The following is a 51,929-nucleotide window of genomic DNA, read 5'->3' on the forward strand; positions in this document are numbered from 1 at the left end:
GCCGGGGGTGTGGCCGCGGCGTTCGCCGGACCGGACGGGTGGGCCGAGGCGTGCCCCGAGGGCTTCGGGGTGTGCGGACGGCCGGTGGGCGCGGGGGTGTCCTGGGTCCGGTCGGTGGCGGCATCGGCCTGGTCGGTGCCGCTCGGGCTGGGCGGCGGGCTGGTGCCGACCCGGGCGACGCCGGCCCGCCGGCCGATGCCCTGTTGCTCGTTCAGCAGGAGGGTGGTGGCGATGCTGATGCCGACGACGGTGGACATCGCCATCGCGGCGCCGGAGAAACGCAGGGTGGGCAGCCGGAACCGGCCGCCGAACGGGCGTGGTCGGCCGTGCCGACCCTGCCGTGCGGGCTCGTGCTGCACGTCCCACGTGGTCTCCCCACGCACAGCCACCGGACCCCTCCCTCCCCGAAGTCGCCGTCGCGTCGCCGTATTGTCCCACGCACCACCGCCGGGCCCGGATCCGGCCGTCCGGGGCCGGTCCCGCGGCGGGCCCGCGTCGGGAGGGGAGAGCGTACCAGCGGGTGGCCGAAGGGCGGACAGCAGCCATCGATTTTCCGGACACCCGTGCGGGGAACGAAAGTTGACGGTCAGTCTGATAAGTCCGGTAAGGGGCCGCGTGGCCGGTCGGGGATTATTGCAACCCCCTTGCAACCCTTGCCCGCCCGGCCGCCGGTGGCGCAGGCTGATGGCATCCCGCGCCGTTCCCGGAGAGACCGTCATGCCGCCCGACCCGCTGTCAGCAGCCTCCAGTGCCCCCCTCGCCGCCACCCCCACGGGCGGCGATGGGGGCGGCTCCACCGCCGTTCCGGCGGCGGTGGAGGAGGTCCTGGTGCTGCGGATCTCGCTGGGCGATGAAGTGGTCGGCGAGGTGCGCACCCGGTTCCGCTTCGACGCCGCCCGCCCGTACGAGGTGCTGTTGACCTTCCACGTGGGGCGTCCGGACGAGGCGGACTGGGTGTTCTCCCGCGACCTGCTGCGCGACGGACTGCACACCCTGAGCGGCCAGGGCGACGTCAAGCTGTGGCCGGCCTACTGCCCCTGCCACGGCTCGACGCTGCACCTGGCGCTCGAATCCCCGCACGGCAGCGCCCTGTTGGAGGCCTCCAGGCCCCGGGTGCAGTCCTGGCTGGACCGCACCTACGCGCTGGCCTCGGCCGAGGCGGAGCGCGACTGCGGGCCCACCGACGACCAGTTGCTCGCGCTGCTCGCGGGCGGCTGAGGTACCGGCGCCGCGGCGCCCGGCAGCCGGGCCCGGCCCGCCGCCAGCTCGGCCCGCAGCCGTCGGACGGCGGGGGCGACGGAGGAGGGCAGCAGGTCGTACGGGTCCTCCGGCCCCTCCACTGTGACCAGCACCGAGTCGGCGAAGCGGTACGGCCGGTGGGCCAGCAGGCCGCCCAGGTAGCGGCGCAGCCTGGACAGTTCGGCGCGGACCGTCACCGTCCGCCCGGCGTCGCCGAACAGCGCCTCGGCGAGCTGCGCCGCGGTGCTGCCGCCGCGGGTGGTGGCGAGCAGCAGCAGCAGTTCGGCGTGGCGCGGGCTGACCGGGTGCGACCAACTGTCGGCGGCGCCCCGGACGGACAGTTCGGGGCGGTCCGGCCGCCGCAGGTCGAGCAGGATCCGGGCACCCTCGGCCCGTTCGGCGCTCAGCGTGCCGGAGCCGTCCGGCTCGTCGGCCCCGGCCGGGCGGACCGGGCGCACCAGCCAGCCGTCCGCGAGCGGCTCCAGCACGCACTCGCCGAGCCCCGGCACCCAGTGCACGGCGGCCGGGGCCCAGCCCTCGCTGGGGACGCGCAGCCGGCTGGGCGGCGGCAGCCCGGCGGAGGCGGCGGTCCAGCCGGCCGCGTCCACCACCAGAGCCGGGCCGCCGACCCGGGCCAGCAGCGGGGCGGCGAGGGTGCGCAGCTGGTTCAGCGCCTCCAGCCGGTGGGCGCGCAGTTCGGTCTCGGCGAGCCGGGCAGCGGTGGCGGTGAGCTGGAGCAGGTACGGGCGGACGTTGTGGGCCGGGCCGCTGAGGTTGATCGCGCCGACCAGTCGGCCGGTGGCCGGGTCGTGCACGGGCGCGGCCACGCAGGTCCAGGTGTGGTGGCTGCGCAGGTAGTGCTCGGCGGAGTGGACGTGCATCGGCCGCTGGGCGCGCAGCGCGACGCCGATGCCGTTGGTGCCGACGGTCTCCTCGGTCCAGCGGGCGCCGGTGACGAAGCCGATCCGGTCGGCGCTGCGGCGCAGCCCGCGCTCGCCCTCCTGCCAGAGCACGTGGCCCTCGGCGTCGGCGATGGCGAGGATCAGCGGGGCCTGGGCGACCGGTTCGAGGAGGGTCTCGCGCAGCACCGGCATGACGTTGTCGAGCCCGCTGGCCCGGCGGCGCTGCTCCAGTTCGGCGGGGCCGAGCAGGACGGTGGCGGCGCCGCTGTCGGGGTCGAGGCCGAGGCGGCGCAGCCGGGCCCAGGAGTCGCCGATCTCGGGGCGGGGTTCCAGCCGGTCGGGGCGGCCCGGGCCGGTGGGTCCGGTGGGTCCGGCGGGTCCGCCGGGTCCGCTGGGTCCGCCGGTATCGGGGAGGGTGAGTTCGCGGGCGGCGGCGGCGTCGAGGGTGCGCTCGTGAACCTTGGCCAGTTCTGCCGCGGTCGGCGGGGTGCGGCGCTCTGGTCGTCGGGACTGCCGTCCGGTCTGCCGCACTCGCGTTGCTCCTCGCCGCCGTTCGAGGACGCGCCGGGGTCGACGCGCTGACGAAAGCGTACGGGTGCGGTGGGCGTGTGGGGATGGGGTCTGCCAAGTCCGCATACCGGTCGGTACGGAAACGGTCCGGCGGCGGTGCGGGGTGTGTCCGGTGGGTCTGAGGCGAGGCCCGGCGGGGCGGGTTTCAGCGTTCCGTGCCGGGCTCGTGCTGGGCGGCCTCGACGGTGTGGTGGAGGTCGGCGGTGGCCTCCAGGGTGGCGCCGGTGGTCAGGGCCAGGCAGACGGCCAGGGCGGCGGCGACGGCCCGAAGCCGGGTGGCCGGGGTGGCGGCCGGGCGGGGCTGGAGCAGGGCGGCGACCCGGCGCGGGACCGGGCCGGAGTGGGCGGCGGCGACCAGCGTGGGGCGGGCCGGCCAGGGCGAGCGGCTCGCGGCGAGGGCGGCCCGGCCGACCGCGCGGGCGGTCACGGCGCGGTCGCCGACCCGGGCGGCTGCCACCTCGTCGGCCCAGCGCTCCAGGTGGTACCCGAGGGGCGCGCGCAGTGGGCGGAGCGCCGGGTGGAGGTCGGCGGCGTGCTCGGCGAGGGCGAGGAAGACGTGGTGCCGGCCGGTGAGGTGGGCGCGCTCGTGGGCGAGCAGGGCGGAGCGCTCGGGGCCGCTGAGGGCGCGCAGCATCCCGGAGGTGACCACGATCCGGCCCGGCTCCCCGGCCCGGCCGGGGCGGCGCAGGCGGCCGGGGAGGGCGAAGGCGTCGGCGCGGTCGTCGTCCAGCACGGTGAGCGGGTGGTCGGCGGGGTGCCGGAGCCGCTCCAGGGCCCGACGGAGCCGGGTGGGGGCGGAGTCCGGCAGGAGCCGTACGGTGCCCCGTGCACTCCGGGTGGCGCGCGCTCCGCGCACGGAGGCGTGCCAGGGGCGCATGTCCGGATGCTGGTCGCCGGCCGTCTCGGCGGGGCCGTGGCCGGGATCGTGGCTGTGGCTGTGGCTGTGGCTGTGGCTGTGGCTGTGGCTGGGGCCGGGGCCGGGGTCGTGGCTTTCGGCGCCGGTGTCGTAGGGAAGAGCCGTTTCGCAGGGGAGGACCGGGGCCGGCAGGGCGGCCCGGGCGGTGCGCAGTTCCCGTCGGCGCCGGCGGGCGGTGCGGACCGCCAGAGCGGCGAGCGCGGCCAGGGCGAGGCCGGCCGCCGCGGCGGCGAGCGGGGCGCTGGGCGCGGCGGCGGTGAGCCAGGGCAGCGAGAGGTGGCCGAGGGCGGCGACCGGGGGCAGCTGGAGCAGTCCGGCGGTGGCGAGCAGTCCGAGCGAGCAGAGGGTGCCGGCGGCCAGGACGGTGGCGGTGCCGGCCAGCAGCCAGGCGGCGGCGCGGGGGGTCAGCGCCTCGGCGAGGCGGCGGGCCAGCGGGACGGTCAGGAAGGGCAGCAGCAGCGGCGCCCAGACGGCGAGCATCACGGTGTGCCCGCCGATCCCGGCCGGCCGTGGGCTCCGTGGGCCCCGTCGCCTCCGTCGCCGAGCAGTGTGCGCAGCAGTTGCTCGTCCTCGGCGGAGAGGTCGGAGACGAAGCGGGCGAGCACGGTGGAGCGGTCGGCCTCGCGGCCCAGCTCGGTGTGCATCCGGCGGGCGGCGAGGCCCGCGGTGTCCTGGACGGTCGGGGTGTAGGCGTAGGCGCGGCCGGCCCGGGTGCGCTCGACCGTCCCCTTGTCGTGCAGCCGGGCCAGGATCGTCGCGATGGTGGTGCGGGCGAGGTCCCCGCCGAGCGCCGTCTGGACGTCCTGCGGCGTCATCGGTTGCCGGGCCGACCAGAGGGCGGCCAGCACCTCGGCCTCCAGCTCCCCGGCGGGCCGGCGGGCGGACGGTAGGTCGGACATGGCGGCGCTTCCTCCAGCTATCGTCTACAGTCATGTAGACCGTCTACGTCACTGTAGACGGTCGGGGTGCGTTCCGCGGTGAACCGCGGCGGGACCGCCCCCCAACGTACGGGAGGTCCGCAAGCCTTGCTCCAGTTCCTTGCCGATCCGGTGTCCCAGCTCGCCGCGGGCTCCCACCTCGCGCTGGGCTCCCACCTCGCGGTGAACCCGCTGGACGCGTCCTCGCTGCTCGCCGCCTTCGGCGCGCTCGGCATCGCCGTCGTGCTGTTCGCCGAGACCGGCCTGCTGGTGGGCTTCTTCCTGCCCGGCGACTCGCTGCTGTTCACCGCGGGCCTGCTCTGCGTGCCCGGCGCCACCAAGGGCCCGCAGCTGCACCTGTGGCAGGTGCTGCCCGCCGCTCTCGTCGGGGCCCTGGCCGGGGCGCAGGTCGGCTACCTGATCGGCCGCCGCGGCGGGCGGGCGCTGCTCTCCCGCACCCAGCGCAGGAGCCTGCTGGAGGGCGTGGCGCGGGCCGAGGAACTGCTGGCCAAGTACGGGCACGGCAAGGCGATCGTGCTGGCCCGGTTCATCCCGGTGGTCCGTACGGTGCTGAATCCGCTCTGCGGCGTACTCGGAGTGCCGGTCCGCTCGTTCACCGTCTGGCAGGTCGCGGGCGGTGTGGTCTGGACGGTCGGCGTGGTGCTGGCCGGGTACGGGCTCGGATCCTCGATTCCCGGGATCGACCAGTATCTGCTGCCGATCATCGGTCTGGTAGTAGTTGTCTCCGTGCTCCCCATTGTTCTTGAACTGTTCCGCGCCCGTAAGGCGCGCCGTCACGGAGGTGACGTGTGATGTCCTCTCGGGCTCTGGCCGTCTACGACGGCAGCGGGATCGACGGCAGCCTCTACACCCGGGTCAACGGGTGGGCGCAGTCGGCCCCGCACTGGCTGGACGACCTGATCAAGGTCTGGTCCGCGATCGGCCTCGGGCTGTTCGCGCTGTTCATGCTCTACGCCTGGTGGCGGGCGCGCGGCGCCGACTCGGCGACCATGGCCAAGGTGCTCGCCTCCCCGGTCATCGTGGTCGTCGCGTACGGCGTCAACTCCGTGCTCAAGGGCATGGTCGAGGAACTCCGGCCGTGCGCCCAGATCCCCGGCAGCGTCTCGCTGGAGACCTGCCCGACCGCCGGGGACTGGTCCTTCCCTAGCAACCACTCGGTGATCGCCTTCGCCGCCGCGATCTCGCTCTGGTTCGTCAGCCGCCGACTCGGCGTCGTCGCCACCGTCTTCGCCGCGCTGATGGCGGCCTCCCGGGTCTGGGTCGGCGTGCACTACCCCCACGACGTCGCGGTCGGCGCCCTCGTCGGCACCGTGGTCGCCCTGCTGCTGGCACCGCTCGCCGGTCGCTGCGGGCCGCTGGTCGACAAGATGCGCTCCGGCGCGCTGCGCCCGCTGCTCGGGCCCGGCACGCTGCCGGTGGTGACCCGCGGGTACCCCTCGCACCGGGCGCGGTAGGACCGGGTGCAGTAGTACCGATTCCCGAGCGGCCCGCCCCTTGTCCGGTTTCGGACGGCGGTGGAGCATGTGAGCCGGGCGCGGTGCCCTTGACGGGGGCGCCCGCCCGGCTCAGTCGTGCCCGGGGCGCGAAGGCACCGGGCGCCAGTGGAGGGAGTGCCGAATGCCGTACCGACTCGACATCACGCAGGGGGACTGGCCGGGCGACCTGCTGCACAAGGGCGTCGAAGGCCTGCTGGCCGAAGCCATGGTGCTCACCCTCGCCACCGCCGGCCACGAACACGGGCCGCACGCCAACCTGGCCTTCTTCGCCTACGACGATGACCTCGTCCTGTACTTCGTCAGCGAGCGCTCCACCCGGCACAGCCACCACCTCGCCGAGGAGGCCCGGGCCGCCGCCACCGTCTTCCTTCCGCCGCCCGCCTTCGGCGAACAACTGCGCGGACTCCAGCTGACCGGTAGCGCGAGCGAGGCCTGGGGGCGGCAGGCGGAGGCCGCCCTCGCGGCCTACCAGGGGCGCTACCCGGCCTTCGCCCAGGACGAGGACACCCGGCGGCAGTACCTCACCGGCGGCGGGGCGGCGGCGCTCTACCGGTTCCAGGTCGAGGACCTGACGGCGGTCGACGAGCCCAACTTCGGGCGGCGCAACTACCTGCGGGCGCGGGTCGTGCGGGAGCGGTAGTTCAGCGCCCGGCGTTCAGCGGGCCCGTCCTCCCGATCTCGCCCCCTCGGCGCCACGGCACCCGGCGCGGGCGGCCGTTGCGGACCACCGCCACACCGAGACCGGCGGTGCCGGCCATCAGGAAGGCGTTGAGGCCGAGCGCGACGGCCAGGTCCCTCGGGAAGTCCACCCTCTCCGGCAGGCGCGCCTCCGCGACGCCCCCGGGGTCGTACCGCACGGTCAGCCGGTCGCCGACCGCGTGCGAACGCAGACCCGCGAACACCGTGCCGTGCGGGATCGGCACGCCGTTCCCGTCCACGAGGTCGTACGTCGAGTCCGGGTGCTTGCCCTGGGGGAAGTCGTGCGCCGCCGTGACCCGGGCGGTGGTGGTCACCCCGGAGGTGCTGAGGATCACCGAATCCCGGGCGAAGTCCACCGACCCCAGCGCCAGCAGCCACAGGACGGCGCCGACCGCCGCCAGCCAGCAGCCCGCCGCCGCCCCGAGCAGCCGCACCGCGCCCACGATCCAGGCCGCCCCGATCGCCAGCCCGAGCAACACCGCGCTGCCGAACCCGACGTACGTGCTCACCGCCACCAGCCCGAACGTCCCGGCCGGCACGGCCGCCACCAGCGCGGTCGTCAGCGCGGCGGTTCCGCGTCTGCTGCTCGGTCCTGGCATGGCTTCCCCCGCTTCTCGCTGTGACGGCGTGGAAGCGTACGCCTGGATCCTGGCGGGCTTCGGGGCGGGTGTCAGGTGGTCGTGCAAAGGCGAACGGCTTCGGCGAACACCGTGAGCAGTGACCGCCTGGACGCGACGAGGGTGTCCTTGCGTGACCAGGAAGTCGGGTTTGCCGACTTCCTGGTCATCGTCGGCCAGTCCGGAGCGTTGGCGCTCAGGCTGTGTCCAGGGCGTCCAGCGCGGCCAGGTCGAGGCTGACGACCGGGGCGTGGGAGAGGTGGTCGGACGGCTTGCCCAGGGGGACGGCGGCGCCGCTGAGGTCGATCATCTCCTCGACGTAGAAGCCGCCGCCGCGCTCGAACATGAGAAGTAGCGGCTCGTAAGGGGTCGGCAGATCGGGGAGGGTGAGGCTCGTCCCGCGGCAGAACGTGGGCCAGTGCACGGCTCCCCGGCAGGTCTCCTCCAGGGTGCGTCGGCCGATCGTGTTGTCGATGAAGTTGTCGAGGTCGGTCGTGATGTCGGGAGTGGGGCGGACGGTCGGGTCGATCTGCCGACCGATGTCGAAGAATGGCCAGAGCTTCTCGGCGCCGAAGGCGTCCGCCCACAGGGCAGCGCGGCGCAGGTATTCGCGCATCAGCTGGACCCGGGACCGGGCATGACCGTATGCGAGGTCCCAGTCACCCCACGGGGCGCCCTGCAGGCGCTCAAGCACGACGCGTGACGGATTCTCTGTCACTTGACCTTCACTCCGTTCATGCGCAACTGCTGCTTGATCTCGGAAACCACGCTATCAATGTTCGAAAGATCGCCTGCGACGTCGGACGGCGGTTCCAAACCGAGCGTCTTCCAGTGCCTGAAGTGCCCCTCGTCGGAGTGCGGAGCCAGGTCGTGGGCGCCTGCCTTGTCGAGTGACTTCGGGAACTGCTTCCAGCCCGTCTCGTCCCACAGGTCCGGGTGTTTGGAGATATAGGGCAGGCCGCCCTTCATGAGATGGCTCTCGATGTACTCGTGGGCCAACAGCGCCTTGAACTGCTCCAGGTTCTTGGGCTTGATCGTGCCCGCCTGGGCGTCCAGCCAGTTCTGGGCGATGTCGTCTCGGGGCGTGAAGAGGCCCTTCTTCGTTTCGAGCGGGCCGGTCGCGACTTCGTGCTGCGAACGAAAGAGGTGGGCTTTGACCTGGCGCAGGACGTTCTCGTCGACACCGGTGGTTTTGGCGATCTTCGGCAGATCGACCCTGTTGTCGGTCGCGCGGATCTGCTCGTACGCCTTACCGGCGAATTCCGAGGGTTGTGAAACCCATCCCGCGCCGCTCCAGCCCTCGGTCTCGGGAGGGGGCGCCTTGGTCCTGCTGCGGGGACCGGCCGCGCCGCCGACAGCGCCGAGGACCAGGTCGAGGGGCATGACCGGGCCGGTCTTGAAGGCGGCGTCGTAGCCGTAGCTGAGGCCCGCTCCGGTGATCATGCGGCCGGGCAGGGTGTCGGCGGCGCCCGCGACCTTGGCCAGGCCCGCGAGGGCGACGGAGGCGTTCTCGGCGCCCTCGGCGGCGGTGGTGACGACGCGGGCGCCGGCGCCGAGGCCGCCGCCGGCTCCGCCCATGATGCCGCCCGTCTCGGCGGAGTCGACCGCCTCGGTGAGGCTGTAGCCGCCGTCGTCGAAGAACTCGACGCGGATGGGCTGGGCTACGGCGAGGTCCACGGTGATGGCCTCGACGGCGCCGAAGGCGGCACCGACGAGAACCGTGGCGGCGATGGTGGCGATGGCCTCGGAGACGGTCACGCCCAGACCGGCCGCGGTGGCGACGATGGCGGCGGCGGCGCCTCCGGCGGCGGCTTCGGAGATGCCGGCGGTGAAGAAGGCCAGGGCGGTGCCGACGACCAGGGTGCCGCCGACGATCGCGGCCTCCTCCTCCAGCTTCTTGATCGCCTTGTCGACCTCGTGGGCGAAGTCGCGCAGCGCCTTGGCGAGGGCGCGGCAGGCGTCGGCGGTTTCGGGGAGCCAGCCCTTGCCCTTGCCCGCACTGTCCTTGCCGCCGTAGTACCGGCCCCAGAACGTGCCGAAGGCGTCGATGGCGGGGCCGTGGTTGTTGGCGACGATGGCGGCGGCCGCCTGGTTGGTGGGGGCGGTGACGTTGTCGAGGGCGGTGGCCATCGCGTCCCAGGCGTCGGCGACCGTACGGAGCTTGTCGGGGTCGGCGTCCGGCCACCACATGCCGGTGAGCTTCTGGACGGCCTTCGCGACCGTGGACTCACCCACCGGCCGGCCCTCCAGCGGAGCTGCGGCGGGTCACGGCAGCAGGTTCTTGGCGTGGTTGTCGGCGCCGGTGTGGTTGTCGGCGTGGGCCTTCAGCCCCTCGCCGATGCTGCCGAGGCCCTTGACCAGGACGTCGAGCGCGGAGAGCACGTGGTCGTGCGGGGTGTTGTAGGCCGCCGCGAACTCGTTGCCCTGTTTGTCGCCGCCCCAGGGGCTGCCGGCCGCGGTGAGGCTCTGCTTCAGTTTGTCGAGCGCTTCCTTGAGCGCCTTGCTCTGGTTCTCGAAGGTCGGTGCGGCGTCCTTCAGTTCACCCGGCCGGATCTTGAACTCCGGACCGCCGGCTTTCGCTGCGTCATCACCCACGGCGTCGCCCCCCGTACTGTCCGTTCATCAGAAAAGGTGCGAAGAACAGGACGGAAGGACGGACGACGGGGTTTCAGCGGGATGGCGTGAGATGGGTCACGCGTCCGGGGGTGGGTTGGCTCAGCGGCGCCAGAAGGGGCGCTTCTTGGGGGCGGTCAGCTCGATGACGGCTGCGACGAAGAGTTCGTCGACCGGGGACGGCCCCTGGCCGTGGTTGAGGTGGCCCTGGGTGGTCCACTCGCCGAGGACGGTGCCGGGGGTGCCGTCGAAGGGGTTGATCGCGTGTTCCAGGGTGAGGTAGCGGACGGTCTTGGCGCCCCTGGGGAGGATGACGGCGGCGAAGTAGGCCTCGGTGGAGCCGGCCGGGGTGGGCAGGGTGACCAGGAGCAGGCGGTGGCCGTCGGCTTCGAGGTGGCGGCAGTCGAGGCCGTGGCTGGGCAGTCGGTCCTCGGGCGGGAGGGTTTCGCCGAGGCTGTCCCAGAGCTTGGTGAAGGCGGGTACCAAGCTGCCGCCGTTCGGTGCCGGGCTGGCCAGCTGGGGTCCGAACTCCAGAAGGTGGCGCGGGAGTTCGCGGTGAACGAAGCGGTAGTGGTGCGGCCTGGGATTCGTCATGGGGACACGGTAGCGAACGGGCCGGGGCGGGGTGTCGGTGCGTCCGACGGCCCGCCCCGGCCCAGGGTCAACAGAGTTGACGTGACGTCAGTGACCGCCCTTGAGGTTGAGGACGACCACCCCGACGATGATCAGCGCGATTCCCAGGATCTGCAGCTTCCCCAGTGACTCGCCGAAGGCGACCACGCCGATCCCGGCGACGGCCGCGGTGCCGGCTCCGGACCAGACCGCGTAGGCGACCGAGACCGGGATGTGCTTGAGCGCGCGGCCGAGCAGGTAGAAGGACAGCGCGTAGCCGATCCCCACCCCGAGGCTGGGCCAGAGGCGGGTGAACCCCTCGGTGAGTTTGAGGCAGCTGGTGGCGCAGACCTCGCTCAGGATGGCGAGGGTGAGCAGAACGTAGGGCATGTCGCCGTCAACCGGCCGGGGCGGTGCAGAGCTTCCCGAGCAGCGCGAGGTCGACCCGCTCCAGGCTGTCCAGCGGGGTGATCCGGTCGCCCTCGGGCATCGGGACGGCGGTGGACGGCACGGCGAGCACCGCGCAGCCGGCCGCGGCGGCGGAGGCGACCCCGGTCGGGGTGTCCTCGACGGCGACGCAGGCGGCCGGGTCGAGGCCGAGCCGCTCGGCGGCGGCCAGGTACGGGTCCGGCGCGGGCTTGGTGCGGGGAGTGTCCTCGGCGGCCAGGGTGACGGCGAACCAGTCGCGGCCGATGGACGAGAGGACGAGGTCCACCACCAGGCGCGGGGAGGCGGAGACCAGCGCGGTGGGCACCCGGGCCTCGCGCAGGGCGGCCAGCAGGGCGAGCGCGCCGGGGCGGGGCACCGTCTCGGCGGCGACCTTGGCGGCGAAGGAGTCGCCCAGCCGGGCGGCGAGTTCGGCCTCGGGGCGGCTGGTGCCGCTGACCCGGTGCAGATGGGCGGCGGTGTGCTCGACGGCCTGGCCGAGCACCTCGGGGGCGTCCTGGTCGGTGAGCGGGTGGTCCAGCTCCTCGGCGAGTTCGGCGGCGGCCTTCCACCAGAGCTGCTCGGTGTCGACCAGGGTGCCGTCCATGTCGAAGAGGACGGCGGCGGGCAGGACGGCGGCGGGCGGGACGGAGTCCGGCAGGGCGGGTTCGGACGGGACGGTTTCAGGCATGGCGGTACCTTCGGTGATTCTTCAGCGATTCTTCGGTGGGTCCGGCGGCGGTACAGGATCCCAGACGGCCTGCTCAGGCGGCGCGGCGGTCCACCAGGACCGGGCGCTCCGGCAGCGTGAGCTCGGCGCGCGAGCCGGCCGGGAGGGCGGCGGCGGCCTCGGTGGGCAGGTCGGCCTTGACCTCGGTGCCGTCGTCCAGGCGGACGGTGAGCCGGGTGACGGCGCCCAGGAAGGACGCGGTGACCACCAGGGCCGGGCCGTTCTCGGCCGGGGTGAGGTGGACGTTCTCCGGGCGGACCAGCACCTGCAGCTCGCCGTCGGCCGGAGTCTCGCCGTCCACCGCGTGCCGGCGGCCGAGCACCTCGACGCCCTCCGAGGTGCGGGTGCACGGGATGCGGCTCATGGTGCCGACGAACTCGGCGACGAAGGCGGTGGCCGGCCGGCCGTACAGCTCGGACGGGGTGGCGCACTGCTCCAGCTTCCCGGCCCGCAGCACCGCGACCCGGTCGGCCATGGACAGCGCCTCCTCCTGGTCGTGGGTGACGAACAGGGTGGTGATGCCCAGCTCCTGCTGGAGCCGGCGGATCTCCTCGCGCAGCTGGAGGCGGACCTTGGCGTCCAGCGCGGACAGCGGCTCGTCGAGCAGCAGCACGCGCGGCTGGAGGGCGAGCGCGCGGGCCAGCGCGATGCGCTGCTGCTGTCCGCCGGACATCTGGTGCGGGTAGTGCTCGGCGCGGTGCGGCAGGCCGACCAGCTCCAGCAGCTCCCCGGCGCGCTTGCGGCGCTCGGCCTTGCCGGTGCCGCGCATCCGCAGTCCGAAGGCGACGTTGTCCAGCGCCGTCAGGTGCGGGAAGAGGCTGTACGACTGGAACACCATGCCCGCGTCGCGCTTGTGGGCGGGGATCGAGGTGATGTCCTGGCCGTCGACCAGCACCTCGCCGGAGTCGTGCTGCTCGAAGCCGGCCAGGATGCGCAGCGCGGTGGTCTTGCCGCAGCCGGACGGGCCGAGCAGGGCGAGCAGTTCGCCGGGCCGGACGGTGAGGTCCAGGCCGTCGAGGGCGGTGGTGGCGCCGAACGCGCGGCGCAGCGAGCGGAACTCGACGGTGGCGCCGCCGCTGGCGGTCGCGGCCCGGGAGGCGGTGGCGGTGGCCGTGGTCATGGCTGGTAACTCCTGGAGAACGTGGGGTGGTTCAGGACCGGGCGGCCTTGCGGCCGCGGCCGACGGCGGACATCAGCAGCAGGACGAGCCAGACGATCAGCAGGCTGAGCATCGACACCGCGACGGACATCTGGCCGTCGCTCTTGCCGTTGGAGTTGATCCACACCGAGAAGGGGCTGAAGCCGAGGATGGAGGCGGTGGTGAACTCGCCGAGCACCAGGGCGACGGTGAGGACGGCGGCGTTCAGCAGCGAGCTGCGCAGGTTCGGCAGGACGACGGTGAACACCGCGCGCAGCCAGCCCGCCCCGCAGTTGCGGGCGGCCTCGACCAGGGTGACCACGTCCACGCCGCGCAGTCCGCCGTCGATGGCCCGGTAGGCGAACGGCAGGGCCATCAGCACGTACGCGATGATCAGGACGATCGGGAAGTCCGGGTCCTGGATGGCCACGATGGTCTGGAACAGCGGGGTGTCCTGGAGGTAGTCGGGGCCCCAGCGCAGCACGCCGATGATGCCGGTGGTGAGGGCGACGACCGGGACGACCAGCGGCATCGAGCACATGACCTCGATCACCGGGCGCAGCTTCGGTGCGCCGAGGCGGGCGGCGAGCACGGCCGGGACGAGCAGGAGCAGCAGCACCACCACGGTGACGGCGGCCAGTTCCAGGCTGAGCACCAGGCTGTCGGTGAAGCCGGGTGCGTTCAGCAGCTCGGTGTAGGCGCGGAAGGTGGTGCCGCCCTTGTTGTCGTCGACGCTGAACCACAGCGAGGCGGCCATCGGCACCGCGAAGTAGATCCCGCAGATCAGCAGGACCAGGCCGCGGCCGAAACGGATGCGATCGATCAGGCGAGCCACTTGGCACTCCGGCGCTGAAGGGGCAGGTACACGGCCATCACCAGGCAGGCGACCACGATCATGTCGAGGCCGAGGGCGAGGGCGAGGTTGCCCTGGCCGACCAGGACGTTGCCGGACAGCGCGTCGCCGATCTGCATCGAGATCAGCGGCACCGAACTGCCCACCATGGCCTCGGCGGTGGCGTACGCGGCGAACGAGGCGCCGAACAGCAGCACGAAGCCGCCGAGCAGCGAGGGCAGCAGGACCGGTAGGGCCACGTGCCGCCAGTACTGGAGTCCGGTGGCGCCGTTGTTGTACGCGGCCTCGCGCCACTGGGTCTTGAGGCCCTCCAGGGCCGGCGTGATGGTGATGACCATCAGCGGGACGAGGAAGTACAGGTACACCACGGACAGGCCGGTGAAGGTGTAGAGGTTCCAGCCGTGCTTGGTCAGGCCGAACTTCCGGGTGACCTCGCCGGCGTTGCCGAGGGTGGCGACGAACATGAAGGCCAGCGGCACGCCGCCGAAGTTGGCGAGCACGCCGGAGGCGGACATCACGGCCTCGCGGAAGACGCGGAACCGGGAGGTCGCCACGGCCTGGGCCAGCGGCAGGCCGACCACGGTGGCGATCAGCGCGGTCAGCAGGGAGAGCTTCACGCTGCCCCACAGGGCCGTCCAGTAGGCGCCCTGGAGCGAGCCGGTGAGGTTGTCGGTGGTGAAGGTGCCACCGCCGTCGGGGGCGTCCGAGGAGGTGGTGAACGCACCGATGGCGATCGCGACGGCCGGCAGGCCGAAGCCGATCACGAAGAAGAGGATCAGGGGGAGGGCGGCGAGCCAGGCGCGGCCGCCGCCGGCCCGGCGGGGGGCCCTGGCCGGGGCGGCCGTGGCGGTGGTGGGGGAGGCGGTGACGGGGCCGGGGGTGCCCCCGCCGCTCTGGGCGGCGGAGGCGTCGGCCGGCACCGGGGTGGGAGCCGTGGTCATCTCAGGTCAGCCCGCGATCGCCTTGGCCCAGTTCTCGGTCACGGTCTTCTTGGCCGCGTCCGTCTGGTCCTGGGTCGGGAAGGTGGTGAAGGGCTTCTCGACGGTCGGCAGCTTGGCGGCGGCGGTCGCGTCCAGGGTGCCGGCGGCCTTCATGGCGTCGAACAGGGCGGGGGTGGCGTAGCCGCCGAGGAAGCCGTTCTGGCCCTGGGCGCTGTAGAGGTACTCCTCCCACAGGCGCGCGGCGGCCGGGTGCGGGGCGTCCTTGTTGATCGCCTGGTTGTAGTACTGGGCGTAGGAGCCGTCCGAGGGGATGGCCACCTGCCAGTCGATGCCCTTGTCCTTGAACTTGTCGCTGTAGCCGGCGTTCAGGTACGACCAGTCGATCGAGATCGGGGTCTCGCCCTTCTCGATGGTCGCCGGGGTGACCTCGACCGGGTTGAAGTTGCCGGCCTGCTTGACCTTGCCGAAGAAGTCGATGCCGGGCTGGATGTTGTCCAGCGAGCCGCCGTTGGCGAGCGCGGCCGCGTAGACGGCGCCGAAGGCGGCACCGGCCTTGGTCGGGTTGCCGTTCAGGGCGACCATGCCCTTGTAGTCGGGCTTCAGCAGGTCGGCGAAGGTCTTCGGGCAGACGGACACCTTCTTGGCGTCGCAGCCGATCGACATGTAGCCGCCGTAGTCGTTGTAGCTCAGACCGTTGGCGTCCTTCATGGTGGCCGGGATCTTGTCGAAGTCGGTCACCTTGTACGGGGCGAGCAGGCCCTGCTTGCCGGCGCTGATCGCGAAGGCGGAGCCGAGGTCGACGACGTCGGGGGCGCGGTCCTGGCCCTTGCGGGAGGTGATCGCGTTGATCTCGTCCTGGCTGGAGCCGTCCGGGTTCTCGTCCTCGATGTCGATGCCGTACTTCGCCTTGAAGTCGTCCATCAGCTTGCCGTAGTTCGCCCAGTCGCGCGGCAGGGTGATGACGTGCAGCTTGCCCTCCTTCTTGGCGGCGGCGACCAGGCCGTCCATGCCGCCGAAGTCGGCGACCGAGGTGGCGGTCTTGGCGCTCTTGCCACCCGCGAGGTCGTTGCTGCCGGCCTTGGCGGACGACGAGCCGGCGGAACCGCAGGCGGTGAGGGAGAGCGCGGCGGCGGTCAGAGCGGCCGCGAAGGCGGCGGAGCGGGCACGGTGCACGGACACGGGTCAGTCTCCTGATCGGGTGTACTGCGAAGGGGGTGCTGCACGGGAGTGGTGTCCGATCGGGGGATCGATCGTGCGAGTGGCCGTGGCGCGGATCCGTCCGGCGTCCGTCAGGGGTCCTTGCCGGGTTCGTCCGGTATCCGTTCGGAACCGTCCGAGTTGACTAGCCAACTTCGCTGACGGGGGTAAGTAACCCGGAGTCCGGTGACGGGAAGGTGAACGGACGGCCCAGCGTCGGGGTCGGCTGCGGGAACGGTGGAATCCGGCCATCGGAGCGTGATCCGTTCGGTGCGATGCTCGAACTGCGCAGCGGGATAGGGTCGGGCTGTCCGCGCCGGCACGGCTGCGCAGGACACCGCCCCTGGAGGGACAATTGAGTGACGTGGCAGTAGAGCCCGGGCGCCCCGTGGAGCGCGAGGCCGGAGCCCTGTACCGCAAGGTGGCCGCCGACCTGCGCGAGGCCATCACCACCGGCGCGTTCGGCGAGGCGGGCCGGCTGCCCGCCGAGGGCGCGCTGGCCGAGCAGTACGGGGTCTCCCGCGGCACCGTCCGCCAGGCACTCGCCGTGCTGCGCTCGGACGGGCTGGTCACCTCCCGCCGCGGCACCCGGCGGGTGGTGCTCGGCGGAGCCCGGGTGCAGAGCTTCTCCGAACTGCTCAGCTTCACCCACTGGGCGTACTCGATGGGCGAGGAGCCCGGCGGCATCCTGGACTCCCTGGTGCGCCGTCCGGCCGACGCCGCCGAGCGCGAGCAACTGCGCCTGGAGCCGGGCGCGGAGGTGTACGTCACCGTCCGGCTGCGCACCCTGTCCGGCACTCCGGTGATGGTCGAGCGCACCATCTACCCGCCGCGGGTCGGCGAGATCGTCGCCGAGCTGCCGCCGGACGTGGTCTCGCACACCGAGGTGCTGCGCGAGCACGGCATCCTGTTCACCGACGCCGACCACACCATCGACATCGTCGCCGCCAACGCGGAGGACGCCCGGCTGCTCGGCTGCCGCCGGGGCGGCCCGCTGCTGCGCGAGCGGCGGCGGACCACCGACCCGACCGGCACCCCGGTGGAGTGGTCCCAGGACCGCTACCTGCCCGGGACGGTGGCCTTCAGCGTGCACAACTCGCTTGCCACGTCGGCGCTTTCGCGGCACGCCCGGGAGCTGGACTGAGGTTCGCCGCTCCCGGGCGCGCTCCGCTCCTCAGCGCATGAGGGAGGCGAGCAGCGGTCGGTAGTGCTCGAAGTCCGGCGTCTTCGCGTCGGGCTCCTTGGCCTGCTCGTCCCACCGGCGGACGGCCACCGCGTCGACGGCGCCCGGGAGTTCGGCGAACGCGGCGGCCTCGTCGGCGTCCATCGGGCCGCCCTGGACGGTGAGGGTGTACTCGGAGGCCTCGGAGAGCCTGGCGCGGTAGCCGGGTTCGACGGCGCACAGGTAGCGCTTGGCGGCGACGTGCAGCCGGACCGGCTCGGTGACCTCCGGGCCGAACCAGCGGGCCAGCCAGTCGGCGCCGCTGTGGCTGTGCCGATTGTCCTGCCCCAGCATCAGATCCCGTCCGTGCAGCCCGCCTTGGAAGTGGCCGACGTCGTGCAGCAGGGCGGCGGCGACCAGGTGGTCCGGCGCCCCGGCCGCCTCGGCGGCGGTCGCGGCCTGCAGCATGTGCTCGGCCATGGTGACCGCCTCGCCCAGGTACTCCCCGGCGCCCTCGCCCGCGAACAGCTCGGCCAGCTCGTCCAGGGCGGCGGTGCGGCGGTGCAGCACGGCGAGGGTGCTCGCCAGTGAGTCGAGGTCCGCGTAGCAGCCCTGGAGGTGCCGTCGGCCGTCCTGCTCGAAGGCGGTACGGGCGTGCAGCAGACGGGTGTTGTCGAAGATCAGGCAGTCGCCGGGGTCCAGGCGGAAGGTGAGCCGCAACTCGGGGCGAAGGGTGATCGCGGCGAAGCGGCGGTAGGCGGCGTAGAAGGCGTCCAGGCCGCTCCCGCGGAGCGTGCCGATCGAGCGGTTGTTGAACCTGACCTCGCGGATCCTTCCCCGTGGGTCCACGTCGATCAGCGGGCGGTCGGCGCGCAGTTCGGTGCGGCGGTCGCGGAAGACGAAAGGGACGGGGGTGCGGGTGAGGGTGGCGAAGTCCTCGGGGGACTCGTCCCGCAGCAGGGCCGCCGCCTTGAATCCGTCGACGAGGCCGGAGTCGCCGCCGGTGGCCGAGTTCTCCAGGCAGTGCAGCAGTTGGAGGGTGGGCACCGGGTCCCGGTACGGGTTGTCGGTGTGCGGGGCGATGGCCTTGTCCGTGAACGCGAGGTTGTTCGGGTCGGGCTCGACCCGGACGTCGAACAGCTCGCCGTAGTTGGTGACCCGCACGTGCCCGAAGCTCTCGGCCACCCGCAGCACCTGGCGCTCCACGGCCGGCACCCCGCGCAGCACCGCGAAACCGCTGCGGCGGACGGCTCCCAGCACCGCCGCCTGTTCGGCGGGGTCGACGAGGTAGGCCTCCCACTCGGCCTCGGGGATGCCCCGGGCGAAGTCGGCGGCCGCCCAGAGCCGCTTGTCCCGCTCGGTGCGGCCGTCGCCCTCGGCCTCCTCGCGCAGCCAGGCGAGCGGGTAGCGGGAGCGGTGCCCGTCCGACCAGAGCACCTCCAGGTTGCCGTCCGGCTCGCACTGCGCGGCGATGGTGAGATCCGCCGGCAGGTCGCCGATCTGGAACAGCTTCTGGCCGTTGCGCGGGTCCCGGCAGTCGGCGCAGGGGCAGTTGTCGCGCAGCCAGTAGGGCGGCGGTTGCTCGGTCACGGGGGTTCCTCCTCGGCGGGCTCCTCGGGGTGAAGTTGTATAGCCAACTTCACCCACTGGGCGGGAGCTTGCCCGCTCCCGGTGAGGAGCGCGTGCCGGGCGGATGAACGCTGCGGGAACTGTGACGAGGGTTGCCTGCGGCGAGTCATCGGTGGCCGGGAGGTCATGGTGGAGCGGCTCGTACGTCCGGACCGTCCGACGTTCGGCGCGGTCCGAGCCCAACCGTCGACGGGCCCGTCCCGGGGGTTCCCGGGGCGGGCCCGTGTGGTCCCACCTCTGCCGACCATTTGGGTGAGGGTGCAGGTCAGGGGGTGTTTCGGGGGGCGGTGAGCAGGCGGGGCTGCGGCACTGTCGGGGTGGATTTCCCCTGACACGAGAGGTGGCCGCGCATGGCTCACAGTACGAACACGAGTCCGCCCACCGCAGGGCACAGCGGGCTCAAGCGGGAGGTGGGCCTCGCCGGGCTGCTCTGGGCCTCGGTCGGCGCGATCATCGGCTCGGGCTGGCTGTTCGGGGCGCAGAAGGCGGCGGTGGCGGCGGGCCCGGCCGCCATCGTGTCCTGGGGCATCGGTGCGGTGGCGATCATCCTGCTGGCGCTGATCCACGCCGAGCTGGGCGGGCTGTTCCCGGTGGCGGGCGGCACCGCCCGCTACCCGCACTACGCCTTCGGCGGCTTCGCGGGGATGTCCTTCGGCTGGTTCACCTGGCTGCAGGCCGCGACGATCGCGCCGATCGAGGTGCAGGCGATGATCAACTACGCCCAGCACTGGAGCTGGGCGGACGGTCTGCTGAACAAGGACCTGACCCTGACCGGCTCCGGCTTCGTCGTCGCGGCCGTCCTGCTCGGGGTGTTCGTGGCGATCAACTTCCTCGGCGTCCGGCTGCTCGCGCACACCAACAGCGCGGCCACCGTGTGGAAGGTCGCCATTCCGGTCCTGACCATCTTCGCCTTCGGCCTCACCGAGTTCCACGGCTCCAACTTCGACGTCCACGGCTTCGCGCCGGACGGCGCCAGGGGCGTGCTGGCGGCGATCAGCACCAGCGGGGTGATCTTCGCGTTGCTCGGCTTCGAGCAGGCCATCCAGTGGGCGGGGGAGAGCCGAAACCCCCGCCGGGACATCCCCCGGGCGGTGCTCGGCTCGGTGGTCATCGGCACGGTCGTCTACCTGATGCTCCAGGTGGTGTTCATCGGCGCGCTGCCGCCGGAGACCGTCGCCGGTGGCTGGAGCAAGCTCACCTACCCGGGCATCAGCGGGCCGTTCGCCGGTCTGGCGACCCTGATCGGCCTGGGCTGGCTGGCCACCGTCCTGTTCATCGACGCGGTGATCTCCCCGGCCGGTACCGGGCTGGTCTACATCACCTCCAGCTCCCGCGTCACCTACGGCCTGAGCCGCAACGGCTACGCGCCGCAGGCCCTGCAGTACACCGACCGCAACGCGGTGCCCTGGCTGGGGCTGATCATCGCCTGGGTCGCCGGGGTGCTCTGCTTCCTGCCGTTCCCGAGCTGGCAGCGGCTGGTCGGCTTCATCACCTCGGCCGTGGTGCTGATGTACGCGGGCGCCCCGCTGGCCTTCGGCGTGCTGCGCAAGCGGCTGCCGGGGATGGAGCGTTCGTACCACCTGCCCGGCGGCTCGGTCCTCTCGCCGATCGCCTTCGCGGTGGCGAGCCTGGTCATCTACTGGTCCGGCTGGGACACCCTGTGGCGGCTGGGCCTGGCGATCATCATCGGGTACCTGTTGCTCGGCGGGTACTCCGCGTACGCCGCCTCGAAGGGGGTGCCGAACGCGCCGCGGATGGACTTCAAGGCCGGGCAGTGGCTGCCGGTCTACCTGGTCGGGATGGGGGTCATCTCCTGGCAGGGCACCTTCGGCGTGGGCGCCCAGGGGAACCTGCCGCTGTGGTGGGACATCGCGGTGGTGGTGCTGTTCTCGCTGGCCGTCTACTACTGGGCGCTGGCGGTGGCGCTGCCGGCCGAGGAGATCGAGCGCAACATCCGCGGTGTCGAGGTGGTGGACGCGGGCGGGCACTGAGCAACCGCCCCGCGCCGAGCAGCACTTCGCCCCGTCGAGCACCGGCTCGGCGGGGCGGAGTGCTGTGCGTCAGTGCTGCTGGTCGGACGGGGCGTTGGTCGGCGGGTTGCTGCCGCTGCCCGTCGCGGTGTTGTTCGGGTCGGGCTTGGGCGCCGGGTCGGGGATGTCGGTCATCGGCATGGACTTCTTGGGCGTGCCCTTCAGGGCGTCGTTCATGGCGTCCCGCCAGATCGGGCCGGGGCCGTCGGCGCCGAACACCTCGGTGTGGTAGCTGCCATTGATGGTGATGTTGCGCATCTCCACGCCGCCGGCCGGGCCGCCCAGCCAGACGGAGGTGGCGAGCTGGGGGGTGTAGCCGCTGAACCAGGCGGCCTTCTTGTGGTCCGAGGTGCCGGTCTTGCCGGCGATCTGCCGGTTGTCGTCCAGGTGGAGCGCCGAGCCGGTGCCGCCGTCCTTGGTCACGCCGTTCAGGACGGTGTTCATCGCCCGCGCCGTGTCCTCGGAGAACGCCTTCTCGCAGTGCTCGGCCGGGACGGGCACGTCCTTGCCGTCCACGGTGGTGATCCGGCTGATCGCGAGCGGGTCGCAGTGGGTGCCCTCGGCGGCGAAGGTCGCGTAGACGTTCGCCATGGTCAGCGGGCTCATCTCCTCGACGCCCAGGGCCATCGCGGGCACCTCCTCCAGCGGCTTGCCGCTGGCCTTGGCGGTGATGCCGACCTTGTTGGCCATCTGCTTGACCGCGCAGAGGCCGATCTCCTGCTCCATCTGCACGAAGTAGGTGTTGACGGAGAGGGCCATCGCCTGCTTCAGCTGGTACGGGCCCTTCTCGCTCGCGGACTCGTTGGGCACCACCGTCTTGGGCCGGGCGTCGTTGCGCCACGTCCCCTCGCAGGTCTTCATGTTCGGGTACGGCATCGAGTTCGGGGCGGAGTACTCCTGGGTCGGCGGCAGGCCGGCCTCCAGGGCCGCGGCCGCGACGATCGGCTTGAACGTGGATCCGGGCTGGAAGCCGGTGCCGCCGCCCATCGCCAGGTCGACGTTGAGGTTGACCACGGTCTGGTTCTTGGTCGTGTCCAGGCCGTAGGGCCGGGTCTGGGCCATGGCGAGGATCTTGCCGGTGCCGGGCTCGACCATGCTCGCGGCGGCCGAGACGGTGTCGGTGACCCTCACGTTGCTGCTCACCGCGTTCTGGGCGGCGGCCTGCTTGTCCGGGTCCAGGGTGGTGTAGATGTTCAGGCCGCCCTTGTCCCAGAAGGCCTTGCGGTCCTCGCTGCTCTTGCCGAAGGCCGGGTCCTGCTTGACCACGTGGCGGACGTAGTCGCAGAAGAAGCCCATGCCCGCCTTGGCGGTGATGCAGCCGTTCTGCGGGTCCTTGTACTTCAGGCCCAGCGGGGCGGCCTTCGCCTCCTTCGCCTGGTCGGCGGTGATGTGCTTGTTCTCCAGCATCTTGTCGATGACGGTGTCCCGGCGCTTCTGGGCGGCCACCGGGTGCAGCTTGGGGTCGTACTGCGCCGGGTTCTGGACCAGCCCGGCCAGGGTGGCGGCCTCGGCGATGGTCAGGTCCTTGTTGCTCTTGCTGAAGTAGCGCTGGGACGCGGCCTCCACGCCGTAGGCGCCGTTCCCGTAGAAGGTGATGTTGAGGTAGTTGGTGAGGATCTGCTCCTTGGGCAGTTCCTCCTCCAGCTTGATCGCGACCTTGAGCTCCTGGATCTTGCGGCCAAGGGTCTTGCGCTGGGCGTCCTTGACCGCGTCCTTGTCGTCGCCGGCCTTCTCCACGTTGACGTTCTTCACGTACTGCTGGGTCAGCGTGGACGCGCCCTGGGCGGTGGTGCCGCTCTCGGCGTTCTTGCCGAGCGCGCGCACGATGCCCTTGAGGTCGACGGCGCCGTGCTCGTAGAACCGGGCGTCCTCGATGTCGACCTGGGCCTTCCGCATGAACGGCGACATCTGGTCGGCGGTGAGGACGGTGCGGTCGCGCTCGTAGACCTTGGCGATCAGCCCGCCCTTGGCGTCGAAGATCTGGGTGGCCTGGGTGAGCGGCGGCGTCTTGAAATCGTCGGGGATGTTCTGGAAGCTCTCCGCCGTGTCCTTGGCGGTCAGCCCCATGGCGCCGACGGCCGGCAGGACGAGGCCCGCCAGCAGGACACCGCACACGACGCTCACACCGAGGAAGGTCGCACCGTGGCGGGCCAGCCGGAGCGGCTTGCTCCGGGTGGGGCGGGGGGCCGCCTCGTCGGCGGGGTTCGGTATTCGAGAGCGATGTGAGTCCACATCACGTTGATGTCGCGAGTGTGGAGAAAGGTTGCAGGCGTAGTGCCCGAGATGATCCGGGAGGGCGTTATGGGGCGTGATTTCCGTTTTTGCGGAGGGCACTTGGCCCCGCCGCGGTGGCGCGGCGGGGCCAGGCGTCGGCGGGGGTGGGCGTCGGCGGGGGTGGGCCGTCGGACCTACGCTCCGGCGGTCGCCGACCAGGCGGTCTCGGCGGCGGCCAGGGCGGGGGCGGCGTCGGCCCCGGTCGCGTCGGCGAGGGCGCTCAGGCAGGCGCGGACGGTCTCCAGCGAGGCCGCCCGGCCGTAGTGGTTGACCCGCAGCATCTCCGCGGCCAGCGCCCCGCCACCGGCCTGGACCGGCAGCGCCGGGTCGAGGGCGGCGGCCAGCTCGGCGGCGTGCAGGCCGGCCGCGGTGCGCAGGGTGGTGGCGACCGGGGCGGCGTGGGCGTCCTGGTGGACGTACGGGCTGAGCGTGCCGAGCACCCGGGCACCGGCCCTGGTGGCGGCGGAGGCGGCGCGGTGGCGGGCGATCACGGCGGGCAGGCCGTCGGCGGTGATCCGGTCCAGGCAGGCGCCGAGTGCGAGCATCTCCAACTGGGCCGGGGCGTGCGGGAGTACGGTGCGTCCGGCGTCCGTCCAGCGCTCCTTCCAGTCCAGTAGGGAGAGGTAGGAGCGGCGCGGGGCGGCCGGGTTGGCGGCGATCCGCTCCCAGGCGCGCTCCGAGACGGAGACGGCGGAGACCCCGGCCGGGCCGCCCATCGCCTTCTGGCCGCCGATCACGCACAGGTCGATGCCCCACTCGTCGGTGAGCAGCGGCTCGGCGGCGACCGAGGCGACCGCGTCGAGCATCAGCAGGGCGCCGTGCTCGCGCACCACGGCGGCGATCTCGGCGACCGGGTTGGTGTTGCCGGTGGCGGCCTCGGCGTGCACCAGGGAGACGAAGTCGACCTCCGGGTGGCGGTCGAGGGCCTCGGCGACCTGCGCGGCGGTGACCGCGCTGTCGAAGGGCACCGCGAGGTCGACGACCGTCGCCCCGCAGGAGCGCAGCCAGTTGCCGAAGGTCTGCCCGTACGGACCGGTGACGATGTTGAGCGCGGTGGAGCCCGGGTGCGCGGCGCCGCGGATCGCGGCCTCCAGCGGGAGCAGGGCCTCACCCTGGGTGACGATGACGTCGGCGCCGGTGTGCAGCAGCGCGGCCACCTGGTCCTCGATCGCGGCGAACCCGGCGGCGCTGAGCGGGGGGAGGTCGAGGAAGGGACTCACGGTGTCGGGGCCTTTCGCACGCGGACGGGTGGTGGGTGCGGCAACGAGTCTGCCGCATTCGTCCTCCTTGCAGGGAACCCGCCCGTCGGTAGAGTGCCGCCATGAGCGAAGGCGCGGTGCTGCACGTCCGGGGTCGGGTGCTGGTCGGTCCGGAGGATGTCCGGGACGAACTCTGGGTGGTGGACGGCCGGGTGAGCTTCACCCGCCCGCCGACCACCGGGGACGTCCGGACGGTCACCGGCTGGGTGCTGCCCGGACTGGTCGACGCGCACTGCCACGTCGGCCTGGACGCCCACGGCGCCGTGGACGCCGAGACCAGCGAGAAGCAGGCGATCACCGACCGTGACGCCGGCACCCTGCTGATCCGCGACGCCGGCTCGGCCGCCGACACCCGCTGGATCGACGATCGCGAGGACCTGCCCCGCATCATCCGGGCCGGCCGGCACATCGCCCGCACTCGCCGCTACATCCGCAACTACGCCCACGAGATCGAGCCCGGCGACCTCGCCGCGTACGTGCGGGCCGAGGCCCGGCGCGGCGACGGCTGGGTGAAGCTGGTCGGCGACTGGATCGACCGCGACCGCGGCGACCTCGCCGCCTGCTGGCCCGGCGACGCACTGGCCGAGGCGATCGCGGCGGCGCACGAGGAGGGCGCCCGGGTCACCGCGCACTGCTTCGCGGCCGAGTCGCTGCCGGACCTGCTGGCCGCGGGGATCGACTGCGTCGAGCACGCCACCGGGCTGACCGAGGAGCTGATCCCCGCCTTCGCCGAGCGCGGGGTGGCCATCGTCCCGACGCTGGTCAACATCGCCACCTTCCCCGACCTGGCGACCGGCGGGGAGGCCAAGTTCCCGGCCTGGGCGGCGCACATGCGGCGGCTGCACGAGCGCCGCTACGCCACCGTCGGCGCCGCGCACGACGCGGGCATCCCGGTGTTCGTCGGCACCGACGCGGGCGGCTCGCTCGCCCACGGGCTGGTCGCGGACGAGGTGGCGGAGCTGGTGAAGGCGGGGCTGAGCCCGGCCGAGGCGCTGTCGGCGGCGAGTTGGGGAGCGCGGGAGTGGCTCGGGCGGCCGGGGCTGGCGGAGGGGGCGCCGGCCGACTTCGTGGTGTACCGGGAGGATCCGCGGGCGGACGTCCGGGTGCTCGCGGACCCGCTGCTGGTGGTGCTGCGCGGGCGGCCGGTGGGCTGATCGGCCGGCGAGGGCCGGCGGGGGGCAGCCAGGGCCGGCGGGGGCCGCCGGGGCGGTCGGTGGGGCGGTCGGTGGGACGGTCGTTCGCGGACGGTGGGGCGGTCGTTCGCGGTGGTCATCGACGGTGACGCCCTGTCGGTATCGGCCGATAGGGTGACGCCCATGGCACCGCGTCCACTGAACGAGATCGTCGAGCCCGGCTGGGCCACCGCCCTGGAACCCGTCGCCGGACGGGTCGCCGCCATGGGCGACTTCCTGCGCGCCGAACTGGCCGCCGGCCGTACGTATCTGCCCTCCGGCCCGAACGTGCTGAGGGCGTTCCAGCAGCCCCTCGCCGACGTGCGGGTGCTGATCGTCGGGCAGGACCCGTACCCCACTCCCGGGCACGCCGTCGGGCTGAGCTTCTCGGTCGGGCCCGAGGTGCGTCCGATCCCGGCGAGCCTGGTCAACATCTTCCAGGAGTACGGCACCGACCTCGGCCTGCCGCAGCCGTCCAACGGGGACCTCACGCCGTGGACGAACCAGGGCGTGCTGCTGCTCAACCGGGCCCTGACCACCGCGCCGCGCAAGCCCGCCGCGCACCGGGGCAAGGGCTGGGAGGAGGTCACCGAGCAGGCGATCCGGGCGCTGGTGGCGCGCGGCGGTCCGCTGGTGGCGATCCTGTGGGGGCGCGACGCCCGTAACCTGCGGCCGCTGCTGGGGGACGTCCCGGCGATCGAGTCGGCGCACCCGAGCCCGTACTCGGCGAGCAGCGGGTTCTTCGGCTCGCGGCCGTTCAGCCGGGCGAACGAGCTGCTGGTGCGGCAGGGGGCGCATCCGGTGGACTGGCGGCTGCCGTAGGGCAGTTGGCCCCCTAGGGCCCCTCTTCAAACCCGTGTCTGCGGGGCGGTGTCGGGGCACGCACCTCGCCGCGTTGTCGTCGGTCGCCGATGGCCCCCAGCGTTCGGCCGGAAGGTGCCCCCACCGCAGTGGCTCCCTCCTCCGCACTGCGACGCACGCACCCCGACGCCGCCCCGCCCGCCCTCCGGGCGAACGACGGGGGGTTGAAGACGGGCCCTAGCAGATCCGGGTCAGCGCGGAACGTCAATCTCACTCCTACGGGTGAAATGACGTTCCGTGTTGCTCATGTGACGGATCGTTCGAGAAGACTGGCGGCTCATCGTTTCATCTGTGTGGGGGTACCGCCTTGTCTCCGTCGTCCCGCCCGTCGTCCCGCCCGTCTTCCCGTTCGCCCCTTTCATCGCGCCGAATCGTTTCTGCCGCCGCCGTGGTGGTGGCGAGCACCGCGCTCACCGCCGGGCCCGTCCAGGCCGCCCCGTCGGCGGCTCCAGCTCCGGCCTCCGCGCAGGCCTCATCGCCGGGGAAGGCGCGCGCTGTCACCGCCGAACTCGCCCTGGACGTAAGCCTGTTGAACAAGGCCGTGGACGTCCCGGTGGACATCGCGCTGAACAAGGTGGAATCCCCGGCTCAGCGCGACGGTTCCGTCCTCACCGCCAAGGTGGCGGGCGTCGACCAGGCCGGACCGGTCGAGCTGGTCAAGGCCGACATCGGCAAGTCCGTCACCCGGGTCGACGCCAAGGGCGCCGTCGCCTCCGTCAAGCTGGTCAACGCCGATGTGCACGCCCCCGGGCTGCCCGCCACCGCGCTGCTCGGGCTGGAGGCGATGAGCGCCGAGGCCACCTGTCCGGTCGACGGGCAGCCGACCGCGGACGTGGTCGCGCCCGCCAAGCTGACCGTGCTGGGCAAGCCCGTCACCGTCGGGCTGTACGGCCCCACCAAGGTGGACGTGCCGTTGGTCGGCAGCGTGTCGGTGGAGTTCTCCAAGAAGAGCACCACCACGACCACCGCCGCCGCCTCCGCCCTGGAGGTGCAGGTGGAGGTGAACCCGCTCAACCTGAACGTCGCCAAGGTCACCGGGAAGATCACCGTCGCCTCGGTGAGCTGCGAGAAGCCCACCGGCCCGGTCGCCACCTCCGGCCCCACCGACACTCCGAGTGCCGCGCCCACCAGCGCCCCCGCCGCCCAGCCGGTCGCCGACACCACCACCTCGCGCGCCGCGGTGCCGCAGGCGGCGGTGGACGGGCCGGAACGGCTCGCCACCACCGGCGGCAGCGGCGCCACCGCCCCGCTCGCCGCCGGCGCGGCTGCCCTGGTCGCGGGCGGTGCCGCCGCGCTGTGGGCCACCCGGCGCCGCCGGGCCGCGCACGCCCGCCGGAGCTAGGCACTTCGCGGCTGGGCACTCCGCGGTGCGGGAGTGCCGCGCCCGGCACTCCCGCACCGTGACCGTGCCAACGCGGACGGTTGGTTCACATGCGCGTTACATGAGAGGAACAACCGGGAAACGGCGGCTTGCGACGCTACGCGGGCACCCACCACCCAGCAATGCGAGGGACAAGCCGTGGCAATCAAGGCCGAGTACATCTGGATCGACGGCACCAAGCCGACCGCGAAGCTCCGTTCCAAGACTCGCGTCCTGCCCAACGCCGACAAGATCCCGACCTGGGGCTTCGACGGTTCCTCGACCAACCAGGCCGAGGGCCACGCCTCGGACCGCGTGCTGGAGCCGGTGAAGGTCGTCAAGGACCCGATCCGCGGTGGTGACAACATCCTCGTCCTGTGCGAGGTCCTGGAGACGAACGGCACCCCGCACGAGTCCAACACCCGCGCCCTGCTGCGCGAGGTCGAGGAGAAGTACACCGCGCAGGAGTCGATCTTCGGCATCGAGCAGGAGTACACCTTCTTCAAGGGCTCCCGCCCGCTCGGCTTCCCGGAGGGCGGCTTCCCGGCCCCGCAGGGCGGCTACTACTGCGGTGTCGGCGCCGAGGAGGTCTTCGGCCGCGAGATCGTCGAGCTGCACCTGGACCGCTGCATCGACGCCGGCCTGGCCATCTGCGGCATCAACGCCGAGGTCATGCCCGGCCAGTGGGAGTTCCAGATCGGCCCGGTCGACGCGCTGACCGTCTCCGACGACCTGTGGATCGCCCGCTACCTGCTCTACCGCACCGCCGAGGAGTTCGGCATCGACGCCACCCTGGACGCCAAGCCGGCCCGGGGCGACTGGAACGGCGCGGGCGCCCACACCAACTTCTCCACCAGGGCGATGCGCGAGGGCTACGAGGCCATCATCACCGCCTGCGAGTCGCTCGGCACCTCCCAGGAGAAGGTGCTGGAGCACGTCACCCAGTACGGCGCCGACATCGAGTCCCGCCTGACCGGCAAGCACGAGACCGCCCCGTGGAACGTCTACAGCTACGGCGTCTCCAACCGCGGCGCGTCGGTCCGCATCCCGTGGCAGGTCGAGGTGGAGCAGAAGGGCTACATCGAGGACCGCCGCCCGAACGCCAACGTCGACCCCTACGTCGTCACCCGCCTGCTGATCAACACCTGCTGCGAGGCCCTGGAGAAGGCCGGCCAGGTCTGATCCCCGCCTCCCACACGCCCGCAGGCCCTTCCCCGTACACCGGGGCAGGGCCTGCGGGCGTTGTGGGCGGGGCGCTGTCGGTCGACCGCCGCGGGTCGGGCAAATCGCTGGTCAATTTCGGTTGGCCACCGGACAATTCACGGCATGACCCGACAGCCGCTGCTCCTCCTTGACGTGGACGGACCCCTCAACCCCTTCGCCGCGCCCAGGTTCCGGCGGCCGGACGGCTACCGCACCCACGACCTGATGCCCAGCTGGTGGGCCGAGCGACAGAGCCGGCGGGTCGCCGAGGGGGAGGAGGCGAAGCCGCTGCGGGTGTGGCTGAACCCCTCGCACGGGCCGGAGTTGCTGGCGCTGCCGTACGAGCTGGTGTGGGCCACCACCTGGATGGCCGAGGCGAACGCGCTGATCGGCCCCCACCTCGGGCTGCCCGAACTCCCGTACATCCCCTGGACGGACCTGTTCGGGGAGGATCCGGACGGGCTGCACTGGAAGACCAGGGACGTGGTGGCCTGGGCGGACGGGCGGCCGTTCGTCTGGGTGGACGACGAGCTCGGGCCGCAGGACGCCGAGTGGATCGCCGCCCACCACCCCGGTCCGGCGCTCGCCCTGCACGTCAACCCCCGGAAGGGCATGCGCGCCGGGGACTTCGCGACCCTGCTGGAGTGGGCGGCCGCCGCATGACCGGCCGCCCGCTGCTCCTGATCGACGTGGACGGACCGCTCAACCCGTACGCCGCGCCCGACACCGACTGTCCCGACGGCTACGGCACCCACCGGCTGCTGCCCGAGTCCTGGGTGGCCCGGCACGCGCCGCAACCGCGGGAGGAGGTCGAGCCGCTGCGGGTGTGGCTGAACCCGGCGCACGGACCGGAGTTGCTGGCGCTGCCGTACGAGCTGGTGTGGGCCACCACCTGGATGGCCGAGGCGAACACCCTCATCGGCCCGCGCATCGGGCTGCCCGAACTCCCGTACATCTCCTGGACGAACCTGTTCGGCGAGGATCCGGACGGGCTGCACTGGAAGACCAGGGATCTGGTGGCCTGGGCGGACGGGCGGCCGTTCGTCTGGCTGGACGACGAGCTCGGGCCGCAGGACATCGAGTGGATCGCGGCGAACCATCCGGCCGAGGCGCTGCCGCTCTGGGTGGACCCCCGGGCGGGGCTGCGGGAGCCGCACTTCGCGGCGCTGCGGGAGTGGGCGGAGGAGGAGCCGGCGTGCTGATCGGCAGGATCGAACGGCTGCACCGCTACCCGGTCAAGTCGCTGCTGGGGGAGGAGCTTTCGGCGGTCGAGGTGTCCGCGCGGGGTCTGGCCGGGGACCGCGGGCGGGCCCTGCTGGACGTGGCGAGCGGACGGGTGGCCAGCGCCAAGAACCCCCACCGGTGGGCCGGACTGCTCGGCTACTCGGCGACGACCGCGGCGGACGGCCGGGTGGCCGTCACCGGCCCGGACGGGCGGGCCGCCGGTGAGGCGGAACTGTCCGAGGCCTTCGGCCGCGAACTCGTCCTGATCGCCGAGCGCCCGCCCGGTGCGACGGTCGAGCGGGCCGTGCCGGAGGAGGTGCTGGCGCGCGGGATCGAGGCGGAAGTCCCGGTCACGATCAGCGAGTTGGGGCGGGCCGCGGCGGAGGGTGGGTTCTTCGACTTCGCCCCGCTGCACCTGATCACCAGCTCCACGCTGCGCGCCGCCGGTGCCGGTGTCGGTGTCGGTGCCGGTGCCGGTGTCGGTGTCGAGGCGGAGCGCTACCGGCCCAACCTGGTGATCCGCACCGAGGGCGAGGGTTTCGTCGAGAACGCCTGGGTGGGGCGGGAGTTGACCGTCGGGGCGGAGCTGCGACTGCGCATCGTGGCCCCCACCCCGCGCTGCGCCGTCCCCACCCTGCGGCACGGCGGGCTGCCGCGCCGGACGGAGGCGCTGCGCGGGCCCGCCGAACGCAACCGGCTGGTCCCGTTGGAGGGCATGCCGGCGCTGCCCTGCGCGGGGGTGTACGCCCAGGTGCTGGCGCCGGGGCCGATCCGTACCGGCGACCCGGTCAGGCTGGAGCCGGCGTCGAACCCAGCACCTTCTCCAGGGCGTTGAGGAAGCGGTCGGTGGTCTCCTCGTCCCGGACGGCGATCCGCAGCCAGTCCTCGCCGAGGCCAGGGAAGGTGTCCCCGCGCCGGACGGCGAAGCCGTGCTCGCGCAGCCGCTCGCGGACCGCCGCCGCGCCCGGCAGTCGGACCAGGACGAAGGAGGCGGCCGGTTCGCCGTACACCCGCAGCGTCGGGAAGGCGGCCAACCCCTTCAGCAGGTAGTCGCGCCACAAGGCGAGTCCGGCGGCTGCCCGGTCCGCCTCGGCCAGTGCCGACGGGCCACTGCAGGCCTCGGCGGCGGCCAGCGCCGGGGTGGAGACCGGCCAGAGCGGCTGGGCGGCGCCGAGGGCGGCGATCAGTGGTGCCGGTCCGAGGGCGTAGCCGATCCGCAGGCCCGCCAGGCCCCAGGTCTTGGTGAGGCTGCGCAGCACGACGACCTGCCCGGGCAGGTCCCGGGCGGCGGCGAGGGATTCCCGTTCGCCCGGCACGGTGTCCATGAACGCCTCGTCCACCACCAGGATGCGCCCGGGTCGGGCGAGCGCGGCGACGGCCTCGGCGGGGTGCAGGACGGAGGTCGGGTTGGTCGGGTTGCCGAGGACGACCAGGTCCGCCTCCTCCGGGACGGTGCCCAGCCGGAATCCGTCGTCGGGGGAGAGCAGTACCCGGTGCACCCGGTGTCCGGCGTCCCGCAGGGCTGCCTCCGGCTCGGTGAACTGCGGGTGCACCACGACGATGTGACGGGCCGTCAGAACACGGGCGAGCAGGACGAAGGCCTCGGCCGCTCCGGAGGTGAGCAACACCTCCTCGACCGGGCGCCGGTGCCGGGCGGCCACCGCGGCGCGGGCGGTGCCCTGGTCGGGGTAAGCGGCCAGGGTGCCGAGGGTGGCGGCGAGGTGTTCGCGCAGCCAGGCCGGAGGGGTGCCGGTGCGGACGTTGACGGCGAGGTCGACCAGCTCGCGGCCGTCGGCGCGCACCTCGGCGTCGCCGTGGTGGCGCAGGTCGGGTTCGTGGGCGGTCATGCGGTCGCTCCATCGCCGGTCTGTGCGGGCTCGCAGGGTTCGCCGGCCCGAGCGGGCTCCCCGGGCTGGCCGGGCGCCTCGGGCGGGCCGGGCAGGCCGGGCACCCGCAGGACGTCGTACGGGCCGGGCGGCACGGTGAGCCCCGAGCCGTCGCCGAGGGCCACCAGGGCGACGGCGTGCCCGTGCGCGGCCAGGGTGACGGCCGCCCCGGTGTGGTCGACGACCTGTCCGGCGTGGTCCGTGGCCACCCCGGCCCACTCCAGCACCTCGCCACGGGTGTTCCGCACCGTCCCGGGCGCCGGCACCGCGACCCGGCGCGTCCCCGGCCGGAGCAGCGCGGCCACCGCCTCGACGGCCTCCGGCCGGCCCACCACCACCGAGGCGCGCCGCAGTTCGGCCAGTGCGCGCGGCACCAGGAGGTCGTGGGCGCCCGGCCCGAGGCCGACCAGCGCCAGCCGTCCGCGCACCGCCGCCCGGGCGATCGCCACCGTGGCCGTCGCCGACTTCCGCTTGGCGACGACGAGTTCACCGCCGTCCGCACTGGCCAGCGCCGCCGCCTCGGCGACGCTCGCGGTGCCGACCGCCGCGCCGACGGCCCCGGACGGGTTCGGCACGGTGCGCCGCGCCAGTTCCTCCGCCGGGTGCTCCTCCACCGGCACGTGCAGGCAGCGCGCGGCCCAGCGCACCGCCGGGTGGTCGGCCTTGCCGGCCACGGTGGCGATCCGGGCGATCGCCGAGCGCAGGTAGCCGGTCTCCTTCAGGACGTCCGTCAACAGCCGCATGGCGTCGTCCGGTTCGGTGCCGCTGCCGGCGCCGATGCCGACCACCAGGGTGCGCGGGATGACCAGGAGGTCGCTGCCGCCGGGGTCCTCCCGGTCGGTGATCCGCAGCGCGGGGGCGTCCTCGGGGGCGTCCGGCCGGATGGTGGGCGGCAGTGCGGGCAGCGGGTACGGCACCTCGCCGACCAGCCGGACCGGGCGGCCGTCCGCCACCGCCCGGTCCACCTCGCGGGCGCCGGGGCGGTAGAGGCGGGTGGCGTGCGGGACGAGCAGGTCGAGCGGGGCCTCCGGGCCCGGCGGCGGGCCGGTGAACACCGGGGTGACCCCGAGGGCGGCCGCCACCTCCCGGGCCAGCTCCTCGGCGGAGTCGGCGTGGGTCAGCGGGATCACCCAGCGCCGCCCCGGGTCCAGGCAGAGCACCTCGGCCCCGCGCGGGACCGCGACCCGGTCATCGCTCAGCAGTCCGACGACGGAGCCCAGTGCGCCGACGGCGATCACCTGGCGGTGCTCGGTGAGCGCGCACTGCATCGCCTCCGGTCCCTGGAAGCAGTTGCCGTGCGAGGCCCGGTAGACGTGGGTGGCCTCCGGCCAGAGGTCGTGCAGTTCGCCGGCCAGCGGGCGGCCGGGCCCGTAGAGGGCGACCAGTCCGATCACGTTCCCGCACTCCTTGCCGTTTCCGGGCCCTGGGCTCCCGGGCCCCCGTGATCCCACCACGCAAGGCCGAAACGGGTCAATCGCGGCGCATGTGACGTCCGCCGCCGTCCGCCGCCAGCCGGCGCTGTCGTGGCCGGCCGACGCTGTCCGTGGTCGTCCGTGGTCGTCCGTGGTCGGTACGTACGGGGACGGCCTCGCAGCTGTTCTTCTGTTCTTCATTTCCCTTGTGCCGTACACGTCACGCAGCGATCCTACTGTTCTCGGCGCTCCCGCCCCGGAAGCCCCGACACCCGGAGGACCCCATGGCCTTCGCACGACTCCGCACCCCCGGCACCCCCACCCCCGCCGCGGGCCCGCGCCCCGCCCGTCGCCGCAGGCTCCGCCCGATCACCGCCCTCGCCACCGGTCTCGGCCTGGTCGCCGGCTCGCTCGGCCTGTGGGCCGCGGGCGGCAGTGCCGCCGCCGACACCGCGGCCGGCCTGCCCAGCCCCGACCACGTCATCGTCGTCATGCTGGAGAACCACGCGTACTCGCAGGTCATCGGCAGCTCCAAGGCGCCGTACATCAACGGCACGCTGGCCGCCGGCGGCGCGACGCTGACCCAGTCCTTCGCGCTCACCCACCCCAGCCAGCCCAACTACTACATGCTGTTCTCCGGCAGTGCCCAGGGCGTCACCGACGACAGCTGCGTGGACGTCGGCGCGTTCCAGCAGCCCAACCTGGCCTCCGAGCTGCTCGCCGCCAACCAGACCTGGGCCAGCTACAACGAGGGCCTGCCCGGAGTCGGCGCCACCGACTGCAGCAGCGGCAACTACGCCCAGAAGCACAACCCGTGGTTCGGCTTCGGCAACGTCCCCACCTCCAGCGCCTACGGGATGGACGCCTTCCCGACCGACTTCACCACCCTGCCCAAGGTCTCCTTCGTCATCCCCGACCTCTGCGACGACATGCACGACTGTTCGGTCGGCACCGGCGACTCCTGGCTGCAGAGCAACCTCGACGCGTACGCGCAGTGGGCCAAGGGCAACAACAGCCTGCTGGTGGTGACCTTCGACGAGGACAACAGGCTGGCCGGCAACCGCATCCCGACCGTGGTCTACGGCGCCCACGTCGCCCCCGGCAGCTCCACCGCCACCACGTACAACCACTACGACGTGCTGCACACCCTGGAGGACCTGGCCGGCGTCAACGCCCACGCCGGCAACTCCGCCAACGCCTCCGACATCACCGGCATCTGGAACTGACGCCCGTGTACGTCGCGGACTCCCGCAGCTCGAAGGCCCCCGTCGCACCGGCCACCGGCCAGGTGCGGCGGGGCGCCGCCCTGCGCTCAGTGCCGGGGGCGGTCCTCGCCCTCGGCGCCGTCAGCATGGTCACCGACATCTCCTCCGAGATGGTCAACGCCGTGCTGCCGCTCTACCTGCTCACCGGACTCGGCCTCTCCCCGCTCGGCTTCGGCCTGCTCGACGGCATCCAGAACGGCTTCAGCGCCCTGGTCCGGCTCGCCGGCGGCCACCTCGCCGACCGCCGAGGCCGCGACGGCGCCGCCCGGCACAAGACCGTCGCGGCCATCGGCTACGGGCTCTCCGCGCTCTGCCGGCCGCTGCTGCTGCTCGTCCACACCGTGCCGCTGATCGGCGCCGTCATCGCCGCCGACCGCACCGGCAAGGGCCTGCGCACCGCGCCCCGGGACGCCATGATCTCGCTGGCAACCGAACCCGCCCACCGCGGACGGGCGTTCGGTGTGCACCGGGCGATGGACACGGCCGGCGCACTGCTCGGCCCGCTCACCGCCTTCCTGGTGCTGCGGCTGGGCGGCGGCCCGCTGCTCGCCGACGGCGGCGAACGGCACGGCTACGACGCGGTGTTCACCGTCAGCGCCTGCGTCGCCGCGCTGGGCGTGCTGATCCTGCTGCTGTTCGTGCCCAACCGGCAGGTCGGTGACGAACCGTCAACCACCGTGCCCACACTGCGCAGCAGCCTCACCCTGCTGCGACGGCCCGGACTGCGCCGGCTCACCCTGTGCGCCGTGCTGCTCGGGCTGACCACCGTCAGCGACTCCTTCCTCTACCTGCTGATCCAGCGCCGACTCGGCCTGTCCGTCGACCTGTTCCCGCTGCTGCCGCTCGGCACCGCCGCCGCCTTCCTGCTGCTCGCCGTCCCGCTGGGCTCGCTCGCCGACCGGATCGGACGCCGCCGGCTCTTCCTGCTCGGACACGGCGTCCTGCTGCTCGCGTACGGGCTGCTGCTCTCGCCGCTGCGCGGGCTGCCCGCGGTGATCTGTGTGCTGGTGCTGCACGGCTCTTTCTACGCCGCCACCGACGGCGTGCTCGCCGCCGCGGCGGCCGACGCGGTGCCCGCCGAGCAGCGCGGTGCCGGACTCGCCCTGGTCGGCACCGGGCAGGCGCTGGCCCGGTTCGCCTGCTCGCTGCTGTTCGGTGCGCTGTGGAGCGCGGTCGGCGGGCCGGGCGCGCTGGCCTGGTCGGCAGGTGCGCTGGCGCTGTGCGTGGCCGGCGCGGCGATGGCGCTGCGGGCGCCGGAGCCGGTTGCCGAGGAGGAGAGTCCGTGAGCGTCGTCGAGGAGAGACCGTGAACCTGCAGAACAACCGCAGCCGGGTGATCGTGCTGCTGCTCGCCGTCCTGGTGCTCGGTGCGGTCGGCACCGGCGCCGTCCTGTACGCCGCCGACCGCACCGCCGAGCGCGACCGCACCCAGGCGGGCGGGCCGGCCGTCGAACCCGGCCCGGTCTCCCTCCAAGTTCCCTCGAAGGGCCGCCAGTTGCTCTTCCGCAACATGGCCTGGGGTCCGCACCGGGACGAGATCACCACCGTCCCCGCCGACCACCCCGACGGCCCGCGCACCGCCTCCGGCACGCAGTGCCTGCGCTTCCACGCCGCCGCCGGCACCGGCATCTGCCTCCAGGCCCAGCACGGCGCGCTGGACGACACCTACCGCGCCGTCGTCCTGGACGACCACCTGCACGAACGGCGCTCCTTCCCCGCCGCCGGCATCCCCACCCGCGCCCGGGTCTCCCCGTCCGGACACCTCGCCGCCTGGACGGTCTTCGTCAGCGGCGACTCCTATGCGGGCAGCGACTTCTCCACCCGCAGCTCGATCGTCGACGTCCGGGACTGGAACCTGCGGGAGAACCTGGAGGACTTCGCCGTCATCGAGGACGGCCACCCGTACCAGGCGCACGACATCAACATCTGGGGCGTGACCTTCGCCGACGACAACACCTTCTACGCCACCCTGGCCAGCGCCGGGCAGACCCACCTGGTCCGCGGTGACCTCGCCGCCCGCACCCTCACCACCGTGCACGACAACGTCGAGTGCCCCTCCCTCTCCCCCGACGGCACCCGCATCGCGTACAAGAAGCGCGTCCCCGGCCTGTCGCCCGACGCCCCCTGGCGGCTGTACGTCCTCGACCTGGCGACCGGGACGGAGACCGCCACCGCCGAGCAGCGCAACATCGACGACCAGGCGCTCTGGTCCGACGACGGGACGCTGATCTACGCCCTCCCCGGGGACTACGGCGCCGACCTGTGGACCGTCCCGGCCGACGGCTCCGGCGCCGCCCGGCTGGTCACCAAGGCGGCCGTCGCCCCCGCCTACCTGGGCTGAGGAACTCTCCGCTAGCGTCCCATGTCGAGCAGAGAGTGACGTCCCGGCCGAACGTGCCGGCCGGACGTCCTGATCGAAGCGGGGGAGCGAGCGAACCGTGGACGGTAACCCACCCGAGCGGATGGTCACCGACTCCTGGCCGGCCCTGCACGGCCGACCCGTGCTGCGGCGCACCGTCGCCGTCGGCCTGGTGCTGTGCGTGTCGGCCGGCGCCGCCCTGGTGGTGCGCGGCGTCAACGCGCTCACCGTCGGCCGGGCCGGGCGGGAGACCGACCGGGACCGCGCCGAACGCCTGGCCGGCCTCCACCCCTCCCAGCACCCCGGCGCCGGCCGCTACTACGTCCCGGTCGGCGCCGTCTACACCCGCACCTCCGACGGCGCGCCCATCGCCTACCTCCACTACCGGCTCGGCGGCGGCAAGGAGCCCGGCCTCGGCGACTTCCTGCGCACCTACGACCTCCCCGAGCCCGGGCCCGCCGCCCCGCTGCCACCGGACCTCGCCGCCGCCCTCGGGGGCGACGAGCCGGCCGAGGCCCCGGAGCTGCCGGAGGGGCCGGAGGGGGCGGCCGGGTCCGGGGCGTCGGCCTCGCCGTCCGCCGCCGCCCCGGAGGTCACGGAACCACGGTCCGGGGCGACCTCCGCGCCGCCGTCCATCGCGGCGGAGCCGATCCCGGCCCCGACCCTGACCCCGACCCCGACCGATGCCGACGACGAAGCCGGCGAGCCCACCGTGGACGGCGGGGCGGGTGGCTCCACGAGCGTGACCGGTGACGGCGAGCCGGAGGACGGCGTGCCCGACCCGGGCCCGACCCCGGCCCTGAGCCCGACCCCGGTCCTGAGCCCGACCCCGGTCCCGAGCCCGACCCCGGTCCTGAGCCCGACCCCGACCTGGACACCCACCGCGACCCCGTCCGCCGTCCCCACCCACGCCCCCAGCGCCCGCCGGATCTACGTCGCCACCATCCCGGGCGGGCTGCCGGGCGCCGCCGACATCTACATCCGCGCCACCGGCTGAGCCCCCCACGGCTCCGCCCCGCCCGGGTCGGTGACCGGGCGGGGCGGGGCGGAGGCGGGGGCCGTCAGCGGGCGGTCGCCGGCTGGGGTGCGGGTACGGGCGCGGGCGCCGGGTTGGCGGCCGGAGTGGCGGCCGCTGCGGGGGCGGCCGGGGCGGTGCGCCGGGCCGGGGCCTGGCCGACCAGCATGGCGCCGAGTGCCAGCAGCAGTCCCAGCACCTGCCACGCGGTGAGCGTCTGGCCGAGCACGACCAGGCCGCCGACCGTGGCCACCACCGGGTTGATCAGCCCCAGGAACGACGCCGGTCCGGCGCCCAGCCGCTCGATGCCGCGGAACCACAGCACGTACCCGAGCGCGGTGCTGAGCAGCCCGAGGTAGGCGAAGCCCGCCAGGTTGGAGACGCTCAGGGCCGGCGGCGCGCCCTCGACCAGCGCCGCGAGCGGGACCAGGAACAGCGAGCCGGCGAGCAGCTGCCACGCGGTCAGGTCGACCATGGTGGCGCCCTCCGGGCGGCCCCAGCGGCGGGTGAGGACGGTGCCCATGGCCATCAGCCCGATCGCGGTGACCATGGCGGCGATCCCGACGCCGTCCAGGGTCGCCCCGCTCTTGAGCACCAGCAGGGCCACGCCGCCGACCCCGGCCAGCCCGGCGAGCAGCGCCCGGCGCCCGGGCCGGACCCGGAGCACGCCGATCGAGAACCCGGCGACCAGCAGAGGCTGGATCGCCCCGATCGTGGCCGCGACGCCGCCGGGCAGGCGGTAGGCGCCGACGAAGGTGAGCGGGAAGAACAGTCCGATGTTGAGCATCCCGAGCACCGCCGCGCGCCCCCACCAGCGCCCCTTGGGCAGCTTGCGGCCGATCAGCAGCAGGAGCAGCCCGGCGGGCAGTGCCCGCAGTGCGGCGAGCAGCAGCGGGCGGCCTTCGGGCAGCAACTGGGTGGTGACCAGGTAGGTGGTGCCCCAGGCGGCCGGGGCGAGTGCGGCGGTGGCGGCGATCCCTGCGCGCTTGCGGTCCATGGTGATCCCAATCCCCTCAACGTTGATTATCTGAACGTTGAGATATTTCTACGCCCGGGATCGGCGAACGTCAAGTATGTGAATGTTAAGATATCTGCGACCGGCCGGTAGACCGGCAGCCGTGAGCGGCGGACCGGTGGAGCAGCAGCCACGAGGGAGATGACAGGCCATGCAGCAGCGCGACACCGTCGACGACATCGCCGAGCAGTGGGCCAGGAACCGCCCCGACCTGCCGCTGGAGGCGATGGCCCTGATCGGCCGGCTGCGGCGGCTCAACGTCCGGGTCGACAACGCCCTGCGCGACTACTTCCTCACCTGCGGCCTGGACCCCTCCGAGTTCGACGTCCTCGCCACCCTCCGCCGCTCCGGCGAACCCTACGAGCTCAACGCCCGCGCCCTGCTCAAGTCCGCCATGGTCACCTCCGGCGCCATCACCAACCGCGTCGACAAGCTCTCCGCCAAGGGCCTGGTCGAACGCAACCCCTGCCCGACCGACCGCCGCGCCGTCCTCGTCCGCCTCACCCCGGCCGGCAAGGAGCTCATCGACGCCGCCCTGCCCGGCCACATCCGCAACGAGGAACGCATCCTCACCGCCCTCGACGCCGACGAGCGCGCCCAACTCGACACCCTGCTGCGCAAGCTCCTCGTCGCCCACGGCGACACCGAACCGCTGGGCTGACGGCCGGGCCGTTCGGGCCGGCGGCCGGGTCGTTCGCGTGACCACCACCTCCCGGCCGCGTTAACCCATCGGGACGCCGCGCCGGAGGAGGGGCCCGATGAGCCGCAAGACCCCCAGGGACATCGCCGTCGACGACCAGCTGCGGGCCGCCGGGGCGGAGGGCGCCCAGTGGCTCGCCGCCGCCGGCTGGGGCCCGCCGGTCAAGGTGCCGCTGCAGAACGCGGCCAAGTGGCAGCGGGAGACCCGGGAGCGGATGCTCGCCTCGCAGCGGGACGAGTCCTGCACCTGGTGCGACCATCTGCTCCACGGCGGCCCCCAGCCCGTCGTCGTGCACGCCGAACACCCCACCCACCTGGTCTGCCGGGCCTGCTCGGTCAGCGCCCGCCCCCACCGCCGCTGCCTGGAGTGCGGCGGGCCGGCCGGCTCGCTCTCCCCGCTCGACGGTCGCGAGGACGTCTGCATGGGCACGGTGGCGATCTACACCCGCCTCCGTTGCACCGCCTGCTTCCTCGGCGACCCGCTCAACGGGACCTTCGGCAGCGGTTCGTAGCCCTTCGCTACACCTCGGCGACCAGCGCGTAGCGTTCGTCGGCCACCGGGCCGCCCCACAACACCGGGTCCCCACTGAGCGGCTCCACGCGCAACGCCGCCACCAACGGCCTTACCGCCGCAGCGAGTTGCTCCGCCCCGACACCCCCGCCCCACGGCAGGTGCCCCGCCCCGGCGACGTACGGCGCCGACGGCTCGCCCGCCTCGCGCCACCGCCCCTCGACCAGCACCAACCGCCCGCCGGGCCGCAGCAGCCGCACCCAGGCGCGCAGCGCCCGCTCCGGGTCGGGCAGTGTCCAGACCAGGTGGCGCGACAGCACCACGTCGAAGCCGCCCTCCCGCACCGGCGGCGCGCCCGCGTCCCCCACCAGGAACCGCCCCGCCAGCCCGGCCGCCGCCAGCTTCGCCCGCGCCCGCGCGACCATCCGCGGCGCCAGGTCCACTCCCGTCACCCGGTGCCCGCCCGCCGCCACCAGCTCCGCCAACGATCCCGTCCCACAGCCGACATCGAGCACATCCACCGCCCCCGCCGGCAACCACCCCCGCACCCGCCCCACCCACGCCGCCCGCGTCGGTCCGGCCCGCAACCCGTGATCCGCCTCCTCGTCGAAGGCCGCAGCGGCCGCGTCCCAGTAGTCGGCAATGGCCTTGCTGGAGTCACCCATAGCTCCATCCTCCCCGCCACCACCGACATCCCGCCGGGTCCGGCCGGTCTTCGCCGACCTCGCCGCCGACCTCCTCGCCCGCGCGGGTTCCCCCGACCCGGAGGCGGAGGCCCGCCGGCTGATCCGCTGGGGCGACGGCGTGCTGTTCAACGCCAGGGCCGGCAGCGGGCACTGGCACGTGCCGATGCCGGAGGAACTGAGCGCGGAGATCGACCGCTACCTCGGCGCACCGCTGGACGGGCCGGACCGACCCCTGCGGCCACCCGCCTATACTCCGTGTGCTCGATCAGGCAGGGGGAAGCATGCTGGACTTGCTCGAAATGGCGCTACTGATCATGGTCGTCGTGGCGCTGGTGCTGCGGCTGGCGTCGCTACCGGTGCTGGTGCGCGCTCAGACCGCCACCCGACGACGGGCCTTGGCGGCCACGGGGGCGGATGCGGCCGCCGGTGCACCGGGCGGCACCGGGGCGACGGTCGGCGAGCTGGCGGTGGGTCTGGTGGCCGCCGTCGTACCGGTCGTCCTGGTGTACTTCATGGACCTCTCCAGCTACTACGTGCTGGGGCGGCCGTACGACCTTCTCAACTCCCGCTACCTCGCCCGCGAATGGCACCTTCCGCTCCACGAGGCGCACACCTGGTACATCGGCCTGTTCATCGGGTTCCTGCTGCTGTGGCTGGCGCTCTGGTACCTGACCCAGCGCAAGCTGCTGACCGCCGGCCTGCCCCGGGAGGCCTGGGCGTCCGGCCGGACCCAGGGCCGGCTGATCGCCCTCGTGGCCCTGCGCGCGCTGATCGGCGTGTTCCTGCTGCCGGTCGGCCTGGTCGTCGTCGCTGCGGTGTACCAGCTCGTCGGCCTGCTCGTGAGCCGCAAGCCCAGGCCGGTCGGCGCGGGGGCGTCGGAGGTTCCGGGGGCGTCGGGGGCGTCGGGGGCGGAGGCGGCCCAGGCCGCCGAGGCGTTCCAGGCCTTCCTGGCCGCGCAGAACCCGTACGCACCCACCGCTCAGCCGCAGCAACCGGTCGCACCGTCGCAGCCGCCCGCCGCCCCGCCGCAACCGCGCTACGTGCCCGCGCAGTTCACCCCGCCCACCCCGCCCACCCCGCCCATCCCGCCCATCCCGCCCATCCCGTCGGCCCCGCCCATCGGCAGCCCGCTCGGTGCCCATGAGCCCCGTACGATCGGCGGCTACCAGCTCCTCGGCCGGATCGGCTCCGGCGGCATGGGCACGGTCTACCTGGCCCAGCGCCAGGGCTCCGCCACCCAGGTCGCGCTGAAGACCATCAACCTCGAACTCCTCCACGACGCCGACCTGTTGCGCCGCTTCCAGCGTGAGTCCGAGGTGTTGTCGATGGTCCCCGGCGCCTACACCGCCCGGGTGCTCGACACCGGCGTGGACGCCGGACGCCCGTACCTGGCCATGGAGTTGCTGGACGGCCGCCCGCTGGACGCCCATCTGCGCGAGCAGGGGCCGATCCGTTCGGCCGAGGCCCTGCGCGCCCTCGCGCTGGCGCTGGCCGTGGCGCTGTCCGGGGTGCACCGGCTCGGGCTGGTCCACCGGGACCTCAAGCCCGCCAACATCATGCTCACCACGGCCGGTCCGCGCCTGCTGGACTTCGGCATCGCGGCGATCGTGGACGGCACCCGGCTGACCGCCACCGGCGGCGGTCCGGGCACCCTGACGTACATGGCGCCGGAGCAGTTCGGCGACGAGCGGGTCGGCGCGGCGGCCGACGTGTGGGCCTGGGCGTGCTGCGTGGTGTGCGCGGCGCACGGCGCGAGCCCGTTCGCGGCGACCAACACGGGCGCGGTGATCCGCCGGATCGTGGACACCGGGCCCGAGCCGGCCGCACTGGCTGCGGTCGAGGCCCTCGACCCGACGCTCGCCGCCGTGGTCCGCCGAGCCCTGGCCGTCGACCCGGCCCAGCGCCCGGCGGACGGCACCGGCCTGCTGGCGGCACTGGCGGCGGCCCAGCCGACGGCCCTCGACCCGACGGCCGTCCACGAGCAGATCACCCGGGGCTGGCAGACCCTCGCGCTCTGATCCGACGAGATCCGTCGGGCTCGCCCGACCCGCCCTACCCCGTGACCGCCACCGTCACCTCGGCTTCGTGCCGCACCGGGAAGTCGACCGAGTTGGCGATGAAGCAGCCCCGGTTCGCCGCCGCGTGCAGGGCGAGCGCCCGCTCCACCATGCCCGGCTCGGCGACCTCGACCCGGGGGCGCAGCACCGCCGAGGTGAAGCGCCCGCCCTCCGGCGTCACGGCCATGGTGCCCGTCGGCCGGTCGACGTACGAGGTCACCACGACCCCGTTCACCGCGCACTGGTGCAGGTACGAGAGCAGATGGCACTGGGAGAGCGCGACCAGCAGCAACTGCTCCGGGTTCCAGCGGGCCGGGTCGCCGCGGAAGGCGGGGTCGGCGGAGCCGGGGATGCCCGGCAGACCTTCGGCGGAGACCTCGACGTCGCGGGCGTAGGCGCGGTAGTCGCTGGTGCCGGTGCCCCGGTTGCCGGTCCATTCGATCTCGGCGGTGTACTCGTGCTGCCTGGCCATGGGCTTGCCTCCGTGGGAATGGGGTGTGCTGCCGGACAGTCAACCGCAGGAGCCCGCCCGGGCCGCCCGGGCGGGGCTCAACCCCGTTCGGACAGCCGCGCGAGGATCGCCCCGGCGCAGTCCGCCACCGAGGCCCGTGAGGTGTCGACGACCAGGTCGTACGTGACGCCCCGGTGCACCGCCGAGGCCTGGGCGGCGGCCATCCCGGCGACCCGGTCCCCGCGCGCGGCCTCCCGGGCCGCGGCCACCGCGGGGTCGCAGCGCACGCCGACCCAGAGCACGTCCAGGCCCGCCAGCGCCGTGCGCCAGCGCTGCTGCGAGGCGGCTCCGCCGAGGAACACCTCGTCCACCAGGACGGGTGCCCCGGCCCGGGCCATCGCCGCCACCCCGGCCGACCAGGCGGCGTCCAGCCGGGCGAAGGCCGGCCCGACCGCCACCGTGCCGTCCCCGTCGCTCAGTCCGCCGATGCCCTCCCCGCCGCCGAGCAGCCACGGCGGCAGCGCCTCCACCATGGTGTCCGCCCCGAGGTGCAGCCAGGGCTCCGGCAGCAGCTCCTGCAGGCGCCGGGCGATGCTCGACTTGCCGGAGCTGGAGCCGCCGTTGAGGACGATCACGTGCATGGGCGCGTCCCGGCATCGAACGCCGCCGCGGCCCCCGCGAACGACGACGCCAGTGCGGGCGCCCCGGCCCAGTGCAGGTGCAGGTACGAGGCGTGCACGTTCCCGGCGGCGAAGCCCTCGGTGCGCGGCCCGGTCGGCAGGCGCCAGCCCCAGGCGGGCTGTTCGCCGGCGCCGGGTTCGCAGACCGTGCGGTGGAACTCGTGCCCGCGCAGCCGGGTGCCGGCCGGGGCGAGCGGGGAGTCGTGCAGGGCGACGGCCTCCCGGTAGCCGAGGGTGAGCCGTTCGGTCATCCGGGCGGTGGTGTCCAGCGCTCCGCACATCGGCAGGCCGTCCAACTCCCGCCCCAGGTAGAGCAGCCCGGCGCACTCGGCGGCGATCGGCCCGCCCGCGGCGGCGAACCCGGCGATGGCGCCGCGCAGTTCGGCGTTCCCGCTCAACTCCCTTACGTACAGCTCCGGGAAGCCGCCGCCGATGACCAGACCGGCGGTGCCCGCCGGCAGCGCCGAGGCGTGCAGCGGGTCGAAGGGGACGACCTCCGCGCCCGCCGCGCCGAGCAGTTCGGCGTTCTCGGCGTACGAGAAGGAGAACGCGGCGCCACCCGCCACCGCGATCCGCGGCCGCCCGGCGACCGGCGTCACCTCGGCCGACGGGTCCCATGGTTCGGCGTCCAACTCGGGTGCCGTGCGGGCGAGTTCCAGTACCGCTTCCAGGTCGACCGAGGCCGCGACCAACTCGCCCATGTCCGCGACGGCCTTCAGTGCCGCCGCCGAGCGCTCCACCGCCGGGATCAGCCCGAGGTGGCGGGAGGGGGTGGCCACCGCCGCCGAGCGGCGCAGTGCGCCCAGCACGGGCACCCCGGAGCCCTCTTCCAGGGCCTCGCGCAGGAGGTGCTCGTGCCGGTCGGAGGCGACCCGGTTGAGGATCACCCCGGCGAGGCGCACCTGAGGGTCCCAGGACGCGAAGCCGTGCACCAGCGCGGCCACCGAGCGGGATTGCGAGCTGCCGTCCACCACCAGCACCACCGGCGCCCGCAGCAGCTTGGCGACGTGTGCGGTGGACGCCAGCTCCCCGCGCCCGGAGGCCCCGTCGAAGAGGCCCATGACGCCCTCGACCACTGCGACGTCCGCCCCTGCCGCGCCGTGCAGGAACAGCGGCGCGATCCGCTCCGGCCCGCACATGAAGGCGTCCAGGTTGCGACCCGGGCGCCCGGCGGCGAGCGCGTGGTAGCCCGGGTCGATGTAGTCCGGACCGACCTTGTGCGGCGAGACCGCCAGCCCGCGTGCGGCGAGCGCCGCGATCAGGCCGGTGGCGACGGTGGTCTTGCCGGCGCCCGAGGAGGGCGCGGCGACGACGAGGCGGGGGACGGTGCTCAACGGCCTACCACTCGATACCGCGCTGGCCCTTGCGGCCGGCGTCCATGGGGTGCTTGACCTTGGTCATCTCGGTGACCAGGTCGGCGACTTCGGTCAGCGCCTCGGGCGCGTACCGGCCGGTGATGACGACGTGCTGGCTGCCCGGACGGTCCTTGAGCACGGCCACCACCTCCGCCGGGTCGATCCACCCCCAGTGCATCGGGTAGGTGAACTCGTCCAGCACGTAGAAGCGGTAGGTCTCGGCCGCGAGGTCGCGCTTGACCTGCTCCCAGCCCTCCTTGGCCGCCTCCTCGCTGGTCATCTCCTGCTCGGCGGAGCGCTGGATCCAGGACCAGCCGGAGCCCATCTTGTGCCAGTCGACGCTGCCGCCCTCGCCGGAGGCGCCGAGCACGCGCAGCGCGTTCTCCTCGCCGACCTTCCACTTGGCGGACTTCACGAACTGGAACACCCCGACCGACCAGCCCTGGTTCCAGGCCCGCAGCGCCATGCCGAAGGCGGCCGTGGACTTGCCCTTCCCGGGGCCGGTGTGCACGGCGGTGATCGGCTGGGTACGGCGCTGGCGGGTGGTCAGGCCGTCGTCGGGAACGCTCTCGGGGACACCCTTGGGCATGTCGGCTCAGGCCGCCTTTCGCATCGAAGTGGAGACGGGTCGGTTCGCGCGGACCAGCGAGGCCACACCCTCCGCGCGCAGCTCGTCCAGGCTGACGGCGCTGCCGCCGAGCAGCCCGGCCAGGGTGCGGGCCAGGCCCAGCCGGACCGGTCCGGACTCGCAGTCCAGCACCACGCTCGCGGTGCCCTGGGCGGCGAACAGCGTGGCCGCGCGCTGGGAGCGGGCGAGCGCGTCGCGGCCGCCGGTGGCCCGGCCGTCGGTGACCACGACCAGCAGCGGGCGCCGGTTCGGGTCGCGCAGCCGCTCCACCCGCAGCACCTCGTGGGCGCGCAGCAGGCCGGCGGCCAGCGGGGTGCGGCCGCCGGTGGGCAGGGTCTCCAGCCGGGCGGCGCCGACCTCCACCGAGGAGGTGGGCGGCAGCGCCAGTTCGGCGTCCGCGCCGCGGAAGGTGATCATGCCGATCTTGTCCCGGCGCTGGTAGGCGTCCATCAGCAGCGACAGCACCGCACCCTTGACGGCGGTCATCCGCTGCCGGGCGGCCATCGAGCCGGAGGCGTCCACGACGAACAGCACCAGGTTGGACTCCCGTCCCTGGCGCACCTGTTCGCGGAAGTCGTCCTTGTGCAGCACCAGCGCCCGGCCGGACCGCCCGCGCGCCACCTGGTGCGGGGCGGCGGCCTGCAGGGTCGCGGTCAGGTGCAGCCGGCTCAGCGTGCCCTGCGGGCGGCGGGCCCGGACGGTGTGCCCGCCGGTGGTCTCGGCGGGGGAGCGGCGGCCCTGGGCGCCGTGGCCGGTGCCCTGCACGGTGAACAGCCGGGTCCGGTACGGATCCCCGGCCGCGACCGGGGCGGACTCCCGTGCAGGGGCGGGGTGTTGGGCCGGTACGGGCTGCGGGGCGGGCGCCTCGGTGTCGGCGCCGCTCGGCTCGGGGGCGGAGGCCTCCGGGGCGCCGCCGTCGTCGGAGGGCTCGGGCGCACCGCCGCCGCCCGGACCGCCGTCACCGCCGCCGTCCGGGCCCGGTCCGTCGTCCTCGGGCTCCGGCCCGTCGCCCTCCGGCTCCTGCGAAGACTCCTCCGAGAGCGCCTCGGGCTCGTCCTGCTGGGCGTGCTCCTCCAGCGTCCGGTCCAGCTTCTCCTCGTCCAGCCCCGGGGCGTCGAAGGGATTGCGCCGCCGCCGGTGCGGCAGGGCCAGCTGGGCGGCCTTGCGGACGTCCTCCTCCAGCACCTCCGTCCGCCCCGCCCAGGCGGCCAGCGCGACCGCGGTGCGGGCCATCACGATGTCCGCGCGCAGCCCGTCCACCTCGAACGCCGCGCACACGGCGGTGATCTGACGTAGCGCCACATCGTTCAGCTCGACCTTGGAGAGCAAGTCCCTCGCCGTGGTGATGCGTTCGGCGAGCGCCCGCTCCTCCTCGGCGAACCGGGCGGCGAACGAGGCCGGGTCGGCGTCGTAGGCGAGCCGGCGCCGGACCACCTCGGCGCGCTCGGCCGGGTCCCGGGTGGCGGCGATCTCGACGGTCAGGCCGAAGCGGTCGAGCAGCTGAGGCCGCAGCTCGCCCTCCTCCGGGTTCATCGTGCCGACCAGCAGGAACCGCGCCGCGTGCCGCACCGACACGCCCTCGCGCTCGACGTACGAGCGGCCCATCGCGGCGGCGTCCAGCAACAGGTCCACCACGTGGTCCTGGAGCAGGTTCACCTCGTCGATGTACAGCACGCCGCGGTGCGCCTTGGCGAGCAGCCCCGGCTCGTACGCCTTGACGCCCTCGGCCAGCGCGCGCTCCAGGTCGAGCGAGCCGACGATCCGGTCCTCGGCCACGCCGACCGGCAACTCGACCAGCTGGGAGGGCCGTTCACGGCTCCCGGCGCTGGCGTGCGGGCCGTCCGGGCACTGCGGGTCCGGCGCGGCCGGGTCGCAGGCGAAGCGGCAGTCGTCCACGACGGCGATGGCGGGCAGCAGCCCGGCCAGTGCGCGCACCATGGTCGACTTCGCGGTGCCCTTCTCGCCGCGCACCAGCACGCCGCCCACGGCCGGGGAGACCGCGTTCAGCAGCAGCCCGAGCCGCAGGTCGGCCATGCCGACGATCGCGGTGAACGGATAGCGGACGTCACTCATGCGTGTCACTCCCAGGTGCCCCGGGCGGGAGGAACGGCAGCGTTCCGGCCGCCGGCACCCCGCCCTCGATCAGCTTCCACAGCGCGTCGGTGTCCGCGTGTTCCTCGATCAGGTCGCCCAGCCGGTCCAGCCGGGCCTCGCGCGCCGCGGCGAACGAGGTGTCCGGCGCCGGCACGAATGCCCGGCCCGTCAACTCGGCGATCTCGCGCATGAGTTCGCGGCGGAAGCCGTCGTTCTCCAGCGCGCCGTGCCAGGTGGTGCCCCAGACCGAGCCTACCCGGCAGCCGTCCAGGCCGTGCCCGGTGCCATCGGAGAAGAACGGAGCGCCGCCCTCCACCGCCACCACCCCGTGGTGGATCTCGTAGCCCTCGACCCGCTGCCCGTACGCCTCGCCGACCGGCCGCGCCAGCACCTTCTCGACGCCGAACCGCACCCGGGTCGGCAGCAGCCCGAGGCCGTCGACCGCGCCCGCCCTGGACTCCACCTCGTCCTCGATCGAGCGCGCCAGCATCTGGTAGCCGCCACACACCCCGAGGATCGGCAGCCCGGCCGCCGCCCGCGCCTTCAGCGCCGGCTCCAGCCCGCGCTCGCGCAGCCAGGCGAGGTCCGCGACGGTGGCCCGGGTGCCGGGAAGCACCACCAGGTCGGCGTCCGCCAGCTCCTCCGGCCGGGTCGCCCAGCGCACCAGCACGCCGGGCTCCTGGGCCAGCGCGTCCAAGTCGGTGAAGTTGGACAGCCGGGGGAAGCGCACCACGGCGACCCGCAGCACGTCCGCTCCCAGCGGCCCTGGCCCGTCCGCCCGGTCCACCACGGTGGACAGGTCCAGCGAGTCCTCGGCGTCCAGCCACAGGCCCGGCAGCATCGGCAGGGTGCCCAGCACCGGACGGCCGGTCAGCTCGTGCAGCATCTCCAGCCCGGGCGCCAGCAGCCGGGCGTCGCCACGGAACTTGTTGACGAACCAGCCCGCGACGTGCCGCTGGTCCTCCGCCGAGAGCAGCGCCAGCGTCCCGTACATCGCCGCGAAGACCCCGCCGCGGTCGATGTCCCCGACCACCACCACGGGCAGCGCGGCGGCCGTGGCCAGGCCCATGTTGGCGATGTCCCGGTCGCGCAGGTTGATCTCGGCGGGCGAGCCGGCGCCCTCGCACACCACCACGTCGTAGCGGGCGCGCAGGTCCGCCAGGCACTCCAGGGCGCGCTCCAGCAGGACGGGCTTGCGCTCCCGGTAGTCCAGCGCCCCCACCTCGGCGACCGGCCGGCCGAGCAGCACCACCTGGCTGCGGCCGTCCGCCCCGGGCTTCAGCAGCACCGGGTTCATCGCCGCCTCCGGCTCCACCCGGGCGGCCTGCGCCTGCATCGCCTGGGCACGGCCGATCTCGGCGCCGTCGGCGGTGACGAAGGAGTTCAGCGACATGTTCTGCGCCTTGAACGGCGCCACCCGGACACCCTGGCGGACCAGCCACCGGCAGATCCCGGCCGTCACCACGCTCTTGCCCGCGTCCGAGGTCGTCCCCGCGACCAGCAGTGCGTTGCTCATGCCCTACCCCTCCTCATCCACAGGCGGACCGCCAGATGCCCCGCGACCGACGTACCCAGCGCCAGCGCGCCCACCCGCCGGGACAGCGTGCAGGCCCGCTCGATGTCGTCCACCGTCACCGGCCGCAACTCCGCCCCCAGCACCGGCCGGTGCTCCACCCGCGGCTGTGGCTCCGCATTCGCCCCCGGGCGCTCGTGACCCGAAGCCGACGCGCCCTTCGGCTCGTGCGGGTACCGAAGACTCCCGCCCAGCCGCACGCCGACCGCCCCCGCGAAGGCCGACTCGGCCTGACCGGCGTTGGGGCTCGGGTGCGCGGAGCCGTCCCGGCGCCAGACCCGCCAGGCGGTACGGGGTTCGGGCGCGGCGGCCACCGTCAGCAGCGCCGTCAGCCGGGCGCCCGGCCAGCCCGCCAGGTCGTCCAGCCGGGCCGAGGCCCAGCCGAACCGGGCGTAGCGGGGCGAACGGTGGCCGACCATGGCGTCCAGGGTGTTCACCGCGCGGAAGGCCAGCAGGCCCGGGGTGCCGGCCAGGGCGCCCCAGGTCAGCGCGTTCACCACGGCGTCGGCGGTGTTCTCGGCCACCGACTCGACCACCGCCCGGGCGAGCTGCTGCTCGTCCAGCGCGCTCGGATCCCGCCCGCACAGGTGCGGCAGCCGCTCCCGGGCCGCCGTCAGGTCGCCCGCGGCGAGCGAGCGTCCGATGGTGCGCGCCTCCCGGGTCAGCGAGGTGCCGCCGAGCACCGTCCAGGTCGCCGCGGCCGCCAGCGCGGCCCGGCCCAGCGGACGCCGTCCGACCGTACGGTCCAGGGCGACCGCCCCGGCCGCGACCGTGCCCACGCACAGCGCGGTGTACCCGGCCCCGGCGGCCCGGTGGTCGCGCCACAGGCGCCGCTCCAGCCGGGTCGCGGCGCTGCCGAACAGGGCGACGGGGTGGCCGCGGCGCGGGTCGGCGAAACGGGCGTCGGCGGCGTAGCCCGCGACGGCGCCCAGCGCGAAGGCGGCGGCGCGGGTCAGCGGGCGCACGGCAGCGGGCGGCTGGGCCCTGTCCGGGGGTCCGTCTTCGGTGGGGCAGCCTGCATCGCGTGGGTGTCCTCACTCAGGGTCCGCGCCCTGGATCGACGTACCGGTGACGAGAGTCTCCTGGCTTCCGGGTCGGACGCACCCACGGGCCTTCCAGCGGCTCCTGACGACCCGCCGTGGCGATTCCGAGGGTGCTCCCCGGTGACAGTGGCGGGACCGCGCCGGACTCGCACCGGCTTCCTCTCCATGCCTCCGTTTGGCCCCAGGATCCCATCACGCGCCCGAACCGGGAGTCAACCGAGGTCACGGAGGGGTTGGTCACACGACGTACACGCATCCGCCCTGTGCGATCGCCCAGCGCGGAGCAGCGCCGACCGACCCCGCTTCGTGCGTTCGGCGGCTGGGGACGCGCCGCCGGCCGCACCTACGTTCGGTGCCATGCGCCGCAGAAAGCCACCCGCCGCCGCCCTCGCCCCGGTGCCGTTCTCGCCGGGAGCCGCCCGCGCCCACCGGGCCGGGCTCGGGCTGACCCCCGAGCAGGTCGCCGAGGGCATGGCCGCGCACGGCGTACGGCTGCTCCCCGGCCACGTGCTCGCCTGGGAGAACGGCGAGCTGCGGCCCGGCGAAGCCGAGTTCATCGCCCTGGCCCGCGCCCTCTGGTGCCCGGCCGACCAGTTGATGGACGGCCGCCCGGTGACCCTGCGAGACCACCGCCTGTCCCGGGAACTCCCCCAGGAGACCGTCGCCGAACGGATCGGAATGCCACTCCCCACCTACCGGCAGGCCGAACTGACCGGCCACTGGGACGGCGACCCGGACCAGACCCATGCCCTCGCCCAGGTACTCGGCCTGCGCCTGACCGAACTGGTCGAGGCCACCGGCCGCCGCGAAGCCCTCGATCGGCTGCTCCGCCAGTGCGTGACCGGCCGCTGGCAGCCCCACCTGCGCCCGCTCGCCCGACTGGTCCCCGTCCCGGAAGCCGACCTCGCCGCCGTCCTCCCCCTCCTCCAACAGGAACACCACATCCCCACCCACTGGGGCGCCACCACCCAGCCCCGTACCCCCACCCCACCCCTCACCCCCCGCTTCTGGCACCTCCTCAGCACCCACCACCCCACCATCCCCATCTGACCGGCCCACACCTCTAACCCCACCCCCAGCGGGCGCGCTGACCCAGCTGGACGAGGCGGCCCGCACCGCGCCCCTGCTGCTGGTCCTCGA

General features: G+C 73.8%; 49 protein-coding genes, 2 pseudogenes and 1 riboswitch. Of the genes and pseudogenes, 22 read left to right on the forward strand and 29 right to left on the reverse strand.

Annotated elements, in window-relative coordinates; translation table 11 throughout:
* Positions 1 to 389, reverse strand: a pseudogene (locus ACFWIS_RS30320) (hypothetical protein); the annotation flags it as partial.
* Between the two features lie 328 nt (positions 390 to 717).
* On the opposite strand from ACFWIS_RS30320, the gene ACFWIS_RS30325 reads away from it, so the two are divergent.
* On the forward strand, positions 718 to 1,218 hold the full coding sequence (locus ACFWIS_RS30325; RefSeq protein ID WP_380458913.1) for an SsgA family sporulation/cell division regulator: 501 nt from the start codon (positions 718 to 720) through the stop codon (positions 1,216 to 1,218).
* Here ACFWIS_RS30325 and ACFWIS_RS30330 read toward each other — a convergent pair.
* The 3 genes from ACFWIS_RS30330 to ACFWIS_RS30340 form a co-directional block, all read right to left on the reverse strand.
* The gene (locus tag ACFWIS_RS30330; RefSeq protein ID WP_380458916.1) at positions 1,137 to 2,672 is read right to left on the reverse strand and encodes a GAF domain-containing protein; all 1,536 of its coding nucleotides are present in this window, start codon (positions 2,670 to 2,672) and stop codon (positions 1,137 to 1,139) included. The genes ACFWIS_RS30325 and ACFWIS_RS30330 overlap by 82 nt on opposite strands.
* A gap of 184 nt (positions 2,673 to 2,856) precedes the next feature.
* Positions 2,857 to 4,107 carry a M48 family metalloprotease gene (locus ACFWIS_RS30335; RefSeq protein WP_380459028.1) on the reverse strand — a complete coding sequence of 417 codons (1,251 nt, stop codon included), beginning with the start codon at positions 4,105 to 4,107 and terminating at the stop codon, positions 2,857 to 2,859.
* Positions 4,107 to 4,526 (reverse strand): BlaI/MecI/CopY family transcriptional regulator, encoded by a 420-nt coding sequence (locus ACFWIS_RS30340; protein ID WP_380458919.1) that lies wholly within the window; start codon positions 4,524 to 4,526, stop codon positions 4,107 to 4,109. Before ACFWIS_RS30340 ends, ACFWIS_RS30335 begins: the two co-directional genes overlap by 1 nt.
* A 150-nt stretch (positions 4,527 to 4,676) precedes the next feature.
* Here ACFWIS_RS30340 and ACFWIS_RS30345 point away from each other — a divergent pair, with 150 nt between their 5' ends.
* From ACFWIS_RS30345 to ACFWIS_RS30355, 3 genes are all read left to right on the forward strand, one after another.
* Positions 4,677 to 5,357, forward strand: a complete 681-nt coding sequence (locus tag ACFWIS_RS30345) for a DedA family protein (RefSeq protein WP_380459031.1) — start codon at positions 4,677 to 4,679, stop codon at positions 5,355 to 5,357.
* Entirely contained in the window at positions 5,357 to 6,019 is a 663-nt protein-coding gene (locus ACFWIS_RS30350; protein ID WP_380458921.1) for a phosphatase PAP2 family protein, read from the forward strand. The genes ACFWIS_RS30345 and ACFWIS_RS30350 overlap by 1 nt, the downstream gene beginning before the upstream one ends.
* A 163-nt stretch (positions 6,020 to 6,182) precedes the next feature.
* Positions 6,183 to 6,701 (forward strand): pyridoxamine 5'-phosphate oxidase family protein, encoded by a 519-nt coding sequence (locus ACFWIS_RS30355; protein WP_380458924.1) that lies wholly within the window; start codon positions 6,183 to 6,185, stop codon positions 6,699 to 6,701.
* 1 nt (position 6,702) lies between these two features.
* Here the strand turns inward: ACFWIS_RS30355 and ACFWIS_RS30360 are convergent, their stop codons facing one another.
* The 11 genes from ACFWIS_RS30360 to ACFWIS_RS30410 all read right to left on the reverse strand — a co-directional run bounded on the left by ACFWIS_RS30360 (position 6,703) and on the right by ACFWIS_RS30410 (position 15,869).
* On the reverse strand, positions 6,703 to 7,359 hold the full coding sequence (locus ACFWIS_RS30360) for a hypothetical protein (RefSeq protein ID WP_380458927.1): 657 nt from the start codon (positions 7,357 to 7,359) through the stop codon (positions 6,703 to 6,705).
* 214 nt (positions 7,360 to 7,573) lie between these two features.
* Positions 7,574 to 8,071 (reverse strand): hypothetical protein, encoded by a 498-nt coding sequence (locus ACFWIS_RS30365; protein WP_380458930.1) that lies wholly within the window; start codon positions 8,069 to 8,071, stop codon positions 7,574 to 7,576.
* A gap of 20 nt (positions 8,072 to 8,091) precedes the next feature.
* Positions 8,092 to 9,612 carry a hypothetical protein gene (locus ACFWIS_RS30370; protein ID WP_380458933.1) on the reverse strand — a complete coding sequence of 507 codons (1,521 nt, stop codon included), beginning with the start codon at positions 9,610 to 9,612 and terminating at the stop codon, positions 8,092 to 8,094.
* A 30-nt stretch (positions 9,613 to 9,642) separates the two neighbouring features.
* Positions 9,643 to 9,972: a WXG100 family type VII secretion target gene (locus ACFWIS_RS30375; RefSeq protein WP_380458935.1), complete on the reverse strand. Its 330-nt coding sequence runs from the start codon at positions 9,970 to 9,972 to the stop codon at positions 9,643 to 9,645.
* A gap of 120 nt (positions 9,973 to 10,092) precedes the next feature.
* Entirely contained in the window at positions 10,093 to 10,584 is a 492-nt protein-coding gene (locus ACFWIS_RS30380) for a hypothetical protein (protein WP_380458938.1), read from the reverse strand.
* 87 nt (positions 10,585 to 10,671) lie between these two features.
* The gene (locus ACFWIS_RS30385) at positions 10,672 to 10,992 is read right to left on the reverse strand and encodes a DMT family transporter (protein WP_380458940.1); all 321 of its coding nucleotides are present in this window, start codon (positions 10,990 to 10,992) and stop codon (positions 10,672 to 10,674) included.
* Between the two features lie 7 nt (positions 10,993 to 10,999).
* On the reverse strand, positions 11,000 to 11,719 hold the full coding sequence (locus tag ACFWIS_RS30390; RefSeq protein ID WP_380458942.1) for an HAD family hydrolase: 720 nt from the start codon (positions 11,717 to 11,719) through the stop codon (positions 11,000 to 11,002).
* Between the two features lie 73 nt (positions 11,720 to 11,792).
* Positions 11,793 to 12,878, reverse strand: coding sequence for an ABC transporter ATP-binding protein (locus ACFWIS_RS30395; protein ID WP_380458944.1), 1,086 nt, complete (start codon positions 12,876 to 12,878; stop codon positions 11,793 to 11,795).
* A 31-nt stretch (positions 12,879 to 12,909) separates the two neighbouring features.
* Positions 12,910 to 13,719: an ABC transporter permease gene (locus tag ACFWIS_RS30400; protein WP_380459034.1), complete on the reverse strand. Its 810-nt coding sequence runs from the start codon at positions 13,717 to 13,719 to the stop codon at positions 12,910 to 12,912.
* Positions 13,719 to 14,690: an ABC transporter permease gene (locus ACFWIS_RS30405; protein WP_380458947.1), complete on the reverse strand. Its 972-nt coding sequence runs from the start codon at positions 14,688 to 14,690 to the stop codon at positions 13,719 to 13,721. Before ACFWIS_RS30405 ends, ACFWIS_RS30400 begins: the two co-directional genes overlap by 1 nt.
* Before the next feature lie 6 nt (positions 14,691 to 14,696).
* Positions 14,697 to 15,869, reverse strand: coding sequence for an ABC transporter substrate-binding protein (locus ACFWIS_RS30410; RefSeq protein ID WP_380458950.1), 1,173 nt, complete (start codon positions 15,867 to 15,869; stop codon positions 14,697 to 14,699).
* Between the two features lie 382 nt (positions 15,870 to 16,251).
* On the opposite strand from ACFWIS_RS30410, the gene ACFWIS_RS30415 reads away from it, so the two are divergent.
* Complete coding sequence (locus ACFWIS_RS30415) at positions 16,252 to 17,031, forward strand: GntR family transcriptional regulator (RefSeq protein ID WP_380458952.1); 780 nt, start codon at positions 16,252 to 16,254, stop codon at positions 17,029 to 17,031.
* Positions 17,032 to 17,061: 30 nt separating this feature from the next.
* On the opposite strand, the gene ACFWIS_RS30420 is transcribed toward ACFWIS_RS30415, so the two are convergent.
* A complete protein-coding gene (locus ACFWIS_RS30420; protein ID WP_380458955.1) occupies positions 17,062 to 18,639 on the reverse strand; it encodes a phosphonate degradation HD-domain oxygenase in 1,578 nt (525 codons plus the stop codon).
* Positions 18,640 to 19,028: 389 nt separating this feature from the next.
* On the opposite strand from ACFWIS_RS30420, the gene ACFWIS_RS30425 reads away from it, so the two are divergent.
* Entirely contained in the window at positions 19,029 to 20,669 is a 1,641-nt protein-coding gene (locus ACFWIS_RS30425) for an APC family permease (protein WP_380458957.1), read from the forward strand.
* Positions 20,670 to 20,738: 69 nt separating this feature from the next.
* On the opposite strand, the gene ACFWIS_RS30430 is transcribed toward ACFWIS_RS30425, so the two are convergent.
* Both ACFWIS_RS30430 and ACFWIS_RS30435 read right to left on the reverse strand, forming a co-directional pair.
* Positions 20,739 to 22,832, reverse strand: a complete 2,094-nt coding sequence (locus ACFWIS_RS30430) for a transglycosylase domain-containing protein (protein WP_380458959.1) — start codon at positions 22,830 to 22,832, stop codon at positions 20,739 to 20,741.
* Between the two features lie 284 nt (positions 22,833 to 23,116).
* Positions 23,117 to 24,202 (reverse strand): pyridoxal-phosphate-dependent aminotransferase family protein, encoded by a 1,086-nt coding sequence (locus ACFWIS_RS30435; RefSeq protein ID WP_380458961.1) that lies wholly within the window; start codon positions 24,200 to 24,202, stop codon positions 23,117 to 23,119.
* Between the two features lie 101 nt (positions 24,203 to 24,303).
* Here ACFWIS_RS30435 and ACFWIS_RS30440 point away from each other — a divergent pair, with 101 nt between their 5' ends.
* The 7 genes from ACFWIS_RS30440 to ACFWIS_RS30470 all read left to right on the forward strand — a co-directional run bounded on the left by ACFWIS_RS30440 (position 24,304) and on the right by ACFWIS_RS30470 (position 30,896).
* On the forward strand, positions 24,304 to 25,395 hold the full coding sequence (locus ACFWIS_RS30440) for an amidohydrolase family protein (protein WP_380458964.1): 1,092 nt from the start codon (positions 24,304 to 24,306) through the stop codon (positions 25,393 to 25,395).
* A gap of 162 nt (positions 25,396 to 25,557) precedes the next feature.
* Positions 25,558 to 26,235 carry a uracil-DNA glycosylase gene (locus tag ACFWIS_RS30445; protein WP_380458967.1) on the forward strand — a complete coding sequence of 226 codons (678 nt, stop codon included), beginning with the start codon at positions 25,558 to 25,560 and terminating at the stop codon, positions 26,233 to 26,235.
* 427 nt (positions 26,236 to 26,662) lie between these two features.
* Positions 26,663 to 27,616: an SCO1860 family LAETG-anchored protein gene (locus ACFWIS_RS30450; protein ID WP_380458969.1), complete on the forward strand. Its 954-nt coding sequence runs from the start codon at positions 26,663 to 26,665 to the stop codon at positions 27,614 to 27,616.
* Positions 27,617 to 27,793: 177 nt separating this feature from the next.
* Positions 27,794 to 28,816, forward strand: a complete 1,023-nt coding sequence (gene glnII, locus ACFWIS_RS30455; protein ID WP_380458972.1) for a glutamine synthetase GlnII — start codon at positions 27,794 to 27,796, stop codon at positions 28,814 to 28,816.
* Positions 28,817 to 28,960: 144 nt separating this feature from the next.
* The gene (locus ACFWIS_RS30460) at positions 28,961 to 29,500 is read left to right on the forward strand and encodes a hypothetical protein (protein ID WP_380458975.1); all 540 of its coding nucleotides are present in this window, start codon (positions 28,961 to 28,963) and stop codon (positions 29,498 to 29,500) included.
* Positions 29,497 to 30,039 carry a hypothetical protein gene (locus ACFWIS_RS30465; RefSeq protein WP_380459036.1) on the forward strand — a complete coding sequence of 181 codons (543 nt, stop codon included), beginning with the start codon at positions 29,497 to 29,499 and terminating at the stop codon, positions 30,037 to 30,039. Before ACFWIS_RS30460 ends, ACFWIS_RS30465 begins: the two co-directional genes overlap by 4 nt.
* Positions 30,033 to 30,896 (forward strand): MOSC domain-containing protein, encoded by an 864-nt coding sequence (locus ACFWIS_RS30470; RefSeq protein WP_380458976.1) that lies wholly within the window; start codon positions 30,033 to 30,035, stop codon positions 30,894 to 30,896. Before ACFWIS_RS30465 ends, ACFWIS_RS30470 begins: the two co-directional genes overlap by 7 nt.
* Here ACFWIS_RS30470 and cobC read toward each other — a convergent pair.
* Both cobC and ACFWIS_RS30480 read right to left on the reverse strand, forming a co-directional pair.
* Entirely contained in the window at positions 30,850 to 31,908 is a 1,059-nt protein-coding gene (gene cobC, locus ACFWIS_RS30475) for an Rv2231c family pyridoxal phosphate-dependent protein CobC (RefSeq protein WP_380458979.1), read from the reverse strand. The two genes, ACFWIS_RS30470 and cobC, sit on opposite strands and share 47 nt — an antisense overlap.
* On the reverse strand, positions 31,905 to 33,341 hold the full coding sequence (locus tag ACFWIS_RS30480; RefSeq protein ID WP_380458981.1) for a cobalamin biosynthesis protein: 1,437 nt from the start codon (positions 33,339 to 33,341) through the stop codon (positions 31,905 to 31,907). The genes cobC and ACFWIS_RS30480 overlap by 4 nt, the downstream gene beginning before the upstream one ends.
* 302 nt (positions 33,342 to 33,643) lie before the next feature.
* Between ACFWIS_RS30480 and ACFWIS_RS30485 the strand changes: the two genes are divergently transcribed.
* The 4 genes from ACFWIS_RS30485 to ACFWIS_RS30500 all read left to right on the forward strand — a co-directional run bounded on the left by ACFWIS_RS30485 (position 33,644) and on the right by ACFWIS_RS30500 (position 37,979).
* Entirely contained in the window at positions 33,644 to 34,585 is a 942-nt protein-coding gene (locus tag ACFWIS_RS30485; RefSeq protein WP_380458984.1) for an alkaline phosphatase family protein, read from the forward strand.
* Positions 34,586 to 34,590: 5 nt separating this feature from the next.
* On the forward strand, positions 34,591 to 35,910 hold the full coding sequence (locus ACFWIS_RS30490; protein WP_380458987.1) for an MFS transporter: 1,320 nt from the start codon (positions 34,591 to 34,593) through the stop codon (positions 35,908 to 35,910).
* Positions 35,911 to 35,929: 19 nt separating this feature from the next.
* The gene (locus tag ACFWIS_RS30495) at positions 35,930 to 36,964 is read left to right on the forward strand and encodes a TolB family protein (RefSeq protein ID WP_380458989.1); all 1,035 of its coding nucleotides are present in this window, start codon (positions 35,930 to 35,932) and stop codon (positions 36,962 to 36,964) included.
* Positions 36,965 to 37,061: 97 nt separating this feature from the next.
* Positions 37,062 to 37,979: a hypothetical protein gene (locus ACFWIS_RS30500; RefSeq protein ID WP_380458992.1), complete on the forward strand. Its 918-nt coding sequence runs from the start codon at positions 37,062 to 37,064 to the stop codon at positions 37,977 to 37,979.
* Between the two features lie 64 nt (positions 37,980 to 38,043).
* Here the strand turns inward: ACFWIS_RS30500 and ACFWIS_RS30505 are convergent, their stop codons facing one another.
* Positions 38,044 to 38,994, reverse strand: coding sequence for an EamA family transporter (locus tag ACFWIS_RS30505; RefSeq protein WP_380458995.1), 951 nt, complete (start codon positions 38,992 to 38,994; stop codon positions 38,044 to 38,046).
* 169 nt (positions 38,995 to 39,163) lie between these two features.
* Between ACFWIS_RS30505 and ACFWIS_RS30510 the strand changes: the two genes are divergently transcribed.
* Both ACFWIS_RS30510 and ACFWIS_RS30515 read left to right on the forward strand, forming a co-directional pair.
* Complete coding sequence (locus ACFWIS_RS30510) at positions 39,164 to 39,673, forward strand: MarR family winged helix-turn-helix transcriptional regulator (protein ID WP_380458997.1); 510 nt, start codon at positions 39,164 to 39,166, stop codon at positions 39,671 to 39,673.
* Positions 39,674 to 39,770: 97 nt separating this feature from the next.
* A complete protein-coding gene (locus tag ACFWIS_RS30515; RefSeq protein ID WP_380459000.1) occupies positions 39,771 to 40,223 on the forward strand; it encodes a hypothetical protein in 453 nt (150 codons plus the stop codon).
* 7 nt (positions 40,224 to 40,230) lie between these two features.
* On the opposite strand, the gene ACFWIS_RS30520 is transcribed toward ACFWIS_RS30515, so the two are convergent.
* Entirely contained in the window at positions 40,231 to 40,887 is a 657-nt protein-coding gene (locus ACFWIS_RS30520) for a class I SAM-dependent methyltransferase (RefSeq protein WP_380459003.1), read from the reverse strand.
* On the opposite strand from ACFWIS_RS30520, the pseudogene ACFWIS_RS30525 reads away from it, so the two are divergent.
* Both ACFWIS_RS30525 and ACFWIS_RS30530 read left to right on the forward strand, forming a co-directional pair.
* A pseudogene (locus tag ACFWIS_RS30525) lies at positions 40,865 to 41,050 on the forward strand (hypothetical protein); the annotation flags it as partial. The gene ACFWIS_RS30520 and the pseudogene ACFWIS_RS30525 overlap by 23 nt on opposite strands.
* 139 nt (positions 41,051 to 41,189) lie before the next feature.
* Entirely contained in the window at positions 41,190 to 42,926 is a 1,737-nt protein-coding gene (locus ACFWIS_RS30530; protein ID WP_380459006.1) for a serine/threonine-protein kinase, read from the forward strand.
* Positions 42,927 to 42,960: 34 nt separating this feature from the next.
* Here the strand turns inward: ACFWIS_RS30530 and ACFWIS_RS30535 are convergent, their stop codons facing one another.
* The 7 genes from ACFWIS_RS30535 to ACFWIS_RS30565 all read right to left on the reverse strand — a co-directional run bounded on the left by ACFWIS_RS30535 (position 42,961) and on the right by ACFWIS_RS30565 (position 50,711).
* Entirely contained in the window at positions 42,961 to 43,437 is a 477-nt protein-coding gene (locus ACFWIS_RS30535; protein ID WP_380459009.1) for an OsmC family protein, read from the reverse strand.
* Positions 43,438 to 43,514: 77 nt separating this feature from the next.
* Positions 43,515 to 44,057 carry a chloramphenicol phosphotransferase CPT gene (cpt, locus tag ACFWIS_RS30540; protein ID WP_380459011.1) on the reverse strand — a complete coding sequence of 181 codons (543 nt, stop codon included), beginning with the start codon at positions 44,055 to 44,057 and terminating at the stop codon, positions 43,515 to 43,517.
* Positions 44,048 to 45,430, reverse strand: coding sequence for a cobyrinate a,c-diamide synthase (locus ACFWIS_RS30545; RefSeq protein ID WP_380459013.1), 1,383 nt, complete (start codon positions 45,428 to 45,430; stop codon positions 44,048 to 44,050). Before ACFWIS_RS30545 ends, cpt begins: the two co-directional genes overlap by 10 nt.
* 4 nt (positions 45,431 to 45,434) lie before the next feature.
* A complete protein-coding gene (gene cobO, locus ACFWIS_RS30550) occupies positions 45,435 to 46,040 on the reverse strand; it encodes a cob(I)yrinic acid a,c-diamide adenosyltransferase (protein ID WP_380459016.1) in 606 nt (201 codons plus the stop codon).
* Between the two features lie 6 nt (positions 46,041 to 46,046).
* Entirely contained in the window at positions 46,047 to 48,152 is a 2,106-nt protein-coding gene (locus ACFWIS_RS30555) for a putative cobaltochelatase (RefSeq protein ID WP_380459018.1), read from the reverse strand.
* The gene (locus tag ACFWIS_RS30560; protein ID WP_380459021.1) at positions 48,145 to 49,689 is read right to left on the reverse strand and encodes a cobyric acid synthase; all 1,545 of its coding nucleotides are present in this window, start codon (positions 49,687 to 49,689) and stop codon (positions 48,145 to 48,147) included. Before ACFWIS_RS30560 ends, ACFWIS_RS30555 begins: the two co-directional genes overlap by 8 nt.
* Complete coding sequence (locus ACFWIS_RS30565) at positions 49,686 to 50,711, reverse strand: cobalamin biosynthesis protein (protein WP_380459023.1); 1,026 nt, start codon at positions 50,709 to 50,711, stop codon at positions 49,686 to 49,688. The genes ACFWIS_RS30560 and ACFWIS_RS30565 overlap by 4 nt, the downstream gene beginning before the upstream one ends.
* Positions 50,712 to 50,821: 110 nt before the next feature.
* Positions 50,822 to 50,952: riboswitch (cobalamin riboswitch) on the reverse strand.
* A gap of 194 nt (positions 50,953 to 51,146) precedes the next feature.
* Between ACFWIS_RS30565 and ACFWIS_RS30570 the strand changes: the two genes are divergently transcribed.
* Positions 51,147 to 51,839 (forward strand): helix-turn-helix domain-containing protein, encoded by a 693-nt coding sequence (locus tag ACFWIS_RS30570; protein WP_380459025.1) that lies wholly within the window; start codon positions 51,147 to 51,149, stop codon positions 51,837 to 51,839.
* Positions 51,840 to 51,929 lie beyond the last annotated feature (90 nt).

It is taken from the genome of Kitasatospora sp. NPDC127060 (assembly GCF_042724935.1).
Classification (GTDB): Bacteria; Actinomycetota; Actinomycetes; order Streptomycetales; family Streptomycetaceae; genus Kitasatospora.

Bases quoted from the DNA above. Each gene is read 5' to 3' on its own strand.
- cobO (WP_380459016.1), bottom strand. From the start codon at position 46,040: ATGCCCAAGGGTGTCCCCGAGAGCGTTCCCGACGACGGCCTGACCACC.
- ACFWIS_RS30530 (WP_380459006.1), top strand. From the start codon at position 41,190: ATGCTGGACTTGCTCGAAATGGCGCTACTGATCATGGTCGTCGTGGCG.
- ACFWIS_RS30385 (WP_380458940.1), bottom strand. From the start codon at position 10,992: ATGCCCTACGTTCTGCTCACCCTCGCCATCCTGAGCGAGGTCTGCGCC.
- ACFWIS_RS30350 (WP_380458921.1), top strand. From the start codon at position 5,357: ATGTCCTCTCGGGCTCTGGCCGTCTACGACGGCAGCGGGATCGACGGC.
- ACFWIS_RS30335 (WP_380459028.1), bottom strand. From the start codon at position 4,107: ATGCTCGCCGTCTGGGCGCCGCTGCTGCTGCCCTTCCTGACCGTCCCG.
- ACFWIS_RS30520 (WP_380459003.1), bottom strand. From the start codon at position 40,887: ATGGGTGACTCCAGCAAGGCCATTGCCGACTACTGGGACGCGGCCGCT.
- ACFWIS_RS30340 (WP_380458919.1), bottom strand. From the start codon at position 4,526: ATGTCCGACCTACCGTCCGCCCGCCGGCCCGCCGGGGAGCTGGAGGCC.
- ACFWIS_RS30325 (WP_380458913.1), top strand. From the start codon at position 718: ATGCCGCCCGACCCGCTGTCAGCAGCCTCCAGTGCCCCCCTCGCCGCC.
- ACFWIS_RS30555 (WP_380459018.1), bottom strand. From the start codon at position 48,152: ATGAGTGACGTCCGCTATCCGTTCACCGCGATCGTCGGCATGGCCGAC.
- ACFWIS_RS30445 (WP_380458967.1), top strand. From the start codon at position 25,558: ATGGCACCGCGTCCACTGAACGAGATCGTCGAGCCCGGCTGGGCCACC.
- cobC (WP_380458979.1), bottom strand. From the start codon at position 31,908: ATGACCGCCCACGAACCCGACCTGCGCCACCACGGCGACGCCGAGGTG.
- ACFWIS_RS30360 (WP_380458927.1), bottom strand. From the start codon at position 7,359: ATGCCAGGACCGAGCAGCAGACGCGGAACCGCCGCGCTGACGACCGCG.
- ACFWIS_RS30425 (WP_380458957.1), top strand. From the start codon at position 19,029: ATGGCTCACAGTACGAACACGAGTCCGCCCACCGCAGGGCACAGCGGG.
- ACFWIS_RS30395 (WP_380458944.1), bottom strand. From the start codon at position 12,878: ATGACCACGGCCACCGCCACCGCCTCCCGGGCCGCGACCGCCAGCGGC.
- ACFWIS_RS30390 (WP_380458942.1), bottom strand. From the start codon at position 11,719: ATGCCTGAAACCGTCCCGTCCGAACCCGCCCTGCCGGACTCCGTCCCG.
- ACFWIS_RS30460 (WP_380458975.1), top strand. From the start codon at position 28,961: ATGACCCGACAGCCGCTGCTCCTCCTTGACGTGGACGGACCCCTCAAC.
- ACFWIS_RS30510 (WP_380458997.1), top strand. From the start codon at position 39,164: ATGCAGCAGCGCGACACCGTCGACGACATCGCCGAGCAGTGGGCCAGG.
- ACFWIS_RS30465 (WP_380459036.1), top strand. From the start codon at position 29,497: ATGACCGGCCGCCCGCTGCTCCTGATCGACGTGGACGGACCGCTCAAC.
- ACFWIS_RS30355 (WP_380458924.1), top strand. From the start codon at position 6,183: ATGCCGTACCGACTCGACATCACGCAGGGGGACTGGCCGGGCGACCTG.
- ACFWIS_RS30440 (WP_380458964.1), top strand. From the start codon at position 24,304: ATGAGCGAAGGCGCGGTGCTGCACGTCCGGGGTCGGGTGCTGGTCGGT.
- ACFWIS_RS30570 (WP_380459025.1), top strand. From the start codon at position 51,147: ATGCGCCGCAGAAAGCCACCCGCCGCCGCCCTCGCCCCGGTGCCGTTC.
- ACFWIS_RS30535 (WP_380459009.1), bottom strand. From the start codon at position 43,437: ATGGCCAGGCAGCACGAGTACACCGCCGAGATCGAATGGACCGGCAAC.
- ACFWIS_RS30560 (WP_380459021.1), bottom strand. From the start codon at position 49,689: ATGAGCAACGCACTGCTGGTCGCGGGGACGACCTCGGACGCGGGCAAG.
- ACFWIS_RS30515 (WP_380459000.1), top strand. From the start codon at position 39,771: ATGAGCCGCAAGACCCCCAGGGACATCGCCGTCGACGACCAGCTGCGG.
- ACFWIS_RS30405 (WP_380458947.1), bottom strand. From the start codon at position 14,690: ATGACCACGGCTCCCACCCCGGTGCCGGCCGACGCCTCCGCCGCCCAG.
- ACFWIS_RS30485 (WP_380458984.1), top strand. From the start codon at position 33,644: ATGGCCTTCGCACGACTCCGCACCCCCGGCACCCCCACCCCCGCCGCG.
- ACFWIS_RS30505 (WP_380458995.1), bottom strand. From the start codon at position 38,994: ATGGACCGCAAGCGCGCAGGGATCGCCGCCACCGCCGCACTCGCCCCG.
- ACFWIS_RS30380 (WP_380458938.1), bottom strand. From the start codon at position 10,584: ATGACGAATCCCAGGCCGCACCACTACCGCTTCGTTCACCGCGAACTC.
- cpt (WP_380459011.1), bottom strand. From the start codon at position 44,057: ATGCACGTGATCGTCCTCAACGGCGGCTCCAGCTCCGGCAAGTCGAGC.